Source organism: Streptomyces sp. NPDC042364 (assembly GCF_056437585.1).
Genome location: NZ_JBWKAJ010000001.1, coordinates 519,045 through 576,715 on the forward strand (window position 1 = coordinate 519,045; position 57,671 = coordinate 576,715).

A 57,671-nucleotide genomic window follows, 5' to 3' on the forward strand; every position below is an offset into this window, starting at 1 on the left:
CGCCGCGGGCGCGGCGATCCTCGCCAGCTTCGCCTGGGTCTTCTACATCTTCGGCGCGTTCCTGATCTACACCGCCTGGAAGCTCATCCAGGAGGCCAGGGCCGAAGAGGAGGACGAGGACTGGGAGGAGAACAAGCTCCTCAAGGCCGCCGAGAAGCGCTTCGGTGTCGCGGACCGTTACCACGGCACCAAGCTGTGGATCGAGCAGAACGGCAAGCGCGTCATGACGCCGATGCTCGTCGTGATGCTCGCGATCGGCACCACCGACGTGCTCTTCGCGCTGGACTCGATCCCGGCGATCTTCGGTCTGACGCAGGACCCGTACATCGTGTTCACGGCCAACGCGTTCGCGCTGATGGGCCTGAGGCAGCTGTACTTCCTCATCGGCGGACTGCTGAAGAAGCTGGTGCACCTGTCCTACGGCCTGTCGGTCATCCTCGGCTTCATCGGTGTGAAGCTGGTGTTGCACGCGCTGCACGAGTCCGGCGTCCATGTGCCCGAGATCTCCATCCCGGTCTCCCTCGGCGTGATCTGCTCGGTCCTGATCGTCACCACGATCACCAGCCTGATGGCCTCCAGGAAGCAGGCGGCGGCCGAGGCGGAGCAGCAGCGGACCGAAGGCGCCGAGAAGGACAGCATCGAGGCCTGACGGCGGCCGCCACCCAGCACGGCAACGAACGAAGGGGCCCCGCCCACCGAAGACGCGCATTCACGCCGTCGACCGGAGTGCGGGGCCCTTTCACGTCTGAAAGGATCACCGCATGCTCGCTCGACTCCGGTCGCTCACGGCGCGATGGACCGCCGCCGTGCCGGTGGCCGCGGTCGTCCTGCTCGTTCTCACCTGGGGGCGCGAGCTTCCCGGGGCGCTCGTCGCCCTGGTGACGCTGGTGCTGGCGGGGGCCGTCCTCGCCGCCGTCCACCACGCCGAGGTGGTCGCCCACCGGGTGGGCGAACCGTTCGGATCGCTGGTCCTCGCGGTCGCGGTGACGATCATCGAGGTCGCGCTGATCGTCACGCTCATGGCCGACGGCGGCGACAAGAGCTCCACCCTCGCCCGGGACACCGTCTTCGCGGCGGTGATGATCACCTGCAACGGCATCGTCGGCCTGTGTCTGCTCGTCGCCTCCCTGCGCCACGGACTCGCCGTCTTCAACCCGGAGGGCACCGGCGCGGCTCTCGCCACGGTCGCGACCCTGGCCACGCTCAGCCTCGTCCTGCCGACCTTCACCACCAGCAAGCCCGGCCCGGAGTTCTCCACGGCCCAGCTCACCTTCGCGGCGCTGGCGTCACTGCTGCTGTACGGCCTCTTCGTGGCGACCCAGACCGTGCGTCACCGCGACTACTTCCTGCCGATCACCCGGCACGGCGAGGTGATCACCGCCGACGACCACGCCGAGGCGCCGACCGCCCGCACCGCCGCGGTCAGCCTCGGCCTGCTCGGCCTCGCGCTCGTCGGCGTGGTCGGCCTCGCCAAAGGGGTCTCACCGACCATCGAGTCCGGTGTGCAGGCGGCGGGACTGCCGCACGCCGTCGTCGGTGTGGTCATCGCGCTGCTCGTGCTGCTTCCCGAGACGATCGCCGCCCTGCGCGCCGCCCGCCGCGACCGCGTCCAGACCAGCCTCAACCTCGCCCTCGGTTCCGCGATGGCGAGCATCGGTCTGACCATCCCGGCGGTCGCCCTGGCCTCGCTCTGGCTCTCCGGCCCGCTCGTCCTCGGCCTCGGCGCGACCCATATGGTGCTGCTCGCCCTGACCGTCGTGGTGGCCTCCCTGACCGTGGTGCCGGGGCGCGCCACGCCGCTCCAGGGGGGCGTGCACCTGGTGCTGTTCGCGGCGTACCTGGAACTCGCGGTGACCCCGTAGCGGTGCGCCGGTCCGTGCCCCCGTCCGCTCACCCCGCGGTGGCCTCCGCCGCCTCGGCCGTGGCCTTCGGGACCGGCCGGGTCTCCGGCAGCAGCGTGAAGCAGCCGAGGCTCAGCAGGGCGATCCCCGTCAGATAGGCGCCCACCCCCCAGGGCACCCGGCCGCCCTGGGACAGGGCGGTGGCCACGATCGGGGTCAGGGCGCCGCCGAGGACCCCGCCGAGGTTGTAGCCCACCGCGGCTCCCGTGCACCGCACCCGGGGCTCGTACAGCTCCGGCAGATAGGCGGCGATGACGGCGAACATCGTGACGAACGCGAGCATCGCCACCAGGAAGCCGCCGAACATGAGCAGGGGCTCGCCGGTCGACAGCAGCGCGACCATCGGGAGCATCCACAGCACGGTGGCGGTGCAGCCGGCCAGGCACATCGGGCGCCGCCCGTACCGGTCGCCGAGCACGGCCGCCACCGGGGTGAGCGCTCCCTTCACCACCACCGCTCCCATGACGCAGGTCAGCATGACGGTACGGCTCACCCCGAGCCGTTCGGTGCCGTAGGCGAGGGACCAGGTCGTCACCGCGTAGAACACCGCGTACCCGATGGCGAGCGCCCCGGCCGTCAGCAGGACGAGCCGCCAGTGGCCGCGCACCACCTCGGCGAGCGGCACACGCGCGTGGTCCTCGATCTCCAGGAACCGCGGGCTCTCCACGAGCGAGGACCGCAGCCACAGCCCGGCCACGGCCAGCACGCCCGCCGCCCAGAACGGCACCCGCCATCCCCAGGAGGCGAACTGGGCGTCCGTCAGGGTCGCCGACAGCGCGAGCATCACCCCGTTGGCCAGCAGAAAGCCCACCGCGGGGCCGACCTGCGGGAAGCTCGACCACAGCCCTCGCCGCTCGGCCGGCGCGTGCTCCGCCGTCAGCAGCACCGCCCCGCCCCACTCCCCGCCGAGCCCGAGCCCCTGCAGGAAGCGCAGGACCAGCAGCAGGAAGGGGGCGGCCACACCGATCGAGTCGAACGTGGGGACACAGCCGACGGCCACGGTCGCGCCGCCGGTCATCAGCAGGGAGGCGACCAGGACCGGGCGCCGGCCGTGCCGGTCCCCGATGTGTCCGAAGAGCACCGAGCCCAGCGGCCGGGCCACGAAGCCGACCCCGAAGGTCGCGAAGGCCGCGAGAGTGCCCGCCAGCGGCGAGAACGTCGGGAAGAACAGCGGTCCCAGGACGAGGGCCGCCGCCGTCCCGTAGACGAAGAAGTCGTAGAACTCGATGGCCGTCCCGGCGAGCGAGGCGGACGCGAGTCGCAGCAGGGAGGGCGGGTTCACGGGCCGTGCACTGTCCATGCCGCGTCAACCACCCAGCCTGGCGAGCGGTTACGGGGCGTGCGGGGGCCCGTTCGACGTGCCTGTGTCCCAGGGGGGCGGCAACCGTGCTCAGTAGGTCACGGTGATGCGCCGGGCGGGACCGTCCACGCGGATCACACCGCCGTAGGGGATGACGACCTGCGGATCGGTGTGTCCGAGATCGACGTCGAAGACGACCGTGGTGTCCGGCGCGTACACACGCATCGCGCGCAGCACCGCCTCCCGCTGGCCGGCGGCGTAACGCTCGGCCGCCTCCGGGCTGTTGGGCTTTTCGAAGGACCAGGTCTTGGGGCGGCCCATCAGGAGCGCGGAGAAGCGGCCGAGCAGCCCGCGCTCGCCCATGTTCCGCAGTGTCCGGAAGACCTCCTCGCCGCTCGGCAGTTCCTCCGAGGTCTCCAGGAAGAGCACCCCTCCGTCGAACACGGACAGGTCGCGCGGCACCTCGCGGTCGGCCATCAGCAGCCAGCCCAGGATCTCCAGACAACCGCCCCAACCGCGCCCCTCCACCACGCGGTCGGCGTTCGCCCAGGTCCATCCGGCGCCGGGCCGGCTCTCCGGCTCCGCGTCGAAGGTCGCCGGGTCGGCCCAGTCGCGTTCGATGTCGTTGAAGCGCTCGGCGGGCCGCAGTTCGTACGGCCCCGAGGCGAACAGCGCGGCGCGCAGCGACTCGGCGGTCACCGGGTTCATGGCGCCGGGCCTGCCCAGCGCGGTCATCACGGTTCCGCCGTGGTAGCCGACGATCCCGGAGTTGTACAGGAACGCCAGCAGGTTGGTGTTGTCGCTGACCCCGAAGAACGGCTTGGGGTTGGCCCGGATCAACTCCCGGTCCAGCAGCGGCAGGACGGTGATCTGGTCGTCGCCGCCGATGGAGGTGAACACCGCCTTCACCTCAGGGTCGGCGAAGGCGGCGTGGACGTCGTCGGCACGCTGCTGGGGTGTCGCGCCCATCGTGCGGGTCGTCGGGTACTCGACCGGTTCGAGTCCGTACTCCTTCCGCAGCCGCTCCAGACCGAGTTCGAAGGGCCGGGGGAAGAGGCCGGGCAGACCGGCGCCGGGTGAGATGACGGCCACCCGGTCGCCGGGCGACGGCTTGGGGGGATACATGGGCATGGTCATGACGGGAGGCTATGGCCTCTCACCAGGGCATCGCATCGTGATAAACCGGGTCCCAGCAGCGGCCCCGGCGGGCCGCCCACCCGAACGGACCGGAGGAACCGTGCCCCGCAGCCTCGCCCACGCCCCGATCATGATCCTCAACGGGCCCAACCTGAACCTGCTGGGCCAGCGGCAGCCCGAGATCTACGGTTCCGACACGCTCGCCGACGTCGAGGCCATGTGCGCCAAGGCCGCGGCCGCACACGGCGGCACGGTCGACTTCCGGCAGTCCAACCACGAGGGCGAACTGGTCGACTGGATCCACGAGGCACGCCTCAGTCACTGCGGGATCGTCATCAACCCCGGCGCCTACTCGCACACCTCCGTGGCGATCCTGGACGCCCTCAACACCTGCGACGGCCTGCCGGTCCTGGAGGTCCACATCTCCAACATCCACCAGCGGGAGGCGTTCCGGCACCACTCGTACGTCTCGCTGCGCGCCGACGGCGTGATCGCCGGGTGCGGCGTGCAGGGCTACGTGTTCGGTGTGGAGCGGGTGGCCGCGCTGGCAGGCAAGGGGAAGGCGGAGGCGTAACAACCGGTCGCCTGGAGCACGCCGCTACCGACCCGACTCGCTGTTTCCGGGCCGTGCTGCTCGCGCGACTCCCTCACAGGCGGCCCGAGTCGACGATCCGCCGCAGGAAGCGCCGGGTGCGCTCCTGCCGCGGGTCGCCGAAGATCTCCTCGGCGGTCCCGCGCTCCAGCACCACCCCGCCGTCCAGAAAACAGACCTGGTCGGCGACATCGCGGGCGAAGCCCATCTCGTGCGTGGCGAGGACCATCGTCATGCCCTCGTCCTTCAGATCCCGGACGACGGTGAGGACCTCGCCCACGAGTTCCGGGTCGAGGGCGGCGGTGATCTCGTCGAGGAGCAGCAGCCGGGGCCGTACGGCCAACGCGCGGACGATCGCGACGCGTTGCTGCTGCCCGCCGCTCAGCCGGTCCGGGTACTCGCCCGCCCTGGCGCCGAGCCCCAGCCGGTCGAGCAGCTCACGGGCCCGGTCCTCCGCCTCCGCCCGGCCCACGCCGTGCACCCGGCGCGGAGCGAGGGTGATGTTCTCCAGCACGGTCATGTGCGGGAACAGGTTGTACGACTGGAAGACAACGCCGATACGGCGCCGAACCGCGTCCTGGTCCACCCGCGGGTCGGTGATCTCCTCGCCGTCCAGCCAGATCGCCCCGTCGTCGATCTCCTCCAGCAGGTTGGCGCAGCGCAGCAGCGTCGACTTGCCGGACCCGGAGGCGCCGATCAGCGCCGTCACGGTGTGCGGGGCGACCTCCAGGTCGACGCCCCGCAGGACGGGCGAACCGCCGAAGGTCTTGCGGACGGACTCCATCCGCAGCACGGGGCCGGTGCCGGACACCCCGGGCACCCCGGATGCCCCGGACACCCCGGGCACCCCGGGCGCCTTGCGGACGTCGCTCATATCGTGCCTCCCTGGGCCCGCCGCCGGTCCATCCGGGCCGTGACCCAGTCGGTGAAGCGGGTCATCGGGATGGTCAGGGCGACGAAGACCAGTCCCGCGACGATGTACGGCGTGTAGTTCAGGCTGCGGCCCGCGATGATGTCGGCGGCGCGCACGGCGTCGACGGCACCGCCGATCGAGACCAGACCGGTGTCCTTCTGCAACGACACCAGGTCGTTGAGGAGCGGCGGCACCTGACGGCGTACCGCCTGGGGCAGCACGACGTGCCGCAGGGCCTGCCGGTTGGTGAGACCGAGCGAGCGGGCCGCCGCGCGCTGCGAGGGGTGCACGGACTCGATGCCGGCGCGGAACACCTCGGCGACGTACGCCGAGTACGTCAGCGTCAGCGCGGTACCGCCGAGCAGGACCGGGTCGACGGTCACGCCCTGGAGGCGGAGCGCCGGGACCCCCAGGACGACGATCATCAGGTTGATGATCAGCGGGAGACCGCGGAAGAAGTCGGTGTACGCGGCGGCCAGCGCCCGCACCGGGAAGAACACCGGGCCGCGCAGGGTCCGCGCGACGGCGATGAGCATGCCGAGGACGAGCACGGCGACACCGCACACCAGCAGCAGCCGGACGTTGAGCCAGAGCCCTTCGAGTACCTTGGGCAGCGCCTCGCGCGCGTACTCGGCGCTGAAGAACGTCTCCTTGGTGCGCGGCCAGCCGGGCGCGTTGACGACGACCACATAGAGGACGACGGCCGTGACGAGGGTCGACAGGGCGGCGATGCCCGTGGCCCGACGGGACCGGACGCGCTTGTAGCGCTCCCGTTCGAGCCGTCGCGCGGAGGGGACGTAGCCGTCGTCCCCGCCGGGCATGCCGCCGTCGTCGTCCGCGCCGTCCCGGCCCGGCTCCTCCTTCACGACGGTCACTTGAGCACCGGGGCGTCGACGGCGTCGGAGAGCCACTTCTGCTCGATCCTCGCCAGGGTGCCGTCCTCGCGCAGGGCGTCCACCGCCGCCGTCACGCACGGCGTCAGGGCGCTGCCCTTGTCGAGGACGAGGCCGAACTGCTCGGGGGTGCCGCCCCGGTTCTCGAACTGGCCGACGATCGCCGCGTCCGTCACCTCCGCGGCGGTGATGTAGAACGCGGTCGGCAGGTCGACGACGATCGCGTCGATCTGGCCGTTCTTGAGGGCGGACTTGGCCTGGTCGTTCTTGGCGTAGGCGGCGGGGTCCCGGCTCGGCTTCACCACGTCGTCGATGTAGTCCAGGCTGGTCGTGCCGACCTGGGCGCCCAGGTGGAGGCCCTTGAGGTCGGCGACGCTCTTCGCCTTCGCGGCCCTGGAGCCCTTCAGGGCGATGACGGCCTGACGGACGTCGTAGTACCCCGACGAGAAGTCCACGGCCTTCTTGCGCTCGTCGCTGACGGACACCTGGTTGATGTCGAAGTCGAAGGTCTTCTCACCCGGCGCGAACGCCTTGTTGAACGGCACGGACTGCCAGACGACGTCCGCCCTGCCGTAGCCGAGCTGCTTCGCCACGGCGTACGCGACCGCCGACTCGAAGCCCTCGCCGTTCTTCGGGTCGTCGTCCTTGAACCACGGCTCGTACGCGGGGGAGTCGGTGGCGACGGTCAGCTTCCCGGCCGCTTCGGTGCGCAACCCGCCCTTGGCGCACGCCGCCCCGGTCGCCGAGGCGGAGGCTTTGCCGGACGTGTCCTCCTCCGGCTGCGGGGCGCACCCGGCCGCGACCGTGGCGAACAGGGCGGCGGTGGCGGCCAGGACGGCGCGACGGGGCGGGCGCGGGGCTCGGAGGGCAGTACGCATGGCGGGAGACTGACAGCGCGACATACCGTTTGTCGAGGTCACGTCGGCAAGAGTCCGCATAGTGGGAACGCGTGTTGCAATTCCGTGAACCCTCGCCAGGGGACCGCGGACAGCGCCGGCGCGCGAACGGTGGAGAGCGCGGGCGGGGCCGCCGGCCGAGGGCGGGGATGGGGAGGCCGGCGGCCCGTCCACGTGGGAGCCGTCATCCCGCGCGGACCTGTCTTCCAGTGGACTACGCCAGGGCGTGCGCCGGGAGCGCGCGCGTGACACCGGCGTGTGCGTTCGATTCACACGGGGCGCGTGAGGGCACGCCAAGCGCCCCCGTCGTACGGCTCAGCAACTGCCTTACGGCACAGGAGTGTTCGCCAACCATGGGCGCGCCACCGTCACCTCTTGAACCCACAGTCACAACCCTCACAACAGAACCGACAGCGCCTTCGGCGCGTAGCGCCGCTGACGTCCGTGGGACTGGTGCAGGTAGTAGCGCGCGCGAGGCTGAAAGCGGCTCCGCCGCGACGGGAAAGACCACCTCGTCGGGGAAGGGCAGCGGAAGGCGCGCGTACCGGGACCGCGTGACGACCAGGCCGACGCCGAGGCCGTGGCCTGCCGCGAGGTAGAGGCCGGCCTGCCTCCCGCCCTCCTGCCGTACGGGCACATCCCCAAGCGCAACCGGAAGGCGGTCCTGGAAGCCCTCGACTCCCGGACCCCGCAGCAGCTCGCCGACCGCGCGGCCCGCCGCTGGCTGACCTACCGCTACGAGGTCGCCCTCCACGACGAGGGCCTGCGCTCCCGGTCGGCGTCGCCCTGGAGCTGATCGCCCCCACCCCGTACTGCCCTGACCTGTCCCGCGAGGTGTAGGGGGTGGGGGCGTGCTCATGGGGTGGCGGCTCCATGGTGTGTCTTGTCAAGGAGGCTTCACGGTCAGTCCCACCGACTCCCGGCCCCTTGGCCGACCACTTGACTCCTGCGCTGCCCACGGGTTCCTGCGGACAGAGGCGAACTGCACCAGGGCGTGGTGCACCGCGAAGTCCTTGCCGTTCCGGGTGAGGGTGAGAGTGCCGACCGAACGCCCGGCTACCTCGCTGCGCATGTGCGGGCCGGCCGTACAGAACCAGTCGTCGTTGAGCGGTTACCAGCCTCGTGCGCGCCACTCCGCGAGGTGGGGCCGCTCCGTGCCGATGGTGGTGTCGTTGCCGTGGCCGGGGTAGATCCACGTCTCGTCGGGCAGGACGTCGAAGAGCTTGGTCTCCAGGCCGCCCATCAGGGAGTTGAACTCCTCCGGACGTGTTGTCCTGCCAGGACCGCCCGGGAAGAGGCAGTCCCCGGTGAACACATGGGGATGCCCGTGCGGGTCGTCGTAGACCAGGGCGATCGAACCCGGCGTGTGGCCCACCAGGTGGCGCGCGGTCAGCTCCACGCGCCCCACCCGGATCGTGTCGCCGTCGTCGACGAGCACATCGGTCGGCACCGGGATGCCCTCGGCGTCGTCCCGCCCCGCGTACGTACGGGCGCCGGTCGCCGCCACCACCTCGGCGAGTGCCTGCCAGTGGTCGCCGTGCCGATGGGTGGTGACGACGGACGCGATGCCGTCGTCACCGATCAGCGTGAGGAGGGTGCCCGCGTCGTTCGCGGCGTCGATCAGCACCTGCTCGTCGGTGGCCCGGCAGCGCAACAGATAGGCGTTGTTGTCCATCGGGCCCACCGCGACCTTGGAGATCATCAGGTCCGGCAGCTCGTGCACATCCGCAGGGCCGCCGACCTTCACCGCTCCGCTGTACGTCATGGCCGTCAGTCTAGGCCGCGGGCGGACCCGCGGCCGCTACAGCGCGGGCAGCGACGGCAGGGCGCCGCCCTCGACGCGCAGGGCGGCGCCGTCGCGCCGTCCGGCGAGCCAGCCGAGCAGGTCGGCCCGGCGGCCGGTGACCATGAGCGTGTGGCCGCCGCTCTCCAGCTGCTCCGGGGTGAGGCCCCTGACGGCTCCGGTGAAGAGCAGCCGCCCGTCGTCCTGCTTGATCGTCACCGCGGGGACGGCTGGGTGGTCGCGGAACCGCTCGGTCAGGAAGTTGATCTCGCGCTGCGTGAATTCCTCCGGCAGGTCCTCCAGCTCGTACCCGATGCCGAGGTCCACGTGGTGCAGCTCCACCTCGATCCAGCGCCGGAACGGCACCCGGGACGCCGAGTCGGTGACGCCGTTGCGCAGCTCGACGGTGCGGGACCAGTCAGGGAACACCGAGGCGGCGTCCTGGAAGCGGCCCGCGCTCTCCCGTACGTCGGCGAGCTGCACATCGAGGGGCCGCGGCGCGTCGCGCCCGATGTCGGCGTCCCTGGCCTCGCCGGACGCGTACATGGGACGCCCTTCGAGGACGTTCACGAGGGCGTCCGCGTTGCGGGCGAGATGGGCGAGCACATGGCCGCGGGTCCAGCCGGGCAGCCGTGACGGCTGGGTCACAGCCGCGTTGTCCAACTTGGCGACTGCGGTGAGGAGCCGCTCGGTCGCTTCCCGTACAGAGTCCAGGTCACGCGCGTGGAAATTCATGAGGCCGACCCTAGTCGTGCCACCCCTTCGGGTGAAGGCGGTGGACCCCGGCCCAAAATCGAATGCACGTGCTATATGGTCGAGTCCTGCGTCGGGCATGCTGGAAGGTCCGGGATTGTTGTGGAACGGGGAAACAGGACCGGCGCTGTCAGTGGCTCCCCCTAGTCTGTGAAGGACGGGGGCTCCGCTCCTGTCACTTCACTCAAGAAAGGTGCGGACCGGCGTGGCCGACCGTCTCATCGTCCGTGGCGCGCGCGAGCACAACCTGAAGAACGTCTCGCTCGACCTCCCACGCGACTCGCTCATCGTCTTCACGGGCCTGTCGGGGTCGGGCAAGTCCTCGCTGGCCTTCGACACGATCTTCGCGGAGGGCCAGCGCCGGTACGTCGAGTCGCTGTCCTCCTACGCCCGGCAGTTCCTCGGCCAGATGGACAAGCCGGACGTCGACTTCATCGAGGGTCTGTCCCCGGCGGTCTCCATCGACCAGAAGTCGACCTCGCGCAACCCGCGCTCGACGGTCGGCACGATCACCGAGGTCTACGACTACCTCCGGCTGCTCTTCGCGCGCATCGGCAAGCCGCACTGCCCGCAGTGCCGCCGCCCCATCTCCCGGCAGTCGCCGCAGGCCATCGTGGACCGGGTGCTGGAGCTGCCCGAGGGCAGCCGCTTCCAGGTGCTGTCCCCGCTGGTGCGGGAGCGCAAGGGCGAGTTCGTCGACCTCTTCGCGGACCTCCAGACCAAGGGCTACAGCCGTGCGCGGGTGGACGGGGAGACCGTCCAGCTCTCCAGCCCGCCCACCCTGAAGAAGCAGGAGAAGCACACCATCGAGGTGGTCGTCGACCGCCTCACGGTGAAGGACTCCGCCAAGCGCCGGCTCACCGACTCCGTGGAGACGGCCCTCGGCCTGTCCGGCGGCATGGTGGTGCTCGACTTCGTCGACCTCCCCGAGGACGACCCCGAGCGCGAGCGCATGTTCTCGGAGCACCTGTACTGCCCGTACGACGACCTGTCCTTCGAGGAGCTGGAGCCCCGCTCCTTCTCCTTCAACTCGCCCTTCGGCGCCTGCCCCGACTGCACCGGCATCGGCACGCGCATGGAGGTCGACCCGGAGCTGATCGTCCCGGACGAGGACAAGTCGCTCGACGAGGGTGCCATCCACCCCTGGTCGCACGGCCACACCAAGGACTACTTCGGCCGCCTCATCGGCGCCCTCGCCGACGCGCTGGGCTTCCGGACCGACATCCCCTTCGCCGGTCTCCCGCAGCGCGCGAAGAAGGCCCTGCTGTACGGCCACAAGACGCAGATCGAGGTCCGCTACCGCAACCGGTACGGCCGCGAGCGGGTGTACACCACGGCCTTCGAGGGCGCGGTCCCCTTCGTGAAGCGGCGGCACAGCGAGGCCGAGAGCGACGCCAGCCGGGAGCGCTTCGAGGGCTATATGCGCGAGGTGCCCTGCCCCACCTGTGAGGGCACCCGTCTGAAGCCGATCGTCCTCGCTGTCACGATCATGGAGAAGTCGATCGCCGAGGTCTCCGCGATGTCCATCAGCGACTGCGCGGACTTCCTGGGCGAGCTGAAGCTGGGCGCCCGTGACAAGAAGATCGCCGAGCGGGTGCTGAAGGAGGTCAACGAACGACTTCGGTTCCTGGTCGACGTCGGCCTGGACTACCTCTCGCTGAACCGCGCGGCCGGCACCCTCTCCGGCGGTGAGGCCCAGCGCATCCGCCTCGCCACCCAGATCGGCTCGGGACTCGTCGGCGTGCTCTACGTCCTCGACGAACCCTCCATCGGTCTGCACCAGCGGGACAACCACCGGCTCATCGAGACCCTGGTCCGGCTGCGCGACATGGGCAACACGCTCATCGTCGTCGAGCACGACGAGGACACCATCAAGACCGCCGACTGGATCGTCGACATCGGCCCCGGCGCCGGCGAGCACGGCGGCAAGGTCGTGCACAGCGGCTCCCTGAAGGAGCTGCTGGCCAACCCCGAGTCGCAGACCGGGCAGTACCTGTCGGGCAGGAAGTCCATCCCGCTGCCCGACATCCGCCGCCCGCTCGACCCGAGCAGGCAGCTCACCGTGCACGGCGCCCGGGAGAACAACCTCCAGGACATCGACGTGTCCTTCCCGCTCGGCGTCTTCACCGCCGTCACGGGCGTCTCGGGTTCCGGCAAGTCCACGCTGGTCAACGACATCCTGTACACCCACCTGGCGCGCGAGCTGAACGGTGCGCGGAACGTCCCGGGACGCCACACACGGGTGGACGGCGACGACCTCGTCGACAAGGTCGTGCACGTCGACCAGTCGCCCATCGGCCGCACCCCCCGGTCCAACCCGGCGACCTACACCGGCGTCTTCGACCACATCCGCAAGCTGTTCGCCGAGACCACCGAGGCGAAGGTCCGCGGCTATCTGCCCGGCCGCTTCTCCTTCAACGTCAAGGGCGGCCGCTGCGAGAACTGCGCGGGTGACGGCACCATCAAGATCGAGATGAACTTCCTCCCGGACGTCTACGTCCCGTGCGAGGTCTGCCACGGCGCCCGGTACAACCGGGAGACCCTGGAGGTCCACTACAAGGGCAAGTCCATCGCCGAGGTGCTGAACATGCCGATCGAGGAGGCCACGGACTTCTTCGAGGCCGTCCCCGCGATCGCCCGCCACCTCAACACCCTGAAGGACGTCGGCCTCGGCTACGTCCGCCTCGGCCAGGCGGCGACCACCCTCTCCGGCGGCGAGGCGCAGCGCGTGAAGCTCGCCAGCGAGCTGCAGAAGCGCTCCACCGGCCGCACGGTCTACGTCCTGGACGAGCCGACCACCGGTCTGCACTTCGAGGACATCAGCAAGCTGCTGAAGGTCCTGTCCGGCCTGGTCGACAAGGGCAACACGGTCATCGTCATCGAGCACAACCTCGACGTCATCAAGACCGCGGACTGGATCGTCGACATGGGCCCCGAGGGCGGCGCCGGCGGTGGCCTCGTCGTCGCCGAGGGCACCCCCGAGCAGATCGCCGGGGTCCCGGCCAGCCACACCGGCAAGTTCCTGCGCGAGATCCTCGACGCCGACCGGATCAGCGACGCCTCGTCGGTGAAGGCCCCGCGCAGGACCACGGCCAGGAAGGCGGTCGCCGCCGGGGCGGCCGCCAAGAAGACCGCCACCGCCCGCACCGCGAGGTCCGCCGACGGCACGGCGGCCACGAAGAAGGCGGCCACGAAGAAGGCTGCTCCCGCGAAGAAGACCACGCGGGCACGCAAGGCCTGACCCGGCCGATCCACAAGAACGGCGTGCCCCGCGGGAACCCTCCCCGCGGGGCACCGCTCGTTCCGCCGGCCCACTCCCGGTTGGGGAGGGGATCAGAGCTCGTCCACCTCTGACGCGTACGGCGGTTCCGCGCCCGCTCGGGAGCAGGTGACGGCGGCCGCGCGGGCGGCGAAGCGCAGCAGTCCGGTCCAGTCCTCGGCGCCGAGGGCGGCGAGCGAGGCCGCGGACAGGGCGTCACGCGTGGACAGACCGTGCAGGAGGGCCGCGTTCACCGTGTCACCGGCGCCGATGGTGTCGACCACATCGACTTTCTCGCCCGGCACGGAGTGCTCGGCCCCGTCGGCGGTGTAGGCGGTCAGTCCGTCTCCGCCACGGGTGACCACGACGGCCGACGGGCCGGAGGCCAGCCACTGGTCCGGTGTGCCGCCCAGCCACTCGGCGTCCTCCTCCGACAGCTTCAGCAGCGACACCGAGGGCAGCCAGCTCTTGAAGCGGGCGCGGTGGGCGGCCGCGTCGGGGATGAGCACGGGCCGGATGTTGGGGTCGAGGGCGGTGAAGACGCCCCGGGCGGCCGCGCCGTGCAGCAGCTCCTCGTACGCGCTCGCACCCGGCTCCAGGACCAGTGAGCAGGTGCCGAAGGAGACGGCCCGGGTGCCCGCGGGGAGGCGCCCGGGGGCTTCGAACAGGCGGTCGGCGCTGCCCTCGACGTAGAAGGAGTACCGGGCGGAGCCGTCCTCGCCGATCGAGGCCAGCGCGAGCGTCGTCGGCTCCGGGCCGCGCTGCACGGAGGTCACGTCCACACCGGCCTCGCGCAACCCGGTCAGCAGGGCCTCGCCGTAGACGTCGTACGACACCCGGGAGCAGAACGCCGTGGGGGAGCCGAGCCGGCCGAGCGCGACCGCCGTGTTGTAGGGCCCGCCGCCGCGCGCCGGCCGCAGATCCACGAGCGGACCCGAACCCCTCGGGACCAGGTCGATCAGGGCTTCACCGGCGACGACGATCACGGAGGAGATCCTTTCTCGGGAGTCTGGGCCGGAAGGTACCTCAGACGTCGGGCCCCGCGACGGGCGGCCCCGGCCGAGCCCCGCACGGGGTGGCACCCGGCCCGGCTCCCCTCACTCCCAGTCCCAGCCGATCCCGACGACGCCCGTGCGCACGCGGGGCTCCACCAGGTGCACGGAGCGGTGCAGTCCGCTCAGCGGGAGGGGCTGCCGGCCGCCGCGCGGGGCGGCCGGCGCATGCCGGCTGAAACGGTGGCAGCGCACCGGCAACGCCCGCTCGTCGAAGCGCACCTGGAGGGCGTACTGCCCGCCCGCCGACCGGAAGCCGCGGACGTACTCGGTGCAGACCCCGGCCGTTCCGCCGTCGACGCCGTAGCGGAACAGGAACGTGTCGCCGCTGCGCAGCCGGGTGTCGAAGAGGAACTCGGCGACGAGGACCCCCGTGTCGTCGTCCCAGCGCACCCGGCCCCGGCGGCAGTTCTCCAGGGCGCGGACCGTCATGTGTTCCGCAACGCACCCCGGTTCGCCGTGGTGGACGGCCACATAGCGGTCCACGCCGTCCCGGTGGGCCCGCACGATGTGCTGGGAGTCGCGGCCCAGCAGTTCACGGTGCGCGCCGACGCGCACCCGCTCGTGATGGCCGAGGGTGTGCACCCCGCCGTCGAGCGGCGACCCCAGTTCGCCGAGGAGGCGCTCCAGGACGGCCGGGGCCTCCACGAGGGAGCGGTAGGAGCGGTCCGCGCCGCGGACCCGCCCGGAGGTCTCCTCGGACCGGGCGAGCAGGCGGATCAGCGACTCGTCCGGAAGCTGCAGGATCTCCTCCAGGGCCCGCACCGCCCGCAGCGACTCGGGGCGCTGGGGGCGCCGGGCGCCCTGCTGCCAGTAACTCAGGCTGGTCACGCCGACCTTGACCCCGTGGCGCGAGAGATGGTGCTGCACACGCTGCAACGGCAGCCCGCGCGCGGCGATCGCGGCGCGCAGCGCCACATGGAAGGGACCACCCCGCAGGGCCGACTCCAACTCCGCCGTGGCGACGTTCGCGATCGCCGCGACGTCGGCGTGCTCTGTGGCGTGCCGCATGGAGGAGCCTTTCTGTGAGGTGCGGGTCGGCTGGCCTGACCACGCAGGGGCGGGCCGGGGCGCCCCGCGGACGCGCGGGGGCTCTCGGCGACCGCCCGTCTTCACATCCGTACGACGGCGTTCCCCGCCCTGAGTTCCCCCGCATTGAAGCGTGTTGGCAAAGTCCGGACAACACCCGGGACCGGACATGGCCGGACACCGACGGCAAGATCCCCGGTGCTCCGCAGGCCGGGGACCGGACCCCGGCAGGTCGCGCGGCGCCTGTCCCGGGAGCCTCGGGTTGTGAAGGAGCCCCCGCTCCGGAGCGGGCCGCGACCGGATTGCGGATGTCGTCCGGCGGGTGCGCGGGCAGAGGCGGCGACGGTGGCCGACGGTGACCGGCGCGCCGCCCCTCGCGAGCCGTCCGGTCCGCTCTCGCCGGCGAGGCCGGTGTTCAGCAGGACGACGTCCGGCGCCGGTTCGGCGATCCGCGCGAGAGACATGAGGACAGCCTCCCCGGCCCGTTGGCGGACGCACACCCCGGTAGCCGGAAAGTGTCGCTCCGGTCCGGTCCTCCGTGCCGTGGAATGTGCTCATGGCCTGTGCCGATCCGGTCCGTTCGCACTCACCGAGGGAATCGAACAAGCCACGGGGAGTAGCATGTCGCTGCCCTGGGGCCGAGCGGCCCGGTCGAATGGGAGAAATGCGCGATGAACGCGTCGCACAACGGCGTCGGGAGACGTCAGGTCCGTCGTGCCCTGGTGGCGGGGATGTCGGCCGCGGCACTGTTACTGGCCGGATGCAGTGCCGGTGACGAGGAGCACCGGCAGGGCGCGGGCGGCAAGGCGGCGGGCGACACGACCTGCGACGGCAGGATCGACGGCACCGCGCACATCACCCTGTGGTTCCACGCCGGGCAGAGCGGTGAACAGCGCACCCTGCGCAGCCAGGTCGAGGAGTTCAACAAGGCCCAGGGGCAGGTGCGGGTCGAACTGGTGACCCTGCCCGAGCAGCGCCCCTACACCGAACTCGTGCTGTCCGCGGCGGCCAGCGGCGATCTGCCGGACCTCCTCGACTTCGACGGCCCGAACCTCTACAGCTACGCCTGGTCCGGCAAGCTCAAGCCGATCGACTCCTGCGTGCCCGCCGAGGTCCGCGACGACCTGCTGCCCTCGATCCGGCGGCAGGGCACCTACGACGGCCGGTTGTGGGGTGTCGGAACCTTCGACTCCGGGCTCGGTCTGTATGTACGGCCCTCGGTGCTGCGCAAGGCCGGGATCCGGATCCCGAAGGGCCCGAAGGACGCCTGGACCGCCGACGAGTTGACGCGGATCCTGCGCAGGCTGCGGGCCGAGGGGTACGAGTCGCCGCTCGACCTCAACTTCGTCGACTCGAAGCGTCCCGACGAGTGGAACACCTACGCCTTCGCACCGGCCGTGTGGTCGGCGGGCGGCGACCTCATCGATCCCGAGGGCTTCCGCACGGCCGACGGCTTCCTCAACGGTCCGAAGGCGGTCAAGGCGCTCACCACCATGCAGAGTTGGGTGGAGCGGGGATACGTCGACCGGGACCAGGACAAGAGCGCGTTCGTGAAGGGCCGCGCCCCCCTGTCCTGGATGGGGCACTGGAAGTACGGCGAGTTCAGCGCGGCGCACCCGGGCGACGTGGCGATCGTGCCGCTGCCCGACTTCGGCGCCGGCACCGCCACCGGGATGGGGTCCTGGCAGTGGGGCATCCCCTCGGGCGGCGCGGACGGCGACGCGGTGTGGCGCTTCCTGGAGTATCTGCTGCGGCCGGAGCAGGTGCTGAGGATGAGCGAGGCCAACGGGGCGATCCCGGCGACGGAACGGGCCGTCGCCCTCTCCACGAAGTTCCGCGAGAACGGTCCCGAGCGGCTGTTCATCGAGCAGTTGCGCGGCGGTGTCGCCCGGCCCCGGCCGCAGACGCCCGCGTACCCGGCGATCACCCAGGCGTTCTCCCGCGCGGTCGCCGACATCGTCTTCGCGGGTGCCCCGGCCGGAAGGACGCTGGACGCGGCGGTCGAGGACATCGACAAGGACCTGGCCGCGCACGACGGTTACCCGCAGAGCGAGCCGTGACCGCCGGTTCGCCGAGGGCACCTGGACCGCCACCCGGTTCAGCGGGATGCTGAAGGCACCCTCAACCCCGTTCAGGAGGGGCCGCGGTGGCGGGCGGCGACCTGAACGAACGTTTCCCCTGTCGAGCGGCCGACGGGGGCGCGACGGGCCGCGGGCGGCCGAGGCGCGGACGACGCCGCCGAGCCGGCAAAGGCGGAACACATGCACGCGAACAACGACTCCGGGGCGGTCCTCCGGAGCTGCGCCCCCACCCCCCAGCACCCGTGAGCCCCACCATGCGCCGCACCCCCTCACCGGACCGAGCCCCGGACGCCCCCGAGCCCGCCCCACCGCCGCCCGGGCCGAGCGCCTCGCCCACGTCCGGCGACGATCCGACGTCCGGCGACCAGCCCACGCCCGGCGACCAGCCCACGCCCGGCGGCGCACCTACGCCCGGCGACGAGCCCGCCCCGGGTGACTGCCGGTCCGGCACGGGGAAGGCACCGGACGGGACCCGCCCCCCGACGGAGGAAGCGCGGGACCCGCGCGTCCCGGGGCACGCCCCGGTCGCCGCCGACGCATCCGCCGCGGGCCCCGCGAGCGAACCGTGCCCATCGGCGCCGGCCGGCCGCGTGCCGAGCCCGCGCCGCAGCGTGTCCCCGGCGGATCGCGGTTCCCGTCCGTCGCCGGAGGGCCCCGGTCGGGCCGCGCCGGTGCCGTCCCGGCGCGACGGGGCGGGCCGGTGGCGGGGCAGGGGCGTGCCGGGGGTGCCGTTCCTCGCCCGGCTGCGGGTGGGCGCCAAGCTGATGCTGCTGGTACTGCTGCCGGTGACCGTCCTGCTGGTGTTCACGGTGTTCGCCGCCGTGTCGCACGGGGAGGAGGCGCGGACGCTGCGCGACTTCGACACGGCGATCGCGGTGTCGTTCGCGACCGGCGAGGTCTCCGACGCCGTCGCGCGGGAGCGGATGGCCGCGGTGAAGGCCCGGCTGCGCCTCGAACCGGGCACGGAGCGCGAGCGCTCCGAGGCCGTGCGGGCCACCGACGACGCGCTGCGGCGGGCCTTCCGGCACGCCACCGGCCATCCGGAGCCCGACGTCGCCGGTAACCTCGACGCCGTACGCCGGCAACTCCACGCGCTGCGCGTCGAGACGGGCACCGCCTCACTCGACGCGCAGACCGTCGCCCAGCGGTACGACGCCATCGAGGACGTCCTGCTCGACACCGTCGCCACCCTGGAGTCCGGCCGCCCCACACGCGCCGCGGGCCGCGCCGCCGACGCCCACGTGGCGCTCCGCAAGGCCATCGCGGCCGCCGAACGGGAGCGGGTCGAGCTCGCCATCCTGTTCGACGTCCCGGCAGGTCAACGCCCCACCGCCGCCGGCCGCTGGACCGAACTGGAGAGGGCCCAGCTGCGCGCGTTCGAGGAGAACACCTCCGCGGCCCTCTGGGCCGACCTGCACAGCGCCATGTTCCAGGCCCCCGGCCGCGCCGTCCGCAAGGTCCGCGACCTGCTCGACGACTCCGACACCCGGCCCGCCGACTGGCCCTCGTACGACGCCTGGCTCGCCGACTCCGGGAAGTACGTCGACGATCTGCGCGTCATCCAGAGCCGGGCCATGCGGGAACTCGACGGCACCGCCGAGCACGAACTGCGGGCCACCCGGACCCGGGCCTACAGCGATCTGGCCCTCTTCCTGGCCGTCCTGTGCGCCGTCGCCGTCCTCGCGCTCGCCTTGCGCCGCTCGATCACCCGCCCCCTCGGGCAGGTCGCCGCGGGCGCGCGGGCCCTGTCCCGGGGCGACCTCTCGTACGACATCCGCTACGCCGGCCGCGACGAACTCGGGGCCGTCGTGGACACCTTCCGGGAGCTGCGGGTGACCACGGAGCGGCTGGCCGGCCAGATCCGGGGCATGAACGCGGCGATCGACGCGGGCCGCCTCGAACACCGGGCCGACGTCGACTCCTTCGACGGCACCTGGGCCCAGCTGCTCGGCGGCATGAACGAGACCATGGCGTCCTTCGCCGCCGCCCACGGCCGCCGCAGGCGCGCCGAGCGCGAACTGGAAGGCATCTTCAACCTCTCCCTGGACCTGCTCTGCATCAGTGGACTCGACGGCTACTTCAAACGCGTCAACCCGGCCTTCGAACGCACCCTCGGCCATCCCGCCGAGACCCTGACCGCCAGGCCGATGGCCGAGTTCGTCCACGAGGAGGACCGTGACAGCACCCGCGCGGCGATGGAACTGCTGGCGAGCGGTGCCGAGGTCGCCGAGTTCGAGAACCGGTACATCCGCGCGGACGGCACCGAGTGCTGGCTCCAGTGGAGCGCCCGGCCGGTCCCCGAGGAGGGCCTCATCTACGCCGCCGCCCGCGATGTCACCGAGAGCCGGCTGGCCGCCCGCGAACAGGCCGCACTGCGCCGAGTAGCCACGGAGGTGGCCCGCGGCGTGCCGCCGTCCGAGGTGTTCGCGAAGGTGGCGGAGGAGGTGGGCGCCCTGCTGAGCACGGCCGCGGCCGTCCTGCGCTACGAGACCGACGGCTACCTCACGGTCCTCGGCATCGCACGCGAACACGTCGACGGCGGCGGCGGAGCGCCACGCCTGACCCGTCGTGAGGCGGCGCGCGTGGTGATGGAGGAGGTGGCCCGGACCCGGGGCGCCGCCCGGTCGGGCACCGCCGCGGGCGCCCCCATCGTCGTCGAGGGCCGGCTGTGGGGCGTCGTCGTCGCGGCCTCGCTGCTCGGCCCGCTGCCCGAGGGCACCGAGTCCCGGCTCGCCGACTTCACCGAACTGATCGCCACCGCGATCGCCAACGCCGACAGCCGCGCCCAGCTGACCGCCTCACGCGCGCGTGTCGTCGCCGCGGGCGACGCCTCCCGGCGCCGTATCGAACGTGATCTGCACGACGGGGTGCAGCAGCGCCTGGTCTCCCTCCAACTGGAGCTGCGGATGGCGCAGACCCTCGTCGAGGACCGCGGCTCGGCACTCGGCAGGCAACTCGACCACCTGGGCAGGGGCCTCGACGAAACGTTCCAGGACCTGATCCAGGTGGCCCGGGGCATCCACCCGGCGATCCTCTCCAGGGGCGGCCTGGGCCCCGCCCTGCGCTCCCTCGCCCGCCGCTGCGCGATCCCCGTCGAACTCGGCCTCCGGCTCTCCACGCCCCGCTTCCCCGAGCCGGTCGAGGTGGCCGCGTACTACGTGACGTCGGAATGCCTGACCAATGCAGTCAAGCACGCGCACGCGAGCGCGGTGACCGTGACGGCCGAGGACACGGGCGGCGTCCTGGAGGTGGTCATCCACGACGACGGCGTGGGGGGAGCGGATCCGGGCAGGGGCTCGGGACTGATCGGGCTCATCGACCGCGTGGAGGCGATCGGCGGCCGGCTGACCATGGCCAGCCCGCCGGGCAGCGGGACGACGCTGGGCGTCCGCCTGCCCCTGGCACCGCCCACCGCGACCGGGGACGCCACGCCGCGTTCATGACCGCCCGAAGCGTACGCGGCGAGCCCCTTCAAGGGGGGGAGTGCGGGACTCGATCGGGCGTACGTTCGGGCGGTCGTGTCGGACGGCGAGACGGCCGTCCGGCTCAGCGCGCGGGTGAGCCACTCCATCCGTCTCCGCCGAGGCGACCGGCCACCCGCGACTGCACTCCGACGAGCATGACGTGCCGCCCTCGTGGTGTCGTCCCGGCTCTCCCCCAACTAGGCTTCCAGCTAGCCGTAAGACCGTGTTCAGGCAGGCTGTCGGGACGAACGGAACAGGTCGGGCAGGGGGAGACCGGGACCAATGGACGCGGATCAGCATCCGGCGCTCGGACGGGTGGTGCTCGCGGACGACGACGTACTGCTGCGCGAGGGACTGGCCAGTCTGTGCGAGCGCGTCGGCTACGAGGTCGTGGGCCAGGCCGGCGACGGCGGCGGGCTCATGGAACTCGTCGAGTCGCAGGTGCCGGACATGGCGATCATCGACATCAGGATGCCGCCGACCCAGTCCACCGAGGGACTGAAGGCGGCCCGCGTCATCCGTGAGCGGTACCCCTCGGTCGGGATCCTCGTCCTGTCGGCGTTCGTCGAGGTCGAGGACGCGCTGGAGCTGCTGGCCGGCGGGCGCAGCATCGGCTATCTGCTCAAGAGCCGGATCACCGCCGTGGACGAGTTCCTGGAGACGCTCGACCGCATCCGCCGGGGCGGCTGTGTGGTGGATCCCTCACTGGTGCAGGAACTGGTGGCCGCACAGCGCCGCGACGACCCGCTGGCCATGCTCAGCAACCGCGAGCGCGAGGTGCTCGGGCTCATGGCCGAGGGGCGCTCCAACGCGGGGATCGGCAAGCGACTGTGGGTGACCGAGGGCACCGTCGAGAAGCATGTGCGGAGCATCCTGGGCAAGCTGAGGCTGCCGGAGGAACCGGACGACCACCGCCGGGTCCTGGCCGTGCTGACGTTCCTGGAGACACGCTAGGGGTGCTGTCCCGGGACGGGGAGAGCCGTCCTGCGCAGACCCCCGGGCGCCCCCGTGCTGTCACTCCCCGCCAGTAGGGTGTGGAGCATGGCCGATCCCTCCAGCTACCGCCCCAGTCCGGGACAGATCCCGGACTCTCCCGGGGTGTACAAGTTCCGTGACGAGCACCGCCGGGTGATCTACGTCGGGAAGGCGAAGAGCCTGCGCCAGCGCCTGGCCAACTACTTCCAGGACCTGGCCGGCCTCCACCCGCGCACCCGCTCCATGGTCACCACGGCCGCCTCCGTGGAGTGGACGGTGGTGTCCACGGAGGTGGAGGCGCTCCAGCTGGAGTACTCCTGGATCAAGGAGTTCGATCCCCGGTTCAACGTCAAGTACCGCGACGACAAGAGCTATCCGTACCTCGCGGTCACGATGAACGAGCAGTACCCCCGCGTACAGGTGATGCGCGGTCACAAGAAGAAGGGCGTCAGGTACTTCGGCCCGTACGCGCACGCGTGGGCGATCCGCGACACCGTGGACCTGCTGCTGCGCGTCTTCCCCGTCCGCACCTGCTCCGCCGGCGTCTTCAAGAACGCAGCCCGCACCGGCCGCCCCTGTCTGCTCGGCTACATCGGCAAGTGCTCCGCCCCCTGCGTCGAGCGGATCACCGCCGAGGACCACCGGGAACTGGCCGAGGAGTTCAGCGACTTCATGGCCGGCCGCACCGGCACCTACCTCCGTCGTCTGGAACGGCAGATGACGGACGCGGCCGAGGAGATGGAGTACGAGCGGGCCGCCCGGCTGCGCGACGACATCGAGGCCCTGAAGAAGGCCATGGAGAAGAACGCGGTCGTGCTCGCCGACGCGACCGACGCCGACCTGATCGCGGTCGCCGAGGACGAGCTGGAGGCCGCCGTCCAGATCTTCCACGTACGCGGCGGGCGCGTGCGCGGCCAGCGCGGCTGGGTCACCGACAAGGTCGAGGCCGTCACCACCGGTGACCTCGTCGAGCACGCCCTCCAGCAGCTCTACGGCGAGGAGACCGGCGACTCGGTGCCCAAGGAGGTCCTCGTCCCGGCGCTGCCCGACCCCGTCGAGCCCGTCCAGGAGTGGCTCACCGGGCGCCGCGGCTCCAACGTCTCGCTGCGCATACCGCAGCGGGGCGACAAGAAGGCCCTCATGGAGACCGTCCAGCGCAACGCCCAGCAGTCGCTCGTCCTGCACAAGACCAAGCGTGCCTCCGACCTCACCACCCGCTCCCGGGCCCTGGAGGAGATCGCCGAGGCCCTCGACCTCGACAGCGCCCCGCTCAGGATCGAGTGCTACGACATCTCCCACCTCCAGGGCGACGACGTCGTGGCCTCCATGGTCGTCTTCGAGGACGGACTCGCCCGCAAGAGCGAGTACCGCCGCTTCCAGATCAAGGGCCGGGTCGGCGACACCCAGGTCTGGCACGGCGAGGGCCAGGACGACGTCCGGTCCATGCACGAGGTCATCGCCCGCCGCTTCAAGCGGTACCTCGCCGAGAAGGAGAAGACCGGCGAGTGGACCGAGGGCGAGGACGCCCTCACGGAGGAGGACGGCCGCCCCAAGCGCTTCGCCTACCCGCCGCAGCTCGTCGTCGTCGACGGCGGACAGCCGCAGGTCGCCGCCGCCCGCCGGGCCCTGGACGAACTGGGCATCGACGACATCGCCGTGTGCGGTCTCGCCAAGCGCCTGGAGGAGGTCTGGCTGCCCGGCGAGGACGACCCGGTGGTCCTGCCCCGCGCCAGCGAGGGCCTGTACCTGCTCCAGCGCGTCCGCGACGAGGCCCACCGCTTCGCCCTCACCTACCAGCGCGCCAAGCGGGCCAAGCGGTTCCGGGCGAGCCCCCTGGACGACGTGCCCGGCCTCGGCGACACCCGCAAGCAGGCCCTGCTCAAGCACTTCGGCTCGCTGAAGAGGCTGCGCGCCGCGACGATCGACCAGATCTGCGAGGTCCCCGGCATAGGGCGCAAGACGGCCGAGACGATCGCCGCGGCCCTGGCGCAGGCGGCTCCGGCGGCACCCGCCGTGAACACCGCCACTGGGGAGATCATGGAGGAAGAGGAGCCCGGCACGACGGCGGACACCTCCGGGGAACCCGTGGCGGTGTTCACCGCGGGCGCCCCGGACCGGCGACGAGGGCAGGAGACATGACCGAGCACGAAGAGCGCCCTGAACCCCATGAGCGCCCCGAGCGTCCAGAAGAACAGCACCGAGAGCACACAGGGGAGCGCGGGCAGGCCCTCAGCGCGGCGGGCGACCATGCCTCCCAGCACCCAGCGCCACAGGAAGACGGAGCACACGTGAGTACGGGCATCGAAACAGCCGGGGTCCCCGATGCGGCCATCCCCGAGCTGGTCATCATCTCCGGCATGTCCGGCGCCGGACGGTCCACGGCCGCCAAGTGCCTGGAGGACCTCGGCTGGTTCGTCGTGGACAACCTGCCGCCCGCGCTGATCCCCACCATGGTGGAGCTCGGCGCCCGCTCCCAGGGCAACGTGGCGCGGATCGCGGTCGTCGTGGACGTCCGCGGCCGCCGTTTCTTCGACAACCTCCGTGACTCCCTCGCCGACCTGGAGACGAAGAACGTCACCCGCCGGATCGTCTTCCTGGAGTCCTCCGACGAGGCCCTGGTGCGCCGCTTCGAGTCGGTGCGCCGCCCGCATCCCCTCCAGGGGGACGGCCGCATCGTCGACGGCATCGCCGCCGAGCGGGAGCTGCTGCGCGAGCTGCGCGGCGACGCCGACCTGGTGATCGACACCTCCAGCCTGAACGTGCACGAGCTGCGCGCCAAGATGGACGCCCAGTTCGCCGGCGAGGAGGAGCCCGAGCTGCGGGCCACCGTCATGTCCTTCGGCTTCAAGTACGGCCTCCCGGTCGACGCCGACCTGGTCGTGGACATGCGCTTCCTGCCCAACCCGCACTGGGTCCCGGAGCTGCGCCCGTTCACCGGCCTCAACGAGGAGGTCTCCGCGTACGTCTTCAACCAGCCCGGAGCCAAGGAGTTCCTCGATCGCTACGCGGAGCTGCTCCAGCTGATCGCCGCAGGGTACCGCCGCGAGGGCAAGCGGTACGTGACCATCGCGGTCGGCTGCACCGGCGGCAAGCACCGCTCGGTCGCCACCTCCGAGAAGCTCGCCGCCCGCCTCGCCTCCCAGGGCGTCGAGACCGTCGTCGTGCACCGCGACATGGGCCGCGAATGACCGGACGTGCTGCTCTGCGGCTGAGCAGACTGCGCCGGGTCACCCCGGAGGGACGGACGGCCAGGCCCGCCGAGGCGCGCGGCGGCCGGCCGCGCCGTCGTGGCGCCCAGCCGAAGGTCGTCGCCCTCGGCGGCGGCATGGGCCTGTCCGCCTCGCTCGCCGCCCTGCGCCGGATCACCGGCGACCTCACCGCCGTCGTCACCGTGGCCGACGACGGCGGCTCCAGCGGACGCCTGCGCGACGAGCTGGGCGTGCTCCCGCCCGGCGACCTGCGCAAGGCGCTGGCCGCGCTGTGCGGCGACGACGACTGGGGCCAGACCTGGGCCCGCGTCATCCAGCACCGCTTCAAGACCAAGGGCGACCTGCACGACCACGCCGTCGGCAACCTTCTGATCGTCGCCCTGTGGGAGCAGCTCGGCGACCACGTCCAGGCACTGGACCTGGTCGGCAGGCTGCTCGGCGCCCAGGGCCGCGTGCTGCCCATGTCCGCGGTCCCCCTGGAGCTCCAGGCCCTGGTCAAGGGGCACGATCCGGCGCGCCCCGACGCCGTGGACACCGTCCGGGGCCAGGCGACCGTCGCGCTCACCCCCGGCGAGGTGCAGTCCGTGCACCTCGTGCCGCACGACCCGCCCGCCGTGCCCGAGGCGGTGGCGGCCGTCCTCGACGCCGACTGGGTGGTGCTCGGCCCCGGCTCCTGGTTCTCGTCGGTGATCCCGCACCTGCTCGTCCCCCAACTGCTCGACGCCCTCACCGAGACCAAGGCCCGGCTCGTGCTGTCGCTGAACCTCGCCCCGCAGCCGGGAGAAACCGATGGCTTCTCCCCGCAGCGTCATTTGGAGGTTTTGGCACGACACGCCCCTAAACTCGCCCTGGACGTGGTGCTGGCCGACGAGGCCGCCGTGCCCGACCGCGATTTGCTGACCGAGGCCGCCGAGCGGTTCGGCGCCGCGGTCGAGCTGGCCCCGGTGGCCCGGCCCGACGGATCTCCGCGGCATGATCCGGAGCTGCTGGCCGCCGCGTACGACCGTATTTTTCGGATGCATGGAAGGATCGGCCCATGGCGATGACGGCAGCGGTGAAGGACGAGATCTCCCGGCTACCCGTCACCCGGACCTGCTGCAGAAAGGCGGAGGTCTCGGCGATCCTGCGGTTCGCGGGCGGGCTGCACCTGGTGAGCGGCCGCATCGTGATCGAGGCGGAGCTGGACACCGCGATGGCGGCGCGCCGCCTCAAGCGGGACATCCTGGAGATCTTCGGCCACAGCTCCGAACTGATCGTGATGGCACCCGGCGGACTGCGCCGGGGCTCGCGTTACGTGGTGCGGGTCGTCGCGGGCGGCGATCAGCTGGCCCGCCAGACGGGACTGGTGGACGGCCGCGGCCGTCCCATCCGAGGGCTGCCCCCGCAGGTGGTCTCGGGGGCCACCTGCGATGCCGAGGCCGCCTGGCGCGGGGCGTTCCTGGCGCACGGCTCGCTCACCGAGCCCGGCCGTTCGTCCTCCCTGGAGGTGACCTGCCCGGGCCCGGAGGCCGCCCTCGCGCTGGTCGGCGCCGCCCGCCGGCTGTCGATCGCCGCGAAGGCCCGTGAGGTGCGGAGCGTGGACCGGGTCGTCGTCCGGGACGGTGACGCGATCGGCGCGCTGCTGACCCGGCTCGGCGCCCATGAGTCGGTGCTCGCCTGGGAGGAGCGGCGGATGCGCCGCGAGGTCCGGGCCACCGCGAACCGGCTCGCCAACTTCGACGACGCCAACCTGCGCCGCTCGGCCCGTGCCGCGGTCGCCGCCGGTGCCCGCGTCGGCCGCGCCCTGGAGATCCTCGGCGACGACGTGCCCGAGCACCTCGCCGCCGCAGGACGGCTGCGCATGGAGCACAAGCAGGCCTCGCTGGAGGAGCTGGGCGCGCTCGCCGACCCGCCGCTCACCAAGGACGCCGTCGCGGGCCGCATCCGCCGGCTGCTGGCCATGGCGGACAAGCGCGCACAGGACCTGGGCATCCCGGGGACCGAGGCGAGCCTCACCGAGGAGATGGCCGAAAACCTCGCCGGGTGACAGCCTGTCAGTCCTACGCCGTATGGACGAACTCGCCGGTGCCGACGCCCTGTTGGGCTGTCGGCGCCGGTTTTTCGATCACCGGGTGAAATCCTTGTGTGGCCTGTGCGCCACCCTTGACGTGACCCCGATCTGACATGAGCCTGGCGTCTGTTCGCCACTGTGGCGAACCCACGCAAGGGGGGCTCATGAGACGAAGAGCGAGATCGATCCTCGCCGCGGGCGTGCTCCTGCTGGGCGGCGGCGCCGGGCTCGCGCCGTTCGCGCAGGCGGCCGAGAACGAGGGTTCCGGCGACGCGGAAGAGGTCAAGGTCTTCCGCGCCGAGGTCACGAAGAAGCAGGTACCCCTGCTGCTCGCGGCCGGGCAGGACGGTCACGAACTCAGCGAGCAGGCGCCGGAGAAGGGCACCGCGTCGGTCGAGGTCTATCTCACCGACAAGCAGGCGAAGGCCCTGGAGGAACAGGGCGTCGAGCTCAAGGAGCACAAGCTCAGCCGCAAGGCGGAGGCCCGGGTGGACGCCGCCGGCGACGGCGTCTACCGCCCCTACAGCGGCGCCGGCAACCTCAAGGAGGAGATCCTCCGGACCGGTCGGGAACACCCCTCCCTGACCAAGGTGGTCTCCATCGGCAAGTCCCTCCGGGGACAGGACATCCTCGCGCTCAAGGTGACCAGGAACGCGAAGAAGACCAAGGACGGCGCCAGGCCCTCCGTCCTGTACCTGTCCAACCAGCACGCACGTGAGTGGATCACGCCGGAGATGACCCGGCGGCTGATGCACCACTACCTGGACAGCTACAAGACGGACAAGCGGATCAAGAAGATCGTCGACACCACCGAGCTGTGGTTCGTGATCTCCGCCAACCCGGACGGCTACGACTTCACGCACAAGGCCGATGGCAACCGCCAGTGGCGCAAGAACCTGCGCGACATCAACGGCGACAAGGCCATCACCGTCGGTGACGGCGTCGACCTGAACCGCAACTTCGCCTACAAGTGGGGCTACGACAACGAGGGCTCGTCCCCGTTCCCCACCAGCGAGACCTACCGCGGCGCGACCCCGGGCTCCGAGCCCGAGACCAAGGCCCTGGACGCCTTCGAGAAGCGCATCGGCTTCGAATACGGCATCAACTACCACTCCGCCGCCGAACTGATCCTCTACGGGGTCGGCTGGCAGGTGGCCACCCCCACCCCGGACGACGTGCTCTACGAGGCGCTGGCCGGCACCCCGGAGAACCCCGCGGTCCCCGGCTACCACCCCCAGCTCTCCTCGGAGCTGTACACCACCAACGGCGAGGCCGACGGCCACGCGGCCAACGTCAACGGCACGCCGATGTTCACCCCCGAGATGTCGACGTGCCAGACCGCGTCGAACATCGACCCGGCCGACGCCTGGAAGCCGGAGGACTGCGCCTCCGTCTTCACGTTCCCCGACGACGAGAAGCTGATCAAGCAGGAGTTCGAGAAGAACATCCCGTTCGCGCTCTCCGTCGCCGAGTCCGCCGCCAGGCCGGACCGGCCGAAGTCCGCGGTGGGCCTCGAGGCTCCCGACTTCACCCCCGCGCCCCTCACCACGTCCTACTCCCGCGGCGCCGACCAGGAGATCTCCGTCGTCGCCCGCAGGTCCGTACGTGACAAGGAGCTGAAGTACCGGATCAACGGCCGCGGCCGGACCTACGACCAGACGCTCAGGCCCTGGAAGGGCGGCGAGACGTTCGGCGGTGAGGACAACCTCTGGTTCGACGAGTACCGGGCGAAGGTCCAGGACGGCGAGCCCGGCGACAAGGTCGAGGTCTGGTTCACCGGCGAGACCAAGAGCGGCAAGCCCACCCGCAGCGAGCGCTTCACCTACACGATCGCCGAGCGGCCCAAGGCCGACACCCTCGTCGTCGCCGAGGAGGGCGCGACCGCGACCCAGGCGCAGACCTATGCCGACGCGCTGAAGGCCAACGGCAAGAAGGCGCTCGTCTGGGACGTCGCGACCCAGGGCGCTCCCGACGCGCTGGGCGTACTGAAGCACTTCAAGCAGGTCGTCCACTACACGGGCGCCGTGCGCCCCGGCGTCGCCACCCAGCTCGAACTGCGCGCCTACCTCAACGAGGGCGGCAAGCTGATCGAGGCGGGCGAGAGCGCCGGCGGCTCCGTCGACCTCGGCGGCGGCACCCTGTCCAACGACTTCAGCCAGTACTACCTGGGCGCCTACAGCCGTACGTCCCTGCCCGACGCCAAGGCCTTCACGGGCGGCGGCGGGCTCGCGGGCTTCACGGGAACGCTCGGCGACGCGCCCGGCAACCCGCTCAACACGGCCGGTTCGTTCGGCCTCACCTCCGACGCCCTGCCCGCGGACGCCTTCCCGCAGTTCGCGAGCGCGGGGGCGGGCCAGTACCCGGGCACCGTCAACCCGTACGGCCCGTACGAGGGCGCGTCCATGGCGGCGGTCACCCACTCCGACTACGCCTGGAACCGGCTCACCCGCACCATCGACCTCACCTCGGTGAGCGCGGCCGACAAGCCCACGCTGCGCACCCGGATCCTGTGGAACACCGAGGAGGGCTACGACCACGCCGTGCTGGAGGCGCACACCGCCGGGGCGGACGACTGGACGACACTGCCCGAGGCGGGCGGCGCCACCTCCACCGCCGTGCCCGTCGAGTGCGAGGCCGGCTACTTCATCCAGGCCCACCCTGCGCTGAGGCGGTACCTGACCCCGGGCTCCGCCGGCTGCACGCCGACCGGCACCAGCGGCGCCTGGAACAGCTTCACCGGGGCCTCCGACGGCTGGAAGCAGGTCGAGTTCGATCTGTCCGCCTACGCCGGCAAGTCGGTCGAGGTGTCCTTCAGCTACATCACCGACCCCGGCTCCGGCGGCCGTGGCGTCCTGCTCGACAACACCACGGTCGTCACCGGCGGCACCGCCGGCGCGACCGAGGGCTTCGAGACGTCGCTCGGCGCCTGGAAGACCCCCGGCCCGCCCGCGGGCAGCCCGGCGGTCGTCAGGGACTGGGGTCTGTCCGGCGAACTGTTCAAGACGTTCGGCGCGGTCACCACGGACGACACCGTGCTGCTGGGCTTCGGCCTGGAGCAGGTGCCGGCGGCGGCCGACCGTACGGCTCTTCTCGGCAGGGCGCTGTCGGCACTGAGGAAGTGAGCACCGACTGCTCCGAAGGGCTGATGACAGGCCCTTGAGAGGTCACCCCGAACGTCTGAAATCAGATGATCGGGGGGCCGCTCAAAAGGTAATCACCTTGTAAAACCCGGGCGGTCCGTACCCCTACTGGCGGGTACGGATCGCACCGGCATGTATAGGGCATCTCGATGTCACTCGACGGGCCCCGGGGAGGTAGGGTCGGAGGCGGTCGGGGACATCCCATACAGCTCGCCGGCACTGAGCCGGCGTACCAACGAGGAGATCGGTTCGTGACGATCCGCGTAGGCATCAACGGCTTTGGCCGCATCGGTCGTAACTACTTCCGCGCGCTGCTGGAGCAGGGTGCAGACATCGAGATCGTGGCTGTCAACGACCTGGGTGACACCGCGACCACCGCACACCTCCTGAAGTACGACACCATCCTGGGCCGTCTCAAGGCCGAGGTGTCGCACACCGCCGACACGATCACCGTGGACGGCCACACCATCAAGGTCCTCTCCGAGCGCAACCCCGCCGACATCCCGTGGGGCGAGCTGGGCGTCGACATCGTCATCGAGTCCACCGGCATCTTCACCAAGAAGGCCGACGCCGCCAAGCACCTCGCCGGCGGCGCCAAGAAGGTCCTCATCTCGGCTCCGGCCAAGGACGAGGACATCACCGTGGTGATGGGCGTCAACCAGGACAAGTACGACCCGGCGAACCACCACGTCATCTCCAACGCCTCCTGCACCACCAACTGTGTGGCGCCGATGGCCAAGGTCCTCGACGAGAACTTCGGCATCGTCAAGGGTCTGATGACGACGGTCCACGCGTACACCAACGACCAGCGCATCCTGGACTTCCCGCACTCGGACCTGCGTCGCGCCCGCGCCGCCGCCGAGAACATCATCCCGACCACCACCGGTGCCGCGAAGGCCACCGCGCTGGTCCTGCCCCAGCTCAAGGGCAAGCTCGACGGCATCGCCATGCGTGTCCCGGTCCCGACCGGCTCGGCCACCGACCTGGTCGTCACGCTGCAGCGCGAGGTCACCAAGGACGAGGTCAACGCCGCCTTCAAGAAGGCCTCCGAGGACGGCGACCTCAAGGGCATCCTGTTCTACACCGAGGACCAGATCGTGTCCTCGGACATCGTCAGCGACCCGGCCTCCTGCACTTTCGACGCCTCCCTGACCATGGTCCAGGAAGGCACGTCGGTGAAGATCCTCGGCTGGTACGACAACGAGTGGGGCTACTCCAACCGCCTCGTCGACCTGACGGTCTTCGTCGGCAACCAGCTCTGATCGACGGAAACAGGCACTTGATGTGACGGCAGGGCTCGGGCGGCGCAGCGACGCGCCGCCCGGGCCCTGACTCACGTGCGAAACGGCCCTCCTACGATCACGGGGCCCTCTTACGATCACGAGCACCACAAGTCCTCTCCGGGAGTCCCCTCAATGAAGACGATCGACGAACTCCTCGCCGGCCCGGTCGCCGGAAAGCGGGTCTTCGTCCGCGCCGACCTGAACGTGCCGCTGTCCGGCACCACCATCACCGACGACGGCCGCATCCGTGCCGTCCTGCCCACCGTGAAGGCGCTCGCCGAGGCGGGCGCCCGCGTGGTCGTCGCCTCGCACCTGGGCCGCCCCAAGGGCGCCCCGGACCCGGCCTTCTCGCTCGCCCCCGCCGCCGCCCGCCTCGGCGAACTCCTCGGCGCCGACGTGGCGTTCGCGACCGACACCGTCGGCGAGTCCGCCACGGCCACCGTCACGGGCCTCGCCGACGGCCAGGTCGCCGTGCTGGAGAACCTGCGCTTCAACGCCGGTGAGACGTCGAAGGACGACGCCGAGCGCGCCGCCTTCGCGGACCGGCTCGCCGGACTCGCCGACGTCTATGTCGGCGACGGTTTCGGCGCCGTGCACCGGGGGCACGCCTCCGTCTTCGACCTCCCGGCCCGGCTGCCGCACTACGCCGGCTACCTGATCGCCACCGAGGTCGGCGTCCTCAGGAAGCTCACCGAGGACGTCAAGCGCCCCTACGTGGTCGCGCTCGGCGGCGCCAAGGTCTCCGACAAGCTCGCCGTCATCGACCAGCTGCTCGGCAAGGCCGACCGCATCCTCATCGGCGGCGGCATGGCGTACACCTTCCTCAAGGCCAAGGGCTACGAGATCGGCGGCTCCCTCCTCCAGGAGGACCAGCTCCCGGCCGTCGCGGAGTACCTGGAGCGCGCCGAGAAGACCGGTGTCGAACTGGTCCTGCCCGTCGACGCCCTCGTCTCGTCCGCGTTCCCGGACCTGAAGGCCAAGGCCCCGGCCAACCCCACCTCCGTCGCCGCGGACGCCATCCCGGCCGACCAGATGGGCCTGGACATCGGTCCGGAGACCCGCAAGCTGTACGCCTCGAAGATCGCCGACGCGGCCACCGTCTTCTGGAACGGGCCGATGGGCGTCTTCGAGCACCCCGATTTCGCCGAGGGCACCAAGGCGGTCGCCCAGGCTCTCCTCGACTCCGAGGCGTTCACGGTCGTCGGTGGCGGAGACTCCGCCGCGGCCGTGCGCATCCTGGGCTTCGACGAGAACGCATTCGGCCACATCTCGACCGGTGGCGGCGCCTCCCTCGAATACCTCGAGGGCAAGACGCTCCCCGGCCTCGCCGCACTGGAGGACTGACCCTCGATGACTGTTGACAACGGCCGCCTGCCCCTGATGGCCGGCAACTGGAAGATGAACCTCAACCACCTCGAGGCCATCGCCCACGTCCAGAAGCTCGCCTTCGCCCTGGCCGACAAGGACTACGAGGCCTGCGAGGTCGCGGTCCTGCCGCCCTTCACCGACCTGCGGTCCGTGCAGACCCTCGTCGACGGCGACAAGCTCAAGATCAAGTACGGTGCGCAGGACCTGTCGGCCCATGACTCCGGCGCCTACACCGGCGAGATCTCCGGCCCGATGCTGGCCAAGCTCAAGTGCACCTTCGTGGCGGTCGGCCACTCCGAGCGCCGCCAGTACCACGACGAGACCGACGAGATCGTCAACGCCAAGGTCAAGGCCGCCTTCAAGCACGGCCTCACCCCGATCCTCTGCGTCGGTGAGGAGCTGGAGGTCCGCGAGGCGGGCAACCACGTCTCCCACACCCTCGCCCAGGTCGAGGGCGGCCTGAAGGACGTCCCCGCCGAGCACGCCGAGACCGTCGTCATCGCCTACGAGCCTGTCTGGGCCATCGGCACCGGCAAGGTCTGCGGCGCCGAGGACGCCCAGGAGGTCTGCGCGGCCATCCGTGCCAAGCTGGCCGAGCTGTACGGCCAGGAGCTGGCCGACCGGGTCCGCATCCAGTACGGCGGTTCCGTCAAGGCCGGCAACGTCGCCGAGATCATGGCGCAGGCCGACATCGACGGCGCCCTGGTCGGCGGTGCCTCCCTCGACGCGGACGAGTTCGTCAAGATCGTGCGCTTCCGCGACCAGTGAGCCGTCGGGGCGCGGCCGGTGTCGAGAGGACGAGCGCGCGGAAGCCCGTAGGGCTGAGCACGGTCGGCCTCTCGACACCGGATCAGAGCGCCCCGGCGGCGATCCGAGAAAGGCGAGTAGGCGCTAGCGGCGGAACGTCGTAGTCTTGCGGGGGCATGGCGCTGTCGCCATGCCCCCGTGTCGTCCATCCAGATCCGAGGAAGTTGGTCCAGCCGTGGTTATGGGGTTCTCGATCGCCCTGATCGTCTTCAGCGGGTTGCTGATGCTGCTGGTGCTGATGCACAAGGGCAAGGGCGGCGGTCTCTCCGACATGTTCGGTGGCGGAATGCAGTCGTCCGTCGGCGGCTCCTCGGTCGCCGAGCGCAACCTCGACCGGATCACCGTCGTGGTCGGTCTGCTGTGGTTCGCGTGCATTGTCGTACTTGGCATCCTGATGAAGGTCACCAACTGACCTGCGTCACGGACGCACCAATCCGCACGTAAAGCCCCATGCCGGGTACGCGACTTCGAGCGCGGCCTATCATGGGGCTTGCGTCTGGGGTGGATGTAACTCCAATCACTGGACGCGCGTTGGGCCTTACGTAGACTGAGGCGCTCGCAGCGAAGCGAAACGCCGACTCGCTTCGCCGCACCATCACGCAGGGAGTTACGACCGTGGCAAGTGGCAACGCGATCCGAGGAAGCCGGGTCGGGGCGGGGCCGATGGGCGAAGCCGAGCGCGGCGAGTCCGCACCCCGGCTTCGCATCTCCTTCTGGTGCTCCAACGGACACGAGACCCAGCCGAGCTTCGCAAGCGACGCGCAGGTCCCCGACACCTGGGACTGCCCGCGCTGCGGCTTCCCGGCCGGACAGGACCGGGAGAACCCGCCGGACCCACCGCGCACCGAGCCCTACAAGACGCACCTCGCCTATGTGCGGGAGCGGCGCAGCGACGCGGACGGCGAGGCGATCCTCGCCGAGGCGCTCGCCAAACTGCGGGGCGAGATCTGAGAGTCGAGGCCGGCCGGGCACCCCAGGGTGTCCGGCCGGACACATGTGGGCCGGGCGCCGACTTCTGCATTCCCCGACCTGTCCTTCACCGCGCTGACACCGGCGCTCCAGGTGGACGTATCTGTTGTTGAGCCGGACGACGACGGGACGGCAACCCGTGACCCGTCGTGCTCCATTAGGTTGGGACCGGCAGCGGGGCAAGGTACGCAGGACCAGTAGGAAAGAAGGCTGAAGTCCGAGATGAACGCAGAAAGCCGTACCAGGCTCAACCAGACGCCCGAGTGGACGGCGCTGGCCGAGCACCGGGAACGACTGGGCGACGTACAGCTGCGGGAGCTGTTCGCGGCCGACCCGGGGCGCGGCACCGGGTACACCCTGGAGGTCGGCGATCTGCACGTCGACTACTCCAAGCACCTGGTCACCGACGAGACACTGCGGCTGCTGCGGGAGCTGGCCGCCGCGACCGGAGTGTTCGAACTGCGGGACGCCATGTTCCGTGGCGAGAAGATCAACACCACCGAGGACCGCGCCGTCCTGCACACCGCGCTGCGCGCGCCGCGTGACGCGGTGATCGAGGTCGACGGCGAGAACGTGGTGCCGGCCGTGCACGCCGTCCTCGACAGGATGACCGGCTTCGCCGAGCGGATCCGCTCCGGCGAGTGGACCGGGCACACCGGGCGGCGCATCAAGAACATCGTCAACGTCGGCATCGGCGGCTCCGACCTCGGCCCAGCCATGGCGTACGAGGTGCTGCGCTCCTACACCGACCGCGACCTGGTCGTCCGCTTCGTGTCGAACGTCGACGGGGCCGACCTGCACGAGGCGGTACGGGACCTGGACGCCGCGGAGACGCTGTTCGTCATCGCCTCGAAGACGTTCACCACGATCGAGACGATCACCAACGCGACCTCCGCCCGCGACTGGCTGCTGACCGAGCTGAAGGCGGGCCCCGAGGCCGTCGCGAAGCACTTCGTCGCGCTCTCCACGAACGCCGGGAAGGTGTCGGACTTCGGTATCGACACCGCCAACATGTTCGAGTTCTGGGACTGGGTCGGCGGACGCTACTCCTACGACTCGGCCATCGGTCTGTCCCTGATGATCGCGATCGGCCCGGACCGCTTCCGGGAGATGCTCGACGGCTTCCGGATCGTCGACGAGCACTTCCGCACCGCGCCCGCCGAGTCCAATGTGCCGCTGCTGCTGGGCCTGCTCGGCATCTGGTACGGCAACTTCCACGACGCCCAGTCCCACGCGGTCCTGCCGTACAGCCACTACCTGTCCAAGTTCACGGCGTACCTCCAGCAGCTGGACATGGAGTCCAACGGCAAGTACGTGGACCGGGACGGCCGCGAGGTCGAGTGGCAGACCGGGCCGGTGGTGTGGGGCACGCCGGGGACGAACGGGCAGCACGCCTACTACCAGCTGATCCACCAGGGCACCAAGCTGATCCCGGCGGACTTCATCGGCTTCGCCGAGCCGGTCGCCGACCTCGGTGACCGGTTCAGGGCGCAGCACGACCTGCTGATGGCCAACTTCTTCGCCCAGACCCAGGCGCTGGCCTTCGGCAAGACCCCGGACGAGGTGCGGGCCGAGGGCGTGGCCGAGGAGCTGGTGCCGCACAAGACGTTCAAGGGCAACCACCCGACGACCACGATCCTCGCCCGGGAGCTGACCCCGTCGGTCCTCGGGCAGCTGATCGCCCTGTACGAGCACAAGGTGTTCGTCCAGGGCGCCGTCTGGAACATCGACTCCTTCGACCAGTGGGGCGTCGAGCTGGGCAAGGTCCTCGCCAAGCGGGTCGAACCCGCGCTGACCGAGGGGGCCGAGGTCCCGGGGCTGGACGCGTCCACGCGGGCGCTGGTCGCCAAGTACCGGGAACTGCGCGGCCGCCGGTAGTGGATCGGGTGGGGAGGGGGAGGCACCCTCGGCCCCTCCCCACCCTGCTCTCGGGCGCCGGTGGTGCCCCGCCCCGACGGCCTCAGTGCCCCAGGCCGGCGCCTCCGTCGACCGGGATCACGGCGCCGCGTACGTAGCCGGCGCCGGCCAGGAACACCACCGCGTCGGCGACCTCCTCGGGACGGCCCAGCCGGCCGGCCGGGGTGCCGCGCAGCAGCTCACGGCGCTGTTCCGGGGTGAGGGCGCGGCTCATGTCGGTCTCGGTGAGACCGGGGGCGACGACGTTGCACGTGATGTCGCGGGGGCCCAGCTCCTGGGTGAGGGCGCGGGCGAAGCCGACGAGGCCCGCCTTGGCCGCCGCGTAGTTGGTCTGGCCGGGGGCGCCGTGCAGCGCGGCCGTGGAGGAGATCAGGACGATACGGCCGTGGCCCGCGAGGAGCATCCCGCGCACCGCCCGCCGGGCGACCCGGAAGGCCCCGGTGAGGTTGGTGTCGACGACGGAGGTGAAGTCGGCCTCGGACATCCGCGGCAGCAGCCGGTCCCGGGTGACACCCGCGTTGGCGACCAGCACGGACACCGGGCCGTGGACCGCCTCCGCCTCCTTGAACGCCCGGTCCACCTGATCGCCGTCCGTGACGTCGCACCGTACGGCGAGGACGTTCTCGGTCGCGGGGGGCTCCTCGCCCCGGTAGGTCACCGTGACCATGTCGCCGGCCGCGGCGAAACGCCGGGCCATGGCCAGGCCGATGCCCCGGTTCCCGCCGGTGACGAGGACCGAACGGGCCGTCGTCGGTGTCATCGTGTGCTCCCTCTCCTCGCTGCTTCCAACGGCTGTGTCCGCTCCCGGTCGATCGGCGCCGCCCGAGGGCGCAGGCCCACGGCGGACACCGCGAACCCGACGAGGGCGAGCGCGGCGATCGAGAGCGTGGCGGCGTACATCGCGTCGAGGAAGGCGCGGTCGGCCGCCGTCGCCAGCTCGGGCAGGCGCAGCGACCCGGCGAGCGAGCGGGCCGCCTCGGCGGAGGTGCGGGCCTGTTCCTCGGCGGCGGGGGAGAGCCCCTGCCCGGCGCCCGGCAGTTCGACGTCGGCCATGCGTGCCCGGTACACGCCGGAGAGGACCGAGCCGGCCAGGGCCACGCCGAGAGTGCCACCGACCTGCCGGGTGACACTGTTGACGGCGGACCCGGCCCCCGCGAGCCGCGGCGGCACCCCGCTCATCATCACGGCGGTGACCGGCGTGCCGACCAGGCCCATGCCGAAGCCCTGGATCCACAGCAGGGCGGCGATGATCCACAGCGGGGTCCGCCCGTCGAGCCAGGCGTAGGCGACGTAGGTGGCGGCGGTGGCGAGGACACCGGAGGCGACCGTCCAGCGGGCGGTCAGCCACCGGCTCGCCGCCGGGGAGGCCTGGCTGCCGAGGACGATGCCGACCGCGGCGGCGATCATGACCAGGCCGGCGTCGGCGGGGGAGAGCCCGCGGGGCCCCTGGAGATAGAAGGCCGCGTAGAAGAGGTGCCCGGCCAGCGCCATGAAGGCGAGCAGCAGCACCACACTCCCGGCCGTGAACCCGGGCTGCTTGAAGAGCCGCAGATCCAGGCTCGGCGTCGCCGACCTGCGCTGCCCGGCGACGAAGACGGCGAGCAGCGCGCAGCCCGCCGCGAAGGGCAGCAGGACATGGGTGCCGTACCAGGCGCGCCCGTTGCCGAGTTCGATGACGCCGTAGACGACGCCGCCCAGGCCCGGCACCGACAGGGCCAGGCCCGGCAGGTCGAGGACCCGGCGCCGCGCGCCGCCCAGGTCCGGGACGACGGCCACGACCGCCACCTGGCACAGGACCACGATCGGCACGTTGACCAGGAACACCGAGCCCCACCAGAAGCGGTCGAGCAGCGCGCCGCCCACGACCGGGCCGACGGCCACGCCGAGGCCGCTGGACGAGCTCCAGATCGCGATGGCCCGGGTGCGTTTCTCCTCCGGGGTGCCCTGCACGATGACCGTCAGGGTCGCCGGCATCAGCAGGGCGCTGCCCGCGCCCATGACGGCGCGCGCCGCGACGAGCCACGCCGGGCTGTCGGCGAAGGCGCCCGCGCCGGAGGCGGCGCCGAACAGGGCGAGCCCGGCGAGCAGGGTGTTCCGGGGGCCGAAGCGGTCGGCGAGCGCACCGCCCGCGAAGAGCATGCCGGACAGGATCAGGGTGTAGGCGCTCGCGACCCACTCCAGTTCGGCCGGGGTCGCGCCGAGACCGTCGGCCGGGTCGGCGAGGGTGGAGACGGCGACGTTGAGGATCGAGGTGTCCAGCCAGATCAGCATCTGGGCGCAGACCACGACCAGGAGGACGGGCCAGGTCCGGGCGGCGGGGACCGCCGGGTCCTTCGTCGGCCGGCTCACGGCGCTCATGGGGTGCCTCCGGAGTCCTGGTGGGCGCGCAGCGCCCGGTCGATCAGCGCGTCGGCCGCGCCCGTGTAGCGGGCCGGGTCGAGCAGCTCCGCCAGCCGGGCGGGGGTGAGGCGGGCGGCGAGTTCCGGACGGCGGGACAGCACCTCGCCCAGCGGGCGCCCGCTGTCGGCGGCCTCGAAGGAGGCCGACGCCAGCAGCCTCTTCGCCGTCGCCCTGCCGAGGGCCGGGGCGAGCGCCGCGTTCAGGCGCTCGGCGACGATCGCGCCGCCGGTCAGATCGAGGTTGGCCCGCATGCGCCCGGCGTGGACGACCAGCCCCTCGGCGAGCTCGACGGCGGTGTGCGCGGCCCCGCCCGCCAGCCGCAGCGCCTCCCGCAACGGCTGCCACTCGGCGTGCCACGCCCCGGCGGGCCGTTCGTCCTCGGCGAGCAGGCACTGCGCCAGGACGAGGGCGTGCGCGGGCACCTGCCGGGCGGCCGACACGATCAGGGTGGCCAGGGCCGGGTTCCGCTTCTGCGGCATGGCGGACGAGGCGCCCCGTCCGGCCGCGGCGGGCTCCGACACCTCACCGATCTCGGTCCGCGACAGGGTCTGCACGTCCAGCGCGAACTTGCCGAGCGCCCCGGTGACGAGCTGGAGCACGGCCCCGAGTTCCGCGACGGGGGTGCGGACGGTGTGCCAGGGGAGGACGGGCTCGGCGAGCCCCAGCGCCTCGGCGAAGGGACGGAGCAGGGCGATCCCGCCGACGGCCTGCCCGTCGGCGCTGTCCCCGGCGGCCACGCCACGGCACCGCTCGCCGACGTCCAGGAGGGCGTACTCGTGGTACGCGGCCAGGGTCCCCGCCGCTCCGCCCAGCTGGGCCGGCAGCCCGGCCGCCACCGTACGCACCCGCTCCAGCGCGTCCATGACCAGGCTGAGCCATCCCGCCGCCTTGAGCCCGAAGGTCGTCGGCACCGCGTGCTGGGCCAGGGTGCGCCCGGCGAGGACGGTGTGCCGGTGGGTGTCGGCCAGGGCGGCGAGGGCCGCGGCCACCCGGGACAGATCCCCGGCGATCAGATCGAGTGCCCGCCGGGACACCCGCATGGCCGCCGAGTCGAGGATGTCCTGGCTGGTCGACCCCCGGTGGACGTACTCGGCTGCGGCCGGGTCCCGCGCGGCGACGACCTCGGTGAACGCGGTCACCAGGGCGACCACCGGGTTGGCGGCGGCACGCGCGGCGTGGGACAGGGCGGCCAGGTCGAGCCGTTCGGGGTCGGCCGCCGAGGCGATCGCCTCCACGGCTGCGGCCGGGGTCAGCCCGACCGCGTGCTGGGCGCGGGCCAGCGCCACCTCCACGTCCAGCATGGCGCGCAGCCAGGCCTCGTCGGTCACCTCGGCCGCCACGGGCGTGCCCGCCCAGACGGGGGCGAGCAGCCCGGCGTCGGTGCCCACGGACATCGTCGTGTTCACACTCATCGACTCCCTGTGCCTGAGATCCGACGTACGGTCGGGGAACCGGCGGAGGGCGGGCCCTCGACACCAGGCAGCCCCAGTGCCGCCCGCGCGATCGCGTCCGAGTCCTCCAGCGTCACCGAGCCGACGCCGGGCCGGATGCCGACCGCCGTCACCCAGCGCACCCCCTCCACCGGCACCCCGAAGGCGAACCGGCGCGGGTGCGCGCGGCCCGCCGCGTCAAGCAGCCGGGGCGGACCGCCGGTCACCGCGAGACCGCCGGGCTCGTGACCGTCCAGCCGGTACGGACCGCACGCGCCCGACGCGAGCAGCTCACGCAGCAGGGGGTTCGTGCTCCGTCGCAGGTCGACGGCGGGCAGCCGGGCCTCGATCAGCGCGTCGACCCGCACCGGCGGCTCGTTCACCGACTCGGCGTCCACGAGGAACCCGTGGCGGCCACCCGGCGGCGACGGCCGCACCCGCATCCCCGGGCCCAGTACATGCAGGACGTCGGCCTCCATGAGGGCGATCAGCTGCTCGATACGGAAGGCGGGCGGGCCGATCGAGGTGAAGGCGTTCAACGGGGTGTACCAGCCGTCCAGTTCGGCGCGGTACGACGCGCCGGAGACACCGCCGTGGTCGACGACCAGCCGGATCTCGTTGCGCAGGTCCCGCAGGGCGTCCAGTGCGGCCTTCCGCGGTCCGTTCACATTGCCCAGCCGGGCCTCGGCGACATCCCGGCGCAGATACGGCAGCAGCCAGCGCCGGAAGCCGGCCCGGTCGGTGAAGGTCCGCTCGCCGTAGGGGCGTTCGATCCGCCGCCAGTCCCATCGCTCGGCGGGCGGCATCGCGTACCGGTCGAGCAGTGCCGCCTCCCGCGAGCCGTCGCCGTCCGCGAGGCAGGACCGGACGAACTCGCCGGCGGCCTCGGGGCCCCGGGCGGCGCGGATCCACGCCTCGTGGTGGACGGTCCGTACCTCGCGGTCGATCAGCGGCCAGAGGTCGGCGCGGAAGCCGATCGGCCGGCCGCCGTCGATCCGTCGCCGCAGACCGGCGATGACCTCCGGGGTGAGGAACCGCGGCTCGTGGCGGCCGAGCGCGCCCTTCTCGTTCTCCCCCCGGGCGTGGTACGGCACCCCGCGCCGCGAACCGGCGTACAGCACCGGCTCGTTGCCGCTCGGGAGGTACACGAGACCGGACTCGCCCTCCTTGAACGTGCCGCCGCGGCCCTCGGTGAGCAGGGCGACGCAGTCGAAGAAGTTCAGCCCGAGTCCGCGCAGCGCGACCGGGGCGCCCGGCGCGATCCCGCCGAGGCCGGTGTCGGCGGGGTTGGCGGGCGGCACGTACGTCAGGCCGTGGCGGTCGGCGAAGGACCGCAGCCCGCTCTCCTCCGGGCCGGGGGTCAGATCGCCGTGGCCGAGGGCGAGCACGACCGCGTCCAGGCCGGTCAGCCGGGTGCCGTCCGCCAGGGTCACCGTCTGCCGGGCACCCGGGAGGGGGTCGTCCGGCGAGGAGGGCCGCCGCTCGTCCGGCGCGTCGTCGGCCAGCGCGACGGCGGTCGTCGAGTGGACCCGGACCGTCAGACCGGGCGGCGCGGTCCGTAACAGGTGCCGGAACACCCACCGCAGGTAGTGGCCGTGGAACGCGCGGCTCGGATAGCTGTCCGGGCCGAGCCGCCGGGCCTCGTCCAGGGCGCGCGCGGGGAGGTCCGCGTCGAGGGCCCGGTCGCGGACGGCGCACGCCCAGTCGTACAGGCTGGGCCCCGGCACCGGGGGCCCCGCGCAGTCCACGCTGTCGTCGGTGAACACGGTCACCTGGGAGGCGACCGTGTTCATCAGCAGCTCGCCCGGCTGGCCGGTGCGCCAGACCGCGCCCGCGCCGGGCGGGTACGGGTCGACGAGGCGGACCTCGACCGGCCGTGCGAGCCCGGCGGCGTTGGCGTGGATCCGCTCCAGGACGGACAGGCCACGCGGTCCGGCGCCGATCACACAGACGGTGAGGCGGTCGGGACCGGTCATTCCCGGCCCAGCCCGTCACGCCAGCTCGGTCTCACCGGCTTCCAGCCCAGCCGCGCCCGCGCCCGGTCGTTGGCCGCGCCGTGGGCGGAGGTGAGCTGGTGCGCCATGAACCAGCCGAGCAGCCGGGGCGCGAGGGCCGCCGGCACCGTGCGGGGGGAGGGCGCGGCGAGCGTCCGGGCGAAGTGCGGGAGCCACTGCGCGGCCGGGGCCGGGTCGTCGTCCGTCACATGGAACACGCCGGTCGCGTCCGCCTCGACGGCGGCCACGGCCGCCCCCACGGCGTCCTCCACATGCAGGAACGACATGATCCCGGCGCCGCCGCCGGGCAGCGGCAGCCGCCCTGCCCGCACAGCCTGCGCGGTCCCTCCGGTACGGGCGTACGCCGTACGGGGGCCGTACAGGGTGCCGTACCGCAGGACCACGCCCGCCAGGCCGCCGCCCAGCACCTGCCGTTCCAGATCGGCCACCGCCCGGACGGTCGCCGCCCAGCCGGGATCGGGGGCGTCCACGTACAGCGGCGCGTCCTCGTCGAGGACCGGCTCCCCGGCGGGCGCGGCGGCGAAGGCGATGGACTGGGCGACCAGCCGGCGCGCACCGGCCGCGCGGGCCGCCGCGATCAGGTTGGCGGTGCCCTCGGTGCGCAGCCGCGCCGTCCGCGCGAACGCCGCCGGAGGGTCGTCGCGCAGCAGCCGCAGGGCCGACATCTGGTGGACGACGACCTCGGGCCGGGCGTCCGACACCGCCGACAGCAGCGCCTCGCGGTCGAGGGCGTCGGCGACCACCACCCCGTCCGCGCCGGGAGCCCGGTCGCGGGCCCCCTTCCGTACGAGTGCGCTCACCTCGTGGCCGCGTTCGCGCAGCGCGCCCACCAGCGGGTGCCCGACCACTCCGGTGGCCCCGGCGACCAGGATCCGCATGCCTCAGCCCTCCGTTCCGGTCGCGGCGGGCGTGGCCACGCGCATCAGCAGCCGGCACGCCTTGTCGCCGTCGCGCAGACAGCTCTCGGCGCGGTTCTCGGTCAGGGTCACGCCGAGCCCCTCGGACCAGCCCGCGTGGACGGCGGTGCAGGGGCAGCGGTAGCCCTCCAGGGAACCGGCCATCCGGACCATGGTGATCGCGAAGTTCCGCTTCAGCGTGAGGACGATCAGATCGTCGTCCTCGACCTCGGTGGAGGCGTTGCGCAGCTCGGGCGGGAACATCCGGTCGCCGCAGTCGTCGTACCGGCGGCGCAGCTCCTGAAGGTCCTTGCGGCCGTCACCGGACTCCGGGAGCGGGCCGGCGAGGCGGGCGACGCGCTGCCCCACGTGCAGGGCGACCCTGCGCAGCGCCTCGGCGTTGATCTCGTTGGCCGCCTCCTGCCCGAACCTGGCGGCCACCCCCTGGTACCAGTGGGCGTCGTGCTGCCACCACAGCCGGTACGCCTCCACGGTCGCGGCCCGGTGGTTGACGGTGTCACCACCCGTACTCGTGCTCATGCGTGCTCCTCGGCGGCGACGGCGTCGGCCGGGGCGGCGGCCGCGGGGGCCGGACCGGCGGCGAACCTGTCGCGCATCACTCGTTTCAGAACCTTGCCGGTGGCGCCCTTGGCGACGTCGTCCGGTCTCATCCGCAGCGCCCGTGTCACCGGCGGGAAACCGGCCGCCGTCAGCACGGCGTTGACGCGTGCGGTCCACTCCTCGTCGGCCTCACCGCCGACACCGCCGACACCGCCGACACCGCCGACACCGCCGACACCGCCGACACCCCCGACACCGCCGTCCTCGGCCCGGCCCTCGTCCGCGAGCTGGAGCAGCGCGTACGCCTCGGCCTCCCCGTCACCGTCCCAGTCCGCCCGTACGCCGTCGGGGGCGACCCCGACCACCGTGCAGTCGGCGAGCCCGGGGACCTCCGCCAGCAGCAGCTCCTCGGTGCGGGTGCTGAAGACGATGCCGGCGCGGGTGCGGATGGCGTCCGGCGCCCGGTCCAGGTGGTAGAAGTTGCCCTCCTCGTCCTGGTGGGCCAGGTCGCCGGTGAGCCAGTAGCCGCCGAGCCGCATCCGGTTCCAGGTCAGCGAGTCGTTCCAGTAACCCGGCGTCAGCGTAGGCGACTTGAGGCCGAGGCGGCCGATCCGGCCGGGCGGCAGGGGGGTTCCGTCCTCGGCGAGCACGGCGGCCTCGGCGAAGCTGATCGGCTTGCCCACACAGCGCGAGTACGCCGAGGTGTCCTTGGTGTGCCGGTTGTGGAAGACCGAGTAGCCGGCCTCCGACGACCCGAGCCCGTCCACGAACACCGACCCGTCGACCCGCGTACGGCTCAGATCCCGGCCGATCCCGACATGGCTCCCGTGCCGCACGAGCGCCCGGATGTGCGCCTCGTGCGCCGCGTCCCCGGTGTTGAACCACACCTGCACGCTCGACAGGTCACGCGCCCCCAGGTCCTCGGCCGCCATCTCGCCGAAGGTCCCGGCGAAGGCCAGCACCGTCGTCGGCCGGAACTCCTCGATGGCGTCCAGCACGTCCGTGCCCCGCTGGCTGGACAGCAGCTTGATGTCCGTGCGCAGCAGCAGGCAGTACATCAGCGTCGCCACCATCGCGTTGTGCGCGCCCGGCAGACCGACCAGCGTGCGCTCCATGTCGGTGCCGGTGGAGTAGCGCAGTCGGTGCAGCTGCGCGTACATCAGCGTCCGGTGCGTGTGGGGCACCCCCTTGGGCAGCCCCGTGGTGCCGGAGGAGTGGGAGATCAGCACGGGGTCGGTGGGGTCGTGCCGGTAAGGGTACGGGGCCGGGAGCGCGTCCCGGTCCTCCGGCCGGATCCCGGCGGCCGTCACACAGAAGCCCAGGCCGGGCGCGCCGGCCAGCACCTCGTGGTGCGACTCGTCCGTGAAGGCGCCGACCACGCCCTGCCGGCGGACGTACTCGCGGGCGGTCTCCGGTGACAGATTGCCGTTGACGAACGACGGGATCGCGCCGAGCGCCGTGAGCGCCAGGAAGTTCACCGCGAACTCGGCCGCGGAGTACGAGTGGACGGCGACCGGGTCGCGGGGCCGCACCCCATGGGCCGCGTACCAGCCCGCGTACGCCTCGACAGCCTCGTACAGCTGTCCGAGCGTCAGCACCTCCGGGTGGCTGCCGTCGGGGGCGCGCCAGGTGCCGTCGGTCCGCAGGACGGGCTCGTCGAGGGCGCGGCCGTACGCCTTCAGCCGGTACAGCACGTTGCCGGCGCCGAGTTCGCCGTCGGAGCAGATCCGTGCCCGCTCCTGCCTACTGATGAGCATGGGTGTCCGTCTCGTTTCTCTCCGGGAGCCGTTCGGAACTGAGGAGGAACGCGGGTGCCGCCGGGCCGGTCACCAGGACCCGGCTGCCGCCGTCCCGCTGGAGCAGCCGGTGGGCGGCGGCCAGGTCGAACAGGCCCTGGACACTGCCGGGATGCGTGGCCGCCGGCCGACGCCCGCCGTCGTACGTCTGCGTCGCGCGGACCGTCACCGGTGCCTCGGGGCCGGGGCGGGCGAGCAGCAGCGCCACCGCCAGACCGGCCGACTCGGGCAGCTCCGGGAGCGGGCGGCCGCCGTCGGCGGTCAGTTCGCGGTGCGCGGCGGCCACCCGCTCACCGCCGCCCAGCTCCACGCCCAGCACCAGGACCCGGTCCAGCTCCGGGTCCTCCAGCAGCAGGTCCGCCATGGCCAGCAGTTCGGTGACGGGGTCGTCGAGGGTGGAGAGGCTGAACATCTGCCCGGTGATCCCGAACTCCCGGCTCAGGTGCCCCAGCACGGAGTTGGGCGTGGCCTGCATGAACAGCAGCGGATTGTGCACCCGCCCCGACACCACCCGCGTACTGGCCAGATCCGCGGTGGTGGTGTCCCCCATCAGACTCGCCAGCGCCACCGCCGTACGGGAACCGTCGCCCGGGCACGCGGTCAGACAGCGCGCGGCCACCTCGTACACCAGCGGACTGAACGCCGACTCCACGAAGCCGGGCAGCCGCGGCAGCGCGATGTCGCCGTCACGGCCGGTGCCGTGGGTGGCGGCGGCGGAGGTGAGGACGGCGATTGGCGAGCGGAGCACCGCCTTCTCTGTGGTCGTCACGGCCGCTCCAGGACGAGTGCGGTGTTGGCGCCGCCGAACGCGGCGTTGATGGTGAGGGCGCGGTGGAGGTCGGCGGTGCGGGGCTCGTTCGGCACGTAGTCCAGGTCGCACTCCGGGTCCGGGGCGGTGAATCCCGCGGTGGGCGGGAGGACCCCGTCCGTCAGCGCCAGCATCGTGATGACGAACTCCACGACACCCGCGGCCTCCAGCAGGTGGCCGGTGGTGCTCTTGGTGGAGCTGACCGGGACCGACTCGGCCCGCTTCGGCAGGGCCGCCCGCAGGCCCCGGGTCTCGGCACCGTCGTTGTACCTGGTGCCGGTGCCGTGCGCGTTGACATAGCCGAGGCAGGCGCCGTCCGGGTCTCCGGCCAGCCGCAGCGCCTGACGTGCGGCGAGGGCGAGGCCGAGGCCCTCCGGGTGCGGCTGCGCGATGTGGTGGGCGTCGGTGGCCGCGCCCCAGCCGACCACGCTCGCCAGCGGCCGGGCGCCGCGCCGCCGGGCGTGCTCGGCCGACTCCAGCACGACGGCCGCGACCCCGTCGCCGAGCAGCAGGCCCGTGCGGTCGGCGCTGAACGGGCGCACCCTGCCGTCCCGGGACAGCGCCCGGCCCGAGTCGAACTTCCCGAACGTCTCCTCCTCCACCAGATAGCCGCCGGCGCAGACCGCCGCGTCGATCCGGCCGGACGAGATCAGCCGGCAGGCGTGGATGATCGCGGTCGCCGACGCCACACAGGCGTTGGTGAACGTCAGCCGGGGCCCGGTCAGCCGCAGTCCGACCGCCAGCGACTCGGCGAGCCGGGCCGGGACGGCGTCGGCGAGCCGGGCGCCGACGCGTTCTCCCGCCGTGTCCGGGGAACCGGGGCCGGCCTCGGAACGCGCCGTGTCCCGCCAGTAGCGTGTGATGGCCGTGCAGTCACCGGCGATGCCCAGCAGGACCGCCGCCTCGGCGCCCCGGGGCAGGCCCGCCATGTCGAGGGCTTCCGCGCCGCAGCGCGCGAGGGCGTGGCGCAGGGCCCAGCCCTCCACGGCGTCCGGGCCGTCCGGGGCGGCGCCGGCCATCGGCGTGCGGTACGGGCCGGTGTCGAACCGGGTGGTGGGCGCGAACGACGGGACGCCCGCGAACACCCCGCGGCGCAGCGCGTCCGCGCCCGTACCGAACGCCGTGCGGACGCCGAACCCGGTCACCGTCACCTCACCGGCCACCGTGCCCACCCCCTTCCGCCGCGTCCCGAGGGGCCGCCCGCAGGAACTCGGTGAGCCGGCGGAGCGAGGTCAGCTGGAGGATGTCGTCGTCGCCGGGCTCCACGACCAGGCCGTACCGCTCCTCCACCACATGCAGCAGCCACACCAACCCCAGCGAGTCCAGGACGAGTTCGGCGTCCTCGTCGAGGTCCTCGGGCACACCGGGGAAGATCTTGCGGTCCGCCAGGAGCTCCCGGACGGTGTCGGTGGTGAGGGCGGTCGGCGCGGACGCCTCCGCGCTCATGCCGCCGCACCGCGTCGGACGACCTCGGCCACCAGCCCGCCGAGGGTCAGTGAGGCCAGCGGCTCGATGTCGGTGTCCGGGATCTCCACACCGAACCGCGACTCCAGCCGCAGTGTGAGCTCGATCAGACTCAGCGAGTCCACCTCCAGCCCGCCGACCGTCACCGGGCTGTCGTCGGTGATGCCGTCGCGGCTCGTCAGGATGTTCATCTCGTCGATGACCGAGGTCAGGACGAACTCGCGGATCTCGTCTTCCAAAGTGGACGTACTCATGATCAGAATCTCCCGTGACTGATTCCCGTGCTGATTCCGTGCTGATTTCAGTGACCGATTCCCGTGACGACGGACCACCGCGGTGCCCGGCTCATCCCGCGGAGCGCAGCGTGGCCGCCTGGCGGACGAGCTTTCCGTTGGAGGTGCGGGGCAGGTCGTCGAGCAGCCGGATCACGCGGGGCAGCTTGTAGTCGGCCAGCCGCTCCCGGCACCAGCGCAGCAGCTCCTCCGCCGACGGGCTCTGCGCCCCGTCGGCCAGCGCCACATACGCCTCGGTCACGTCCTCGTGCACCAGGACCGCCTGCTCGACCGCCGGGTGCTCGCGCAGTACGTGCTCGACCTCGGTGAGGTCGACCTTGAGGCCGCCGATCACGACCAGGGAGTCGGCACGGCCGCGTACGGTGACCGCCCCGGTGGCGTCCACGGTGGCCCGGTCCCGGGTGTGCAGCCAGCCGTCCGCGTACTGGGTGCCGCCCGAGTCGTACAGGTACGGGGACTCGTCGAGCGCCACGTCCAGTTCCCCCTGGTGCGCGCGGACCACGACGCCCGGCGCGGGCCGGCCGACCGAGGGCCGCAGCCGCCCACCGACGTCGATGGCGACGATTCCGGTCTCGGTGGTGCCGTAGGCCTCGCCGACCTCCACGCCGTACCGCTCGGCGAACCGGGCCGCGACCTCGGGCGGCATCAGCTCCCCGCCCGACACGGCGGTCCGCAGATCGGGCAGCGCTGGGGCGTCGAGGGCGGCGGCGAGCAGTTCGTAGTGCATCGGCACCCCGAACACGGTGGTGACCAGGTGCTCCGCCGCGGTCCGCAGGATGTCACGGGCCGAGACGCGAGGCGTGAACACCACGGAGACGCCGGCGGCCAGGGAGTGCAGCAGCCCGCCGATCAGCCCGAAGCTGTGCGCGGTCGAGCTGAGCAGCAGCAGCCGGTCGCCCTCGCCGGGCATACCCGGAACCTCGCCGAACGCCGCGACCTCGGCGGCCAGCGACCGTGCGGTCCGGCCGATCACCTTGGGCCGCCCGGTGGAGCCCGAGCTGAACTGGACCAGCCGGTGCCCGGTGGTGGCGGGCCGGCCGCCCCTGCGGATCTCGGTGGTGACCTCGTACTCGGGCCGGAACCCGAAGGCCGCCCTGACGTTCGACCCGGCGCCGACCATGAACTGGGGGCGGCAGACGTCGCCGAGCGCGGTCACCTCGGCGGGCTTCAGCCGGAAGTCGAAGAGCAGCACCTGCGCGCCCAGCCGCCACAGCGCGAGCAGCACCTCGACCTGGGTGAAGCTGGGCGGGGTCCGCAGGCCCACGGTGCTGCCCGGGCCGATGCCGTATCCGGCGAACACGGCGGCCTGCCGGGCCACCCGCTCCCGTAACTCGCCCCGGTGGACGGTCTCCCCCCGGTGCGTCAGATAGGGGAGGGTGTCGTCCCGCGCGTCGAACAGCCGCTGGACCAGGGCGCCCATCCCCTCGTCGTCGACGAGCTCACCCATGGGGGCTCAGACCTCCTTGCAGAACTCGCCGATGGGCAGGCCCACATGGCGCTTGTCCTGGGCGAGATAGCCGAGCAGTTCGTCGCCGGCCCGGAGTTCGGTGACGTTGAGGACCTTGCCGCCGGGGCCGAGCACCCGGACGTGCCAGTCGTCCTGCACGGTCAGGCTGACCAGCCGCCCGTCCTCGGCGTGGGTGCGGATCTCCAGCAGGGGCCGGGACTCCAGCTTGGCGCGGCCCACCACGACCCGCCGGGTGCGGCCGTCGGCACCGACCGCCAGCAGGGTGCTGCCGGAGCCGACCTCGCTGAGGTAGCTGGTGCGGTTGTCGGGGCCCAGCGTGTAGGAGTGCAGGGCACCGGCGTTGACCCGGAACGGCCTGGTCGGCATGTACGGCAGCGGATGGGTCTCGCTGCAGCACAGCACGAACCCGGAGGAGTAGGAGCCGACGAGGATGCCCTCGTCCTCCTCGAAGTGCGAGCAGGTGTCCACACAGACCCGGTCGCCGAGGCCGACGTGCCGGATGCTCTCCACGGTCAGCGTCGACAGCTCGAGCTGCGGAGTGGTCGCCTCCAGCAGCCGGGCGAGCGCGAAGACCTCGTCGGCGGAGCGCGGCGCGTAGAGGATGCCGTCGGAGCCGCGTTCGAGGACGTCGAAGACGATGGCCGCCTCCTCCAGGTCGCCGACGACGGTCACCAGCTTGCCCTCGGCGGACTCGGCCGCCGCGAGCACGATCTCCAGCGGGATCTTCGTCGGGTCGGCGAAGTGGATCACGGTGTACGGCAGGGCCATCGCGCCCGCGCAGGACAGCCGCAGGGTGCGGTCGTCGCGTACGTCCACGAATCCGGCGACGGGAGTGCCGGACGCGCCGGCGGCGGCACGGTTCGCCCCGGCGAGGGCGTCCAGCTCCTCCTGGGCGGTGAACTTCCGCAGCAGCACGTCGATCCCGGTGCCGGCCTCTCCGGCGGGCGCGGCGGCGGACGACGTGCGCCCCGAGGTGTCCTTCGCGTCCTTGCCGCCCTTGTCGGCGGCCTTGCCGGTGCCCGTGTCGGGGGCCTTGGCACCCGGCTTCCGGTCGGGGGCCGGGACGGCTTCCCCGGCGGCCAGGACCCGGGTCACGGTCGGCGGCAGCGTCGCGAGCAACCCGGCGTCCGCGGAGACCACTCCGGCCATGCGGGCGTGGACGGCCGCGTCCACCACCGCCTGGAGCTGCGGACGGGGGACCTCGCGGAGATCGATCCACGCGAACCTCATGCGACACCTGCCACGATCGTCGAGTAGGGGGAGGGATGCGAATCAGGCGAATCAGTCATGCTCATGTCATTCGAAGGTCCTTCCGTTTCCGCGTGCACGACGGCCGCCAGCCGGGAGACCAGGGAGGCGGGGGACGGGGAGGAGAAGACGCGCCGGCCGACGGCGAGCCCGCGGCAGCCGGCGGCCATCACGGCGGTGCCGTACGCGATCAGGTCGGAGCCGTCCGGTGGACCGCCGGCCGCGAGGACGGGGATGGGGCTGTGGGCCACCACCTCGGCCATCCGGTCGAGCGGCAGGGCGACGGACGTCTTCACCATGTCGGCGCCCAGATCGGCGGCCACGTTGACGATGTGCGCGAGGAGGGCCGGGTCGTGCGGATCGTCGATCCGGGGGCCGCGGGGATAGACCATGGCGATCAGCGGCATGCCCCAGGTGTCGCACGAGCGCGCCACCGCTCCCAGGTCCGCCAGTTGCCGTCCCTCGGTGTCGGAGCCGATGTTCACATGGACGCTGACTGCGTCGGCGCCGAGGGCCACCGCCTCCTCGACATCGCCCACCAGCACCTTCGCGTCGACATCGGCGGAACACGCCGTACTGGCGCTCAGATGTACCACCAGCGCACAGCTCTTGAGGATGTCCGGCGAAAGATTTCGAGCCCGCCCTTTATGGACGATGATTCCATCTGCCCCGCCGGTCACGAGTGCGCGCAGGAGCTCTTCCCATTGACCCGGGGGAGCGACCGGGCCATCCGAAACACTGTGGTCGAGCGGTATGAGCAAGTGTCGGTCGTCGCCGACGAGGGAAAGTCTTCTCAGACGTAATGGCTTGCCAGTTTTCAGCATGGGTAAAGAGCCCTTCTCCATGTCCGAAAAGTGATGGTCGTAGAACTTTAAAGTTCCGCCCGCGTCAGCATTCCGTGCGTGATCGGCCGTTGGCAAGGCGTGATCGTCGGCAAATTTATATGCGGTAGTCGGTATGATTATTGACAGCGGATTGACAGTAACCTCTCAGTTGACGCCCTCGCCGAGTGGTGTTCGTGTGTTGTTATGCGGCAAGTGGTGAGGTGGTGGGTGTCGCGCGCTCTGGGTGGTTTCCGGGGATCTGTCCGCACCCATCGCGGCATCACACACTTTATTGCCGTTGTGTTGAACGGAAGCGTGCTTATTTTTCCGACGTGGATTCCGTCGGGGCCCGACTTCCTTGTGGAAAGCGAATTTCCCGGCCTAGGGTGACAGCCGCACTCCGGTTCGTGTTACATGCGTGGCCGTCCCCATCTGGGCCCGGACCATTCGTGTCCGGGCATACCGGAAGTGAGCCCCCCATGCCCGAATCCCCCGCAAGGACCGCCACCGAGGCCGCGGGTCCCGGACAGGTCGCCTTACCCTCCGCGCCGGCGGAGCGGTCCACGGCGCCGAAGGTCGCCGTCGCGAGCCTCATCGGCACGACGATCGAGTACTACGACTTCGCCGTCTACGGCACCGCCTCCGCGCTCGTCCTCGGCCCCGCCTTCTTCCCCTCGGGCAACGCCACGGTCTCCTCCCTGGCCGCGTTCCTCACCTTCGCCGCCGCGTTCCTCTCCCGCCCCCTCGGTGTCGTCCTCTTCGGCACGATCGGCGACCGGCTCGGCCGACGCCACGCCCTGGTCGCGTCCCTGCTGCTGATGGGCGTCGCGACGATCGGTGTGGGCCTGCTGCCGACCTACGAAACGGCGGGACTCCTCGCCCCCGTCCTCCTCGTGACGCTCCGTCTGCTGCAGGGCGTCAGCATGGGCGGTGAGTGGGGCGGAGCCGTCCTGCTCGCCGCCGAGCACGCCCCGCCCGGCCGCCGCGCGCTGTACGCGGCCGTGCCCAACGTCGGCCCCTCCCTCGGCTTCCTGCTCTCCAGCGCCGTCATCGTCCCCACCCTGGACATCGTCGGCCGGGACGGCTTCGCCGACTGGGCCTGGCGGGTTCCGTTCCTGCTCAGCGCCGTGCTCGTGGTGGTGGGGCTCTGGGTGCGGACGACGGTCGCCGAGTCACCGGTGTTCAAGGCGGACGCCCGCGGCGGTACGCGTACACCGGCCTGGGCCGGGGCGGAGGAGGACCGGGCCGCACAGCGGACACCGAACCCGGTGTCCCGGTTCCCGCTCGGCACGCTCCTCGCGCGGCACCCCGGCCGGCTGCTGCTCGGCACCGGGGCGGCGATCGGCGGCTCGGCCGTCTACTACCTCACGATCGTCTACAGCCTGTCCTACGGCCCCAAGGCGCTCGGCATCCCGCAGAACACGATGCTGACCGCGGCGAGTGTCGGGGCGGCGGCCGGGATCGCGATCACCCTGCCCGTCGCCCGGCTCGCCGACCGGGTCGGACGCCGGCCGGTCATGCTGACGGGCGCGGCCGGGTGCGTCCTGTGGGCGGTCCCCATGTACGCCTCGCTCGGCTCGCGGAACGCGCTGCTCATCACCGGTGCGTACACGGTGGGGCTGATGCTGCTCGCGTTGATGTTCTCGCCGGTGGCGGCGTTCCTCGCCGAGCTGTTCCCCGCACGGCTGCGGTACACCGGGGCGTCCGCGGCGTTCATCCTCGCCAACACCCTCGGGGGCGGGTTCGCGCCGCTCGTCGCGACATGGCTGAACAGCCAGTGGTCGTCGCCGCTGGTACTCGGCTTCTACACGGGCGGACTGTGCCTGGTCAGCCTGGCGTGCCTGGTGGCTCTGCCGGAGACCCGGGAGGGGGACTTCTCCTCCTGAGAGGGCCCGGCCCGGGCGCCTGACGGCGCGGTGCCGACCGCACGTCGGCCGCCGACCGCACGTCGGCGGCCGCGGCTGGTTCGTGGTTCCCCGCGCCCCTCACCCGGCAGGGGCTGCGCCCCGTGCCGGGTGCGATTCAAGAACGCGGGGAACCGAGCGGCAAGCCCCGACACAGCCGCGTGTACCTCAGGGGGACGACGGCGGGTACAGCGAGCGGGGGAGCTGGGACGCCGCCGCCGAGTCCAGGAGCCACAGCGTGCGTGACCTCCCGTACGCGCCCGCGACCGGCGCCTGGATCTCTCCCGCGCCGGACAGGCCGATCGCCGCGGCCCGCGCCTTGTCCTCGCCGGCCGCCAGCAACCACACCTCCCGCGCCGCCCGGATCGCCGGCAGCGTCAGCGTGACCCGGGTGGGCGGGGGCTTCGGCGCTCCCCGGACCCCGACCACCGTCCGCTCGGTCTCCCGCACGGCCGGCAGCTCCGGGAACAGGGACGCCACGTGGGTGTCCGGGCCGACACCCAGCATCAGGACGTCGAACGTAGGCACCGAGCCGTGGTTCTCCGGCCCCGCCGCCCGCGCCAGCTCCTCCGCGTACGCGGCGGCCGCCGAGTCCACGTCGGCCCCCCACGGCCCGTCCGACGCGGGCATCGCGTGCACCCGCTTCGGGTCGAGGGGCACCGAGTCCAGCAGCGCCTCCCTGGCCTGGGTGACGTTCCGCTCGGGATCGCCCTCGGGCAGGAACCGCTCGTCACCCCACCACAGGTCCAGCCGGCCCCAGTCGACGGCGTCCCGTGCGGGCGCCGCCGCGAGCGCGGCGAGCAGGCCGTTGCCGTTGCGGCCGCCGGTGAGGACCACCGAGGCGTAGCCGCGCGAGGTCTGCGCGTCCACGACCTTGGTGATCAGCCGGGCGGCCGCCGCCTGCGCCATCAACTCCTTGTCGTGGTGCACGACCAGCTGCGGAGTGCTCACTGCGCGGCCGCCTTCTTCACGGGCGGCATCTGCGCGGGCGTCGGCCGCTCGTCCTCGCCGTCACCGGCGGCCGGCGAGGCGGACAGCGCCACCGAAGCCGAAGCCGAAGCGGATGCCGAGCCCGAGCCCGCCCCCGAGCCCGAAGCCTCCGCCGCCGAAGCACCCTGCGGGGCCGGCGCCGAAGCCGAAGCCCCCTCCGGGGCCGGCGCCGGAGCAGCCGTTCCGGTCGACGTCACGCTCCCGGCCGAAGCCGGTGCCGCCCCGGTCCCGGACGTCGCCCCGCCCGGCAGTCCTCCACCCGCGGAGCCGCCCAGCCGGTCCAGCCCGAACCGCAGCGCCGAGGCGTAGGTGTCGTCCGGGTCCAGCCGGCGCAGCTCCTCCGCCAGCAGCTCGGACGTCTCGCGGCGCTTGAGCGCCACCGCCCGGTCCGGCTGGTCCTCCAGCGTCAGGAGGGCGAGGCCCCCGGAGGGCCGGTACAGCCGGATGGGACCGGTGCTGGTCAGCATCCGCACCTCGTTGAGGCCGGGGCCCGCCGACACGCCGCGCCGCACATGCACGTGCAGCCGGTCCGCGAGCCACATCGCCAGCAGCTCCACACTCGGGTTGTACTGCTCGCCCTGCACCTCCGCGGAGATGACCTCGCAGTCCACCTGGTCGAGCGCGGCGGCCAGCATGGAGCGCCACGGGGTGATCCGGGTCCACGCCAGATCCGTGTCACCGGGCTCGTAGTTGTCGGCGCGGGCCCGCAGCTCGTCGATCGGCTTCTCGGCGGAGTAGCTGTCGGTGACCCGCCGCTGGGCGAGCGCTCCCAGCGGATCGCGGGCCGGGTCGAGCGGCGCGTTGACCGGCCACCACACCACGACCGGCGCGTCCGGCAGCAGCAGCGGCAGCACCACCGACTGGGCGTGGTCCGCGACCTCGCCGTACAGCCGGAGGACGACCGTCTCGCCGGTGCCCGCGTCCGCGCCCACCCGCACCTCGGCGTCGAGGCGGGACTTCGTCCGGTCCCGGGGGCCGCGCGAGACCCGCTTGATGACCACGAGCGTGCGCGAGGGGTGCTCGCGGGACGCGTCGTTCGCGGCCTTCAGCGCGTCGTACGCGTTCTCCTCGTCCGTGACGATGACCAGCGTCAGCACCATGCCGACGGCCGGGGTGCCGATCGCGCGGCGGCCCTTGACGAGCGCCTTGTTGATCTTGCTGGCCGTGGTGTCCGTGAGGTCTGTCTTCATGGCCGGCGCCAGCTCCGTCCGTCTCGTTCGAGCATCTCGTCCGCCTCGACGGGGCCCCAGGTACCGGCCTGGTACTGCGCGGGCCTGCCGTGCTTGTCCCAGTACTCCTCGATCGGGTCGAGGATCTTCCAGGACAGCTCGACCTCCTCGGTGCGCGGGAAGAGGTTCGAGTCACCGAGCAGGACGTCGAGGATCAGCCGCTCGTACGCCTCCGGGCTGGACTCCGTGAAGGACTCGCCGTACGCGAAGTCCATCGACACATCCCGGATCTCCATCGAGGTGCCGGGCACCTTGGAGCCGAAGCGGACGGTGACGCCCTCGTCGGGCTGGACGCGGATGACGATCGCGTTCTGGCCCAGTTCCTCGGTGGCGGTGGAGTCGAAGGGGGAGTGGGGCGCCCGCTGGAAGACCACGGCGATCTCGGTCACCCGGCGGCCCAGACGCTTGCCCGTCCTCAGGTAGAACGGCACGCCCGCCCAGCGGCGGTTGTCGATCCCCACCTTGATCGCGGCGTAGGTGTCGGTCTTCGACTTGCGGTCGATACCGTCCTCTTCGAGATAGCCGATGACCTTCTCGCCGCCCTGCCAGCCTGCCGCGTACTGCGCGAACACGGTGTCCCGGCCCAGGTCCCTCGGCAGCCGCACCGCGCCGAGGACCTTGGTCTTCTCGGCGGCGAGCGCGTCCGCGTCGAAGGAGGCGGGCTCCTCCATCGCGGTCAGCGCCATCAGCTGGAGCAGGTGGTTCTGGATGACGTCACGGGCGGCGCCGATGCCGTCGTAGTAGCCGGCGCGGCCGCCGATGCCGATGTCCTCGGCCATGGTGATCTGCACATGGTCCACGAAGGACCGGTTCCAGATCGGCTCGAACATCGTGTTGGCGAAGCGGAGCGCCAGGATGTTCTGGACGGTCTCCTTGCCCAGGTAGTGGTCGATGCGGAAGACCTGGTCCGGGGCGAAGACCTCGTGGACGATCGCGTTCAGCTCCTCGGCCGACCTCAGGTCGTGGCCGAACGGCTTCTCGATGACCGCGCGCCGCCAGGAACCGCTCGACTGGTCGGCCAGCCCGTGCTTCTTGAGCTGCTGGATCACGACCGGGAACGCGGACGGCGGTACGGAGAGATAGAAGGCGAAGTTGCCGCCGGTGCCCTGCGCCTTGTCCAGCTCCAGGATGGTGTCACGCAGCCGCTCGAACGACTCGTCGTCGTCGAAGGTGCCCTGGACGAACCGCATGCCCTGGATGAGCTGCTGCCAGACCTCCTCGCGGAAGGGGGTGCGGGCGTGCTCCTTGACCGCGTCGTGGACCTCCTGGGCGAAGTCCTCGTGCGCCCACTCGCGGCGCGCGAAACCGACGAGCGAGAAGCCCGGCGGCAGCAGTCCGCGGTTGGCGAGGTCGTACACGGCAGGCATCAGCTTCTTGCGTGACAAGTCGCCTGTGACACCGAAGATGACGAGGCCCGACGGCCCCGCGATACGCGGGAGCCGTCGGTCCGCGGCGTCACGCAGCGGATTGCTGCTCGACAAGGTTTTCAGCCCTCCGAGGGTGCGAGGCGCTTCAGCTCCGCCTCGGTCGACTTGAGCAGGTCGTTCCAGGACGCCTCGAACTTCTCGACGCCC

Annotated in this window: 47 protein-coding genes (2 of these 47 cut by a window edge); 20 read left to right on the top strand and 27 right to left on the bottom strand. The window is 72.0% G+C overall.

The genetic code is table 11. From position 1 onward, the window contains the following. Positions 1-649, top strand: the 3' portion of a protein-coding gene (locus tag AC067N_RS02215; protein WP_478676962.1) for a TerC family protein. It extends 353 nt beyond the left edge of the window; the window shows 649 of its 1,002 coding nt (coding positions 354-1,002); its start codon lies off the left edge, out of view; the stop codon is at positions 647-649. A 112-nt stretch (positions 650-761) separates the two neighbouring features. Further along, on the top strand, positions 762-1,862 hold the full coding sequence (locus tag AC067N_RS02220; protein WP_478676963.1) for a calcium:cation antiporter: 1,101 nt from the start codon (positions 762-764) through the stop codon (positions 1,860-1,862). 28 nt (positions 1,863-1,890) lie between these two features. Here AC067N_RS02220 and AC067N_RS02225 read toward each other — a convergent pair whose 3' ends face one another. Together AC067N_RS02225 and AC067N_RS02230 are read right to left on the bottom strand one after the other, a co-directional pair. Then, positions 1,891-3,168: an MFS transporter gene (locus tag AC067N_RS02225; RefSeq protein WP_478677180.1), complete on the bottom strand. Its 1,278-nt coding sequence runs from the start codon at positions 3,166-3,168 to the stop codon at positions 1,891-1,893. 123 nt (positions 3,169-3,291) lie between these two features. Continuing rightward, complete coding sequence (locus AC067N_RS02230) at positions 3,292-4,338, bottom strand: S66 family peptidase (RefSeq protein WP_478676964.1); 1,047 nt, start codon at positions 4,336-4,338, stop codon at positions 3,292-3,294. Between the two features lie 100 nt (positions 4,339-4,438). Here AC067N_RS02230 and aroQ point away from each other — a divergent pair, with 100 nt between their 5' ends. Beyond that, the gene (gene aroQ, locus AC067N_RS02235; protein WP_478676965.1) at positions 4,439-4,912 is read left to right on the top strand and encodes a type II 3-dehydroquinate dehydratase; all 474 of its coding nucleotides are present in this window, start codon (positions 4,439-4,441) and stop codon (positions 4,910-4,912) included. A gap of 73 nt (positions 4,913-4,985) precedes the next feature. Here the strand turns inward: aroQ and AC067N_RS02240 are convergent, their stop codons facing one another. Genes AC067N_RS02240 through AC067N_RS02250 form a run of 3 tightly spaced genes read right to left on the bottom strand, consistent with a single transcriptional unit; the run spans position 4,986 to position 7,614 of the window. Beyond that, the gene (locus AC067N_RS02240; RefSeq protein WP_478676966.1) at positions 4,986-5,804 is read right to left on the bottom strand and encodes an amino acid ABC transporter ATP-binding protein; all 819 of its coding nucleotides are present in this window, start codon (positions 5,802-5,804) and stop codon (positions 4,986-4,988) included. Further along, positions 5,801-6,718, bottom strand: coding sequence for an amino acid ABC transporter permease (locus AC067N_RS02245; RefSeq protein ID WP_478676967.1), 918 nt, complete (start codon positions 6,716-6,718; stop codon positions 5,801-5,803). The genes AC067N_RS02240 and AC067N_RS02245 overlap by 4 nt, the downstream gene beginning before the upstream one ends. Further along, entirely contained in the window at positions 6,715-7,614 is a 900-nt protein-coding gene (locus AC067N_RS02250; RefSeq protein ID WP_478676968.1) for an ABC transporter substrate-binding protein, read from the bottom strand. The genes AC067N_RS02245 and AC067N_RS02250 overlap by 4 nt, the downstream gene beginning before the upstream one ends. A gap of 598 nt (positions 7,615-8,212) precedes the next feature. Here AC067N_RS02250 and AC067N_RS02255 point away from each other — a divergent pair. After that, a complete protein-coding gene (locus AC067N_RS02255; protein WP_478676969.1) occupies positions 8,213-8,428 on the top strand; it encodes a hypothetical protein in 216 nt (71 codons plus the stop codon). A gap of 315 nt (positions 8,429-8,743) precedes the next feature. On the opposite strand, the gene AC067N_RS02260 is transcribed toward AC067N_RS02255, so the two are convergent. Beyond that, positions 8,744-9,397, bottom strand: a complete 654-nt coding sequence (locus tag AC067N_RS02260; RefSeq protein ID WP_478676970.1) for an MBL fold metallo-hydrolase — start codon at positions 9,395-9,397, stop codon at positions 8,744-8,746. A 36-nt stretch (positions 9,398-9,433) separates the two neighbouring features. Beyond that, positions 9,434-10,150, bottom strand: a complete 717-nt coding sequence (locus tag AC067N_RS02265; RefSeq protein WP_478676971.1) for a maleylpyruvate isomerase family mycothiol-dependent enzyme — start codon at positions 10,148-10,150, stop codon at positions 9,434-9,436. Positions 10,151-10,373: 223 nt separating this feature from the next. On the opposite strand from AC067N_RS02265, the gene uvrA reads away from it, so the two are divergent. Further along, positions 10,374-13,409, top strand: coding sequence for an excinuclease ABC subunit UvrA (uvrA, locus tag AC067N_RS02270; RefSeq protein ID WP_478676972.1), 3,036 nt, complete (start codon positions 10,374-10,376; stop codon positions 13,407-13,409). Positions 13,410-13,501: 92 nt separating this feature from the next. Here the strand turns inward: uvrA and AC067N_RS02275 are convergent, their stop codons facing one another. Together AC067N_RS02275 and AC067N_RS02280 are read right to left on the bottom strand one after the other, a co-directional pair. Beyond that, complete coding sequence (locus AC067N_RS02275) at positions 13,502-14,413, bottom strand: carbohydrate kinase family protein (protein ID WP_478676973.1); 912 nt, start codon at positions 14,411-14,413, stop codon at positions 13,502-13,504. A gap of 111 nt (positions 14,414-14,524) precedes the next feature. Further along, entirely contained in the window at positions 14,525-15,490 is a 966-nt protein-coding gene (locus AC067N_RS02280; RefSeq protein ID WP_478676974.1) for a hypothetical protein, read from the bottom strand. Between the two features lie 689 nt (positions 15,491-16,179). Between AC067N_RS02280 and AC067N_RS02285 the strand changes: the two genes are divergently transcribed. The 14 genes from AC067N_RS02285 to pgi all read left to right on the top strand — a co-directional run bounded on the left by AC067N_RS02285 (position 16,180) and on the right by pgi (position 36,732). After that, positions 16,180-17,568 carry an ABC transporter substrate-binding protein gene (locus AC067N_RS02285; protein ID WP_478676975.1) on the top strand — a complete coding sequence of 463 codons (1,389 nt, stop codon included), beginning with the start codon at positions 16,180-16,182 and terminating at the stop codon, positions 17,566-17,568. Positions 17,569-18,353: 785 nt separating this feature from the next. Beyond that, complete coding sequence (locus AC067N_RS02290) at positions 18,354-21,032, top strand: PAS domain S-box protein (protein ID WP_478677181.1); 2,679 nt, start codon at positions 18,354-18,356, stop codon at positions 21,030-21,032. A 303-nt stretch (positions 21,033-21,335) separates the two neighbouring features. Next, positions 21,336-22,007, top strand: coding sequence for a response regulator (locus AC067N_RS02295; RefSeq protein ID WP_478676976.1), 672 nt, complete (start codon positions 21,336-21,338; stop codon positions 22,005-22,007). Positions 22,008-22,094: 87 nt separating this feature from the next. Further along, positions 22,095-24,167 carry an excinuclease ABC subunit UvrC gene (uvrC, locus tag AC067N_RS02300; RefSeq protein WP_478676977.1) on the top strand — a complete coding sequence of 691 codons (2,073 nt, stop codon included), beginning with the start codon at positions 22,095-22,097 and terminating at the stop codon, positions 24,165-24,167. Beyond that, positions 24,164-25,216, top strand: coding sequence for an RNase adapter RapZ (gene rapZ / locus AC067N_RS02305; protein ID WP_478676978.1), 1,053 nt, complete (start codon positions 24,164-24,166; stop codon positions 25,214-25,216). Before uvrC ends, rapZ begins: the two co-directional genes overlap by 4 nt. Beyond that, entirely contained in the window at positions 25,213-26,283 is a 1,071-nt protein-coding gene (locus AC067N_RS02310; protein ID WP_478676979.1) for a gluconeogenesis factor YvcK family protein, read from the top strand. Before rapZ ends, AC067N_RS02310 begins: the two co-directional genes overlap by 4 nt. Further along, positions 26,274-27,263, top strand: a complete 990-nt coding sequence (gene whiA, locus AC067N_RS02315; RefSeq protein ID WP_478676980.1) for a DNA-binding protein WhiA — start codon at positions 26,274-26,276, stop codon at positions 27,261-27,263. The genes AC067N_RS02310 and whiA overlap by 10 nt, the downstream gene beginning before the upstream one ends. A 188-nt stretch (positions 27,264-27,451) precedes the next feature. Then, entirely contained in the window at positions 27,452-30,409 is a 2,958-nt protein-coding gene (locus tag AC067N_RS02320; protein ID WP_478676981.1) for a M14 family metallopeptidase, read from the top strand. A gap of 269 nt (positions 30,410-30,678) precedes the next feature. Continuing rightward, on the top strand, positions 30,679-31,689 hold the full coding sequence (gap, locus tag AC067N_RS02325) for a type I glyceraldehyde-3-phosphate dehydrogenase (RefSeq protein ID WP_055514348.1): 1,011 nt from the start codon (positions 30,679-30,681) through the stop codon (positions 31,687-31,689). A gap of 153 nt (positions 31,690-31,842) precedes the next feature. After that, positions 31,843-33,054, top strand: coding sequence for a phosphoglycerate kinase (locus AC067N_RS02330; RefSeq protein WP_478676982.1), 1,212 nt, complete (start codon positions 31,843-31,845; stop codon positions 33,052-33,054). 36 nt (positions 33,055-33,090) lie between these two features. After that, on the top strand, positions 33,091-33,846 hold the full coding sequence (gene tpiA / locus AC067N_RS02335; RefSeq protein WP_079049203.1) for a triose-phosphate isomerase: 756 nt from the start codon (positions 33,091-33,093) through the stop codon (positions 33,844-33,846). Between the two features lie 220 nt (positions 33,847-34,066). After that, entirely contained in the window at positions 34,067-34,297 is a 231-nt protein-coding gene (secG, locus tag AC067N_RS02340; protein ID WP_478677182.1) for a preprotein translocase subunit SecG, read from the top strand. Positions 34,298-34,500: 203 nt separating this feature from the next. After that, on the top strand, positions 34,501-34,836 hold the full coding sequence (locus AC067N_RS02345) for an RNA polymerase-binding protein RbpA (RefSeq protein ID WP_078649359.1): 336 nt from the start codon (positions 34,501-34,503) through the stop codon (positions 34,834-34,836). A gap of 240 nt (positions 34,837-35,076) precedes the next feature. Then, positions 35,077-36,732, top strand: coding sequence for a glucose-6-phosphate isomerase (gene pgi, locus AC067N_RS02350; protein WP_478676983.1), 1,656 nt, complete (start codon positions 35,077-35,079; stop codon positions 36,730-36,732). An 82-nt stretch (positions 36,733-36,814) separates the two neighbouring features. On the opposite strand, the gene fabG is transcribed toward pgi, so the two are convergent. The 14 genes from fabG to AC067N_RS02420 form a co-directional block, all read right to left on the bottom strand. Continuing rightward, on the bottom strand, positions 36,815-37,531 hold the full coding sequence (gene fabG, locus AC067N_RS02355; protein WP_478676984.1) for a 3-oxoacyl-ACP reductase FabG: 717 nt from the start codon (positions 37,529-37,531) through the stop codon (positions 36,815-36,817). After that, positions 37,528-39,129 (bottom strand): MFS transporter, encoded by a 1,602-nt coding sequence (locus AC067N_RS02360; protein ID WP_478676985.1) that lies wholly within the window; start codon positions 39,127-39,129, stop codon positions 37,528-37,530. The genes fabG and AC067N_RS02360 overlap by 4 nt, the downstream gene beginning before the upstream one ends. Beyond that, positions 39,126-40,583, bottom strand: a complete 1,458-nt coding sequence (locus AC067N_RS02365; RefSeq protein ID WP_478676986.1) for a nitrosuccinate lyase — start codon at positions 40,581-40,583, stop codon at positions 39,126-39,128. Before AC067N_RS02365 ends, AC067N_RS02360 begins: the two co-directional genes overlap by 4 nt. After that, on the bottom strand, positions 40,580-42,577 hold the full coding sequence (locus tag AC067N_RS02370) for an FAD/NAD(P)-binding protein (protein ID WP_478676987.1): 1,998 nt from the start codon (positions 42,575-42,577) through the stop codon (positions 40,580-40,582). The genes AC067N_RS02365 and AC067N_RS02370 overlap by 4 nt, the downstream gene beginning before the upstream one ends. Next, positions 42,574-43,494, bottom strand: a complete 921-nt coding sequence (locus tag AC067N_RS02375; RefSeq protein WP_478676988.1) for an NAD-dependent epimerase/dehydratase family protein — start codon at positions 43,492-43,494, stop codon at positions 42,574-42,576. The genes AC067N_RS02370 and AC067N_RS02375 overlap by 4 nt, the downstream gene beginning before the upstream one ends. Before the next feature lie 3 nt (positions 43,495-43,497). Then, positions 43,498-44,052 (bottom strand): hypothetical protein, encoded by a 555-nt coding sequence (locus AC067N_RS02380; RefSeq protein ID WP_478676989.1) that lies wholly within the window; start codon positions 44,050-44,052, stop codon positions 43,498-43,500. Continuing rightward, positions 44,049-45,830 (bottom strand): class I adenylate-forming enzyme family protein, encoded by a 1,782-nt coding sequence (locus AC067N_RS02385; protein WP_478676990.1) that lies wholly within the window; start codon positions 45,828-45,830, stop codon positions 44,049-44,051. Before AC067N_RS02385 ends, AC067N_RS02380 begins: the two co-directional genes overlap by 4 nt. Beyond that, positions 45,817-46,638, bottom strand: coding sequence for a hypothetical protein (locus AC067N_RS02390; protein ID WP_478676991.1), 822 nt, complete (start codon positions 46,636-46,638; stop codon positions 45,817-45,819). Before AC067N_RS02390 ends, AC067N_RS02385 begins: the two co-directional genes overlap by 14 nt. After that, entirely contained in the window at positions 46,635-47,840 is a 1,206-nt protein-coding gene (locus AC067N_RS02395; RefSeq protein WP_478676992.1) for a beta-ketoacyl-[acyl-carrier-protein] synthase family protein, read from the bottom strand. The genes AC067N_RS02390 and AC067N_RS02395 overlap by 4 nt, the downstream gene beginning before the upstream one ends. After that, positions 47,830-48,123, bottom strand: coding sequence for an acyl carrier protein (locus AC067N_RS02400; protein WP_478676993.1), 294 nt, complete (start codon positions 48,121-48,123; stop codon positions 47,830-47,832). Before AC067N_RS02400 ends, AC067N_RS02395 begins: the two co-directional genes overlap by 11 nt. Next, positions 48,120-48,395, bottom strand: coding sequence for an acyl carrier protein (locus AC067N_RS02405; RefSeq protein ID WP_478676994.1), 276 nt, complete (start codon positions 48,393-48,395; stop codon positions 48,120-48,122). Before AC067N_RS02405 ends, AC067N_RS02400 begins: the two co-directional genes overlap by 4 nt. A 91-nt stretch (positions 48,396-48,486) precedes the next feature. After that, positions 48,487-49,881: a class I adenylate-forming enzyme family protein gene (locus tag AC067N_RS02410; protein WP_478676995.1), complete on the bottom strand. Its 1,395-nt coding sequence runs from the start codon at positions 49,879-49,881 to the stop codon at positions 48,487-48,489. Positions 49,882-49,887: 6 nt separating this feature from the next. Further along, positions 49,888-51,132: a 3-dehydroquinate synthase II family protein gene (locus tag AC067N_RS02415; protein ID WP_478676996.1), complete on the bottom strand. Its 1,245-nt coding sequence runs from the start codon at positions 51,130-51,132 to the stop codon at positions 49,888-49,890. Next, entirely contained in the window at positions 51,129-51,974 is an 846-nt protein-coding gene (locus AC067N_RS02420; protein ID WP_478677183.1) for a class I fructose-bisphosphate aldolase family protein, read from the bottom strand. Before AC067N_RS02420 ends, AC067N_RS02415 begins: the two co-directional genes overlap by 4 nt. Positions 51,975-52,453: 479 nt before the next feature. Here AC067N_RS02420 and AC067N_RS02425 point away from each other — a divergent pair, with 479 nt between their 5' ends. Continuing rightward, positions 52,454-53,860 (top strand): MFS transporter, encoded by a 1,407-nt coding sequence (locus AC067N_RS02425; RefSeq protein ID WP_478676997.1) that lies wholly within the window; start codon positions 52,454-52,456, stop codon positions 53,858-53,860. Positions 53,861-54,046: 186 nt separating this feature from the next. On the opposite strand, the gene pgl is transcribed toward AC067N_RS02425, so the two are convergent. The 4 genes in view from pgl to tal are tightly spaced (each overlapping or abutting the next) and all read right to left on the bottom strand, a layout consistent with a single transcriptional unit that may run on beyond the window. After that, entirely contained in the window at positions 54,047-54,829 is a 783-nt protein-coding gene (pgl, locus tag AC067N_RS02430; protein ID WP_478676998.1) for a 6-phosphogluconolactonase, read from the bottom strand. Then, positions 54,826-56,058: a glucose-6-phosphate dehydrogenase assembly protein OpcA gene (gene opcA / locus AC067N_RS02435; protein ID WP_478676999.1), complete on the bottom strand. Its 1,233-nt coding sequence runs from the start codon at positions 56,056-56,058 to the stop codon at positions 54,826-54,828. The genes pgl and opcA overlap by 4 nt, the downstream gene beginning before the upstream one ends. Beyond that, positions 56,055-57,587 (bottom strand): glucose-6-phosphate dehydrogenase, encoded by a 1,533-nt coding sequence (gene zwf / locus AC067N_RS02440; protein WP_478677184.1) that lies wholly within the window; start codon positions 57,585-57,587, stop codon positions 56,055-56,057. Before zwf ends, opcA begins: the two co-directional genes overlap by 4 nt. Next, positions 57,584-57,671 carry the 3' portion of a transaldolase gene (gene tal / locus AC067N_RS02445; protein WP_478677000.1) on the bottom strand. The gene runs 1,031 nt beyond the window's last position, so only the last 88 of its 1,119 coding nucleotides appear in the window; its start codon lies off the right edge, out of view; it ends in the stop codon at positions 57,584-57,586. The genes zwf and tal overlap by 4 nt, the downstream gene beginning before the upstream one ends.

Excerpts from the sequence above, each read along its gene's own strand:
- AC067N_RS02220 (WP_478676963.1), top strand. The coding sequence starts at position 762 with ATGCTCGCTCGACTCCGGTCGCTCACGGCGCGATGGACCGCCGCCGTG.
- AC067N_RS02230 (WP_478676964.1), bottom strand. The coding sequence starts at position 4,338 with ATGACCATGCCCATGTATCCCCCCAAGCCGTCGCCCGGCGACCGGGTG.
- AC067N_RS02240 (WP_478676966.1), bottom strand. The coding sequence starts at position 5,804 with ATGAGCGACGTCCGCAAGGCGCCCGGGGTGCCCGGGGTGTCCGGGGCA.
- AC067N_RS02250 (WP_478676968.1), bottom strand. The coding sequence starts at position 7,614 with ATGCGTACTGCCCTCCGAGCCCCGCGCCCGCCCCGTCGCGCCGTCCTG.
- AC067N_RS02260 (WP_478676970.1), bottom strand. The coding sequence starts at position 9,397 with ATGACGTACAGCGGAGCGGTGAAGGTCGGCGGCCCTGCGGATGTGCAC.
- AC067N_RS02265 (WP_478676971.1), bottom strand. The coding sequence starts at position 10,150 with ATGAATTTCCACGCGCGTGACCTGGACTCTGTACGGGAAGCGACCGAG.
- AC067N_RS02280 (WP_478676974.1), bottom strand. The coding sequence starts at position 15,490 with ATGCGGCACGCCACAGAGCACGCCGACGTCGCGGCGATCGCGAACGTC.
- AC067N_RS02285 (WP_478676975.1), top strand. The coding sequence starts at position 16,180 with ATGAACGCGTCGCACAACGGCGTCGGGAGACGTCAGGTCCGTCGTGCC.
- AC067N_RS02290 (WP_478677181.1), top strand. The coding sequence starts at position 18,354 with ATGCTGCTGGTACTGCTGCCGGTGACCGTCCTGCTGGTGTTCACGGTG.
- AC067N_RS02295 (WP_478676976.1), top strand. The coding sequence starts at position 21,336 with ATGGACGCGGATCAGCATCCGGCGCTCGGACGGGTGGTGCTCGCGGAC.
- uvrC (WP_478676977.1), top strand. The coding sequence starts at position 22,095 with ATGGCCGATCCCTCCAGCTACCGCCCCAGTCCGGGACAGATCCCGGAC.
- rapZ (WP_478676978.1), top strand. The coding sequence starts at position 24,164 with ATGACCGAGCACGAAGAGCGCCCTGAACCCCATGAGCGCCCCGAGCGT.
- AC067N_RS02310 (WP_478676979.1), top strand. The coding sequence starts at position 25,213 with ATGACCGGACGTGCTGCTCTGCGGCTGAGCAGACTGCGCCGGGTCACC.
- whiA (WP_478676980.1), top strand. The coding sequence starts at position 26,274 with ATGGCGATGACGGCAGCGGTGAAGGACGAGATCTCCCGGCTACCCGTC.
- AC067N_RS02320 (WP_478676981.1), top strand. The coding sequence starts at position 27,452 with ATGAGACGAAGAGCGAGATCGATCCTCGCCGCGGGCGTGCTCCTGCTG.
- AC067N_RS02330 (WP_478676982.1), top strand. The coding sequence starts at position 31,843 with ATGAAGACGATCGACGAACTCCTCGCCGGCCCGGTCGCCGGAAAGCGG.
- tpiA (WP_079049203.1), top strand. The coding sequence starts at position 33,091 with ATGGCCGGCAACTGGAAGATGAACCTCAACCACCTCGAGGCCATCGCC.
- secG (WP_478677182.1), top strand. The coding sequence starts at position 34,067 with ATGGGGTTCTCGATCGCCCTGATCGTCTTCAGCGGGTTGCTGATGCTG.
- pgi (WP_478676983.1), top strand. The coding sequence starts at position 35,077 with ATGAACGCAGAAAGCCGTACCAGGCTCAACCAGACGCCCGAGTGGACG.
- fabG (WP_478676984.1), bottom strand. The coding sequence starts at position 37,531 with ATGACACCGACGACGGCCCGTTCGGTCCTCGTCACCGGCGGGAACCGG.
- AC067N_RS02360 (WP_478676985.1), bottom strand. The coding sequence starts at position 39,129 with ATGAGCGCCGTGAGCCGGCCGACGAAGGACCCGGCGGTCCCCGCCGCC.
- AC067N_RS02365 (WP_478676986.1), bottom strand. The coding sequence starts at position 40,583 with ATGAGTGTGAACACGACGATGTCCGTGGGCACCGACGCCGGGCTGCTC.
- AC067N_RS02370 (WP_478676987.1), bottom strand. The coding sequence starts at position 42,577 with ATGACCGGTCCCGACCGCCTCACCGTCTGTGTGATCGGCGCCGGACCG.
- AC067N_RS02375 (WP_478676988.1), bottom strand. The coding sequence starts at position 43,494 with ATGCGGATCCTGGTCGCCGGGGCCACCGGAGTGGTCGGGCACCCGCTG.
- AC067N_RS02380 (WP_478676989.1), bottom strand. The coding sequence starts at position 44,052 with ATGAGCACGAGTACGGGTGGTGACACCGTCAACCACCGGGCCGCGACC.
- AC067N_RS02385 (WP_478676990.1), bottom strand. The coding sequence starts at position 45,830 with ATGCTCATCAGTAGGCAGGAGCGGGCACGGATCTGCTCCGACGGCGAA.
- AC067N_RS02400 (WP_478676993.1), bottom strand. The coding sequence starts at position 48,123 with ATGAGCGCGGAGGCGTCCGCGCCGACCGCCCTCACCACCGACACCGTC.
- AC067N_RS02405 (WP_478676994.1), bottom strand. The coding sequence starts at position 48,395 with ATGAGTACGTCCACTTTGGAAGACGAGATCCGCGAGTTCGTCCTGACC.
- AC067N_RS02410 (WP_478676995.1), bottom strand. The coding sequence starts at position 49,881 with ATGGGTGAGCTCGTCGACGACGAGGGGATGGGCGCCCTGGTCCAGCGG.
- AC067N_RS02415 (WP_478676996.1), bottom strand. The coding sequence starts at position 51,132 with ATGAGGTTCGCGTGGATCGATCTCCGCGAGGTCCCCCGTCCGCAGCTC.
- AC067N_RS02420 (WP_478677183.1), bottom strand. The coding sequence starts at position 51,974 with ATGCTGAAAACTGGCAAGCCATTACGTCTGAGAAGACTTTCCCTCGTC.
- AC067N_RS02425 (WP_478676997.1), top strand. The coding sequence starts at position 52,454 with ATGCCCGAATCCCCCGCAAGGACCGCCACCGAGGCCGCGGGTCCCGGA.
- opcA (WP_478676999.1), bottom strand. The coding sequence starts at position 56,058 with ATGAAGACAGACCTCACGGACACCACGGCCAGCAAGATCAACAAGGCG.